Origin of the sequence: Bacteroides sp. HPS0048 (assembly GCF_964240755.1) — a bacterium.
Taxonomy (GTDB): Bacteria; Bacteroidota; Bacteroidia; order Bacteroidales; family Bacteroidaceae; genus Bacteroides; species Bacteroides nordii.
In genome coordinates, this window is the sequence record NZ_CAXSVC010000032.1 from 1 (window position 1) to 57,671 (window position 57,671).

Genomic DNA, 57,671 nt, shown 5'->3' on the forward strand with positions numbered 1-57,671 from the left:
AAAAAGGAGCAACGCCTTGCTCCAACCTTTGTTAACCTTAAATCTAATACTATGAAAAACACATTGCAAATGTACGGCTTTTGGCGGTATCTGCAAATAATCCAAGAAAAATAGTATGTTTTATAACACGTTTTAAGAATACTGTGCGGGTTGTTAATAATTCAGGAGCTTGTTTAAAGACTTTTTTACTATAAGATAACCAAATAAATCTTGGTGTTGACGGGATGGTAGATTAGTGGGAAATCAGTATCTTTGCCCACTGATTACTGAATTAAAAAAGAAGAGGAGACTACCTGTGAGCAACGATATTGAACTAACCCCTATGATGAAACAGTTCCTTGACCTGAAAGCAAAACACCCGGATGCGGTGATGCTGTTTCGATGCGGGGACTTCTACGAAACTTATTCAACAGATGCAATTATTGCAGCTGAGATACTGGGAATTACCCTGACTAAACGCGCCAATGGAAAAGGAAAGACTATTGAGATGGCCGGTTTTCCTCATCATGCGCTGGATACCTATTTACCAAAACTGGTTCGTGCCGGTAAACGTGTAGCTATCTGTGATCAGTTGGAAGATCCGAAGATGACGAAGAAACTGGTGAAACGCGGCATTACAGAACTGGTTACTCCGGGTGTGTCTATCAATGATAATATTCTCAACTATAAAGAAAATAATTTCCTTGCCGCAGTGCATTTTGGCAAATCAGCCTGTGGTATTGCCTTTCTTGATATCTCTACCGGTGAATTCCTGACGGCAGAGGGACCTTTCGATTATGTGGATAAGCTGCTCAATAATTTTGGTCCCAAAGAAGTACTCTTTGAACGCGGTAAACGTGGTATGTTCGAGGGTAACTTCGGAAGTAAATTCTTCACTTTCGAACTGGACGACTGGGTTTTTACCGAAACGACTTCCCGTGAGAAACTGCTGAAACATTTTGAGACGAAAAATCTGAAAGGTTTTGGTGTGGAACATCTGAAGAATGGTACAATTGCTTCGGGTGCTATCCTGCAATATTTAGATATGACACAGCATACACAGATTGGTCATATTACCTCGCTGGCCCGCATTGAAGAAGATAAGTATGTGCGTATGGACAAATTTACCGTACGTAGTCTCGAGCTTATCGGCAGTATGAATGATGGCGGCAGCAGTTTGCTCAATGTCATTGATAAAACGATTAGCCCGATGGGAGCCCGTTTGCTAAAGCGCTGGATGGTATTTCCATTGAAGGATGAAAAGCCGATTAACGATCGCTTGAATGTAGTGGAGTATTTCTTTCGCGAACCGGAATTTAAAGAACTGATTGAGGAACAGCTGCATCTGATAGGAGATTTGGAGCGTATTATTTCGAAAGTGGCGGTAGGACGTGTGTCACCGCGCGAAGTAGTACAGTTAAAAATAGCTTTGCAGGCTATCGAGCCTATAAAAGAAGCTTGCCTGCAGGCAGATAATGCCAGCCTGAACCGGATAGGAGAGCAATTGAATCTCTGTATTTCTATACGTGACCGGATAAGTAAGGAAATCAACAATGATCCTCCTTTATTGATAAACAAAGGAGGCGTGATTCAAAGTGGGGTAAATACCGAGTTGGACGAACTGAGACAAATAGCCTATTCGGGCAAAGATTACCTTTTGAAGATACAGCAACGTGAAAGTGAACAGACAGGGATTCCAAGTCTGAAGATTGCTTATAATAGTGTATTTGGTTACTATATAGAGGTACGCAATGTACACAAAGATAAAGTACCTCAGGAGTGGATTCGCAAACAGACGCTGGTCAATGCGGAGCGTTACATCACTCAGGAGTTAAAAGAGTACGAAGAGAAAATCCTCGGGGCAGAAGATAAGATTCTGGTGCTTGAAACCCGGCTTTATACGGAGCTGGTACAAGCTTTGAGTGAATTTATTCCTGCCATCCAGATTAACGCCAATCAGGTAGCGCGTATCGACTGTTTATTGGCATTTGCCAATGTAGCACGTGAGAATAACTATATTCGCCCGGTAATTGAAGACAATGACGTACTGGATATCCGTCAGGGGCGTCATCCGGTGATTGAGAAGCAGCTTCCGATAGGTGAGAAATACATTGCCAATGATGTGATGCTGGATAGCACAACGCAGCAGATTATTATTATTACGGGTCCCAATATGGCCGGTAAATCTGCTCTTTTGCGTCAGACGGCATTAATAACTTTGCTGGCTCAAATCGGTTCTTTTGTTCCTGCCGAAAGTGCTCACATCGGATTGGTAGATAAGATTTTCACCCGGGTGGGAGCCAGTGATAATATCTCCGTTGGCGAATCTACGTTTATGGTAGAGATGAATGAGGCGGCGGATATTCTGAATAACGTTTCTTCGAGAAGTCTTGTACTGTTTGATGAGTTGGGGCGTGGAACCTCTACCTATGATGGTATTTCGATAGCCTGGGCCATTGTAGAGTATATTCATGAGCATCCTAAAGCAAAAGCACGTACTCTTTTTGCTACGCACTATCATGAACTGAATGAGATGGAGAAATCTTTCAAGCGGATAAAGAATTATAATGTATCGGTGAAAGAGGTTGACAATAGAGTTATTTTTCTTCGTAAACTGGAACGTGGTGGTAGCGAGCATTCTTTCGGTATTCATGTAGCTAAGATGGCAGGTATGCCGAAAAGTATTGTGAAGCGTGCCAATGAAATTCTGAAGCAGCTTGAATCGGACAATCGTCAGCAAGGCATTTCCGGTAAACCATTAGGTGAGGTAAGTGAGAACAGAGGAGGAATGCAGTTGAGTTTCTTCCAGTTGGACGACCCTATATTGTGCCAGATCAGAGATGAGATACTCAATCTGGATGTGAATAACCTTACTCCGATTGAGGCGCTTAACAAGCTGAGTGATATAAAGAAGATAGTGAGAGGGAGATAATCGCTCCAACTAATATGGAAGTAATGGCACTGAACCAGGGTTCCAGAATGGATGGCACTTTATTGAGCCATGGTATGGCGACTGCATTTATTCAACATAAATCATCTTTTTCGTCATTCCCCCGTCGATAGTAATGTTTTCACCATTGATAAAATCATTCTCCTCCTGGCTGAGGAACAGGCACATTCGGGCAATATCCTCCGGTTTCCCTACTCTCCCCGAAGGGTGTTGTGTATGATCTTCCGTCCGGAGTTGTTCATAGTCATGATTCTGTATCCAGCCCGGTGCAATGGAGTTGACAGTAATGTGCCATTCGGAAAGTGAAACTGCCAATGCGTGGGTCAATGAGTAAATACCACCTTTGGAAGCTGCATATCCTTCACTTCCGGGCTCGCTCATCAGGTAGCGGGTTGAACAGATATTGATAATTCTTCCGAACGGGTTGCGGGAAGGTTGCGATTTACGATGGATAGCCAGCAGTCGGGAAGTGATGAATGCCGGACGCAGGTTTACAGAAAGGATATTATCAAAATCGTCTATACTTGTTTCGGTAATGGGAGAGAATTTGCTGATACCTGCATTATTGACAATTATATCGATATCACCCCAAACCAGAAAGATACGTTGCATGCAACGCTCAAGGGATTCCTGATCGCTTACGTCGACTTGGTAAAATACGGTTCCGGTTTCTTTGGCCAGTTGTTGTCCTGCCGTTTCGTTCTTATCGCAAAATGCTACGCGGTAACCTGCATTGCAAAATGCCTGTACGATGGCTTTACCTATTCCTTCAGCTCCTCCGGTTACGAATACTCGTTTTTTCTTTTCCGTGATGGGTGGGACTGATTTATTCTGTTGACTGATTGCTGGTTTACCATATTTCCGGGCTTTCTCCCAGGCAGCTTTTCTTGCTTCGTACTCTTCGCGTTGTTTTTCTATATAATTATCTGCCATAAACAAGCTTGTTTAATATACGGATATAACATTAACCTATAGCTTTTCTTGTGTTCGCAAATGCTTGTTGAGAAGCCAGGCTTCATCTCAAGAAATCTTCCACTTTCTTATAAAACAGTGAAAGATGATGTCCGTCTATAAACCCATGGTGAATAGTCATTGCAATTGGCATTACTAATTTACCCTCTTTTAATATTGCTTTTCCTGCATTCATCAAAGGGTAATTACTACCATGACGATGTTCTTGTGTACAGGTCAGTGAAGTGAAATATAAGTCGGGAGTAGCACTTAACAATATAACATCAAGCAGATCTTTGCCACCCACTTTTTCCATGTCATACGGGTCTCCATCAGGGTTGATGGCATCTATGGCCGATTTGGCTTCCGCATAAAAGGCATTAAAATCTTTGTTCCATGACAGACGGATGGTGAAGAAACGTCCGTTTTCTTTTACCTTTATAGGGGTCAACATATCTACGTTGTCGAAATAGACTACATTGCCTTTTGCATCTATGCGAAAGCGAAACTCCGGTATTTCATTGACGGCACGCAACACGGCGTAGAGATAGTGGAGGAAGAATGATTGTCCTGCGGCTTTGGCACGGGCTTTGGCTCCTCCGCACTCTACCTCTGAGGTAATGGAGATAGTGGGGTTCTGAAAACTTTTGAAGAACTCATAATTACTTTTCCGTTCCCAGGTTTCTATGTCTATAATATGCTTCATTTTTTGATGGATTTCCTGTCATAAAAGAACATGAAATAGAGGCCGATGATCACAAAGGGGACACTCAGCCATTGCCCCATGTTGAGGCTCATATTGTCTTCAAAGCTAACCTGATTTTCCTTTAAGAACTCAACGAAGAAACGGAATACAAAGATGGCCGTCAGACAGAGTCCGAAAAAGAAGCCGCGGTGTAGCTTTTTGTTATAGAACTTATAAAGATAGATCATCACCAGGAAAAGCAGGAAATAAGCGATAGCTTCGTAAAGCTGTGCCGGATGGCGTGGGAGCATATCTGTACGCTCAAAAACGAAAGCCCAGGGTACATCGGTCGGTTTACCAATGATTTCAGAGTTCATCAGGTTGGCCAGGCGGATACAGCAGGCAGTGATGGGAGTGGCTACAGCAATCATATCTACTACATCCATATAATGCATTTTCATTTTACGGCAATAGAGCCAGAGGGCAATCATCAGTCCTAACGTTCCACCGTGGCTGGCAAGCCCTTCATAACCTGTGAATTTCCAACCTCCGTCGGGCAGGAATCTGATAGGAAGTATCATTTCCCAGAATCCCCGGAAACTGGTGAGATAGGTCTGAGGATCATAAAATATACAATGTCCCAGTCGGGCCCCAATCAGAATACCAAAGAAGCAATAGAAAAACAGGGGCTCAAATTTCTTTTCACTTATCTTTTTATCCCGGAACTGATAGTGAACTATCACATAGGCCAGAAAGATACCAACGGCCCACAATAGTCCGTAATAGCGAACGGGAAGTCCGAAGAGGTTGAACAATTCGGGGTTCGGGTTCCAGTTGATCGATAATAAAATGGTATTCATAATGATTGAGTTTAATTTTATATTCTGAATTTCTTGGCTACTTCCTGATAGGTAGGCACTTCTATTCCCTGTTCTTCGGCAGCTGTTATCATGTCAAAAAGCAACCCTTGTATTTCGGATTGATGTCCTTTTTCCATATCTTTCTGCATGGATGCGGTACTTTGTGGGTCGAGTTTATCAATTACTTTGAGATTGTAGGTGACGGGGTCTTCGGAGAATTCGATACCGAGTTTCTTTCCTAACATGGCACTTTCGGTAGACAGGCCTATGAAAGTATCACGTATTTTACCCGGCTTTTGCACTTCGCCCATAGGAACATTGAAATAAGCTCCGGTGACGGCCATGGCCGAGATAAAGGACCACTTGACAAATGTATCCCGTTGGATATCCGGTGACAGATCTACTTTTATTCCGCTTTCTACCAGATCGTCACGTACGGCTTCAAGCAGTCCGGCGGGTACGTTTGTGCCTTTATGCGCTCCATATACCAAACGGAAAATGGTTCCCATCTGAGTGATTTCTCCCGGGGCGGATACGAACCCTACAATGTAAATACAACCATCCAGAACGGTTACGCCCGGAACAAGGCGCTGAATACGTGGACCTGTACCGTAAACATTGAGTATGGGAATTACGATTGTTTTTTCATGAGAAGCCCGTTTTATCAGATCTGTGATAGAGTCGACAGAATAGCCTTTGACACAAACAAATATTATGTCTGCTTTTCCAGTATACTCTTCTGCTGTGCAAGCTTTCACTGGAATGGTATGATTGCCTTTCAGATCTGACTTTAGTGTCAACCCATTGTTCTGTATAGCTTCCAGGTGCGCCCCACGGGCTATACAGGTAACATCCTTTCCGTTCAGTGCAAGGAAGGCAGCAATACTGCCTCCCACACCTCCGGTTCCTGCTATAAGATAATTCATTCTTTATACGTTAAAACGGAAATGCATGATATCTCCGTCCTGTACTACATATTCTTTTCCTTCCACACCCAATTTACCGGCTTCTTTCACGGCAGCTTCTGAGCCATACTGGATAAAATCATCATATTTGATAACCTCTGCACGGATAAATCCTTTTTCAAAGTCGGTGTGGATTACTCCCGCACACTGGGGTGCTTTCCAACCTTTTTCATAAGTCCAGGCACGTACTTCCTGTACACCGGCTGTAAAATAAGTTTCCAGATTCAATAATTTGTAAGCCGATTTGATAAGCCGGGCTACCCCTGATTCTTCCAGTCCTACTTCGGCAAGGAACATCTGGCGGTCTTCGTAAGTTTCCAGTTCGGCAATATCCGATTCTGTTTTGGCAGCAACAATAAGAATTTCTGCATCTTCATCTTTTACTGCTTCGCGAACCATGTCTACATATTTGTTTCCGTTTACGGCACTTGCTTCGTCCACGTTACAAACATACATTACTGGTTTGCTGGTAAGCAGAAAGAGTTCGCGGGCAATTTTCTGTTCGTCTTTGGTTTCAAACTTTACAGTGCGGGCCGATTTTCCCTGCTCCAATGCTTCTTTGTATTTAACGAGAATGTCATAAGTCTGTTTGGCAGTCTTATCACCTCCTGTTTGTGCTTGCTTTTGTACTTTCTGTATACGTGCGTCAATTGTGTCGAGGTCTTTCAACTGTAGTTCATAGTCAATGATCTCTTTGTCACGCACAGGATTTACACTTCCGTCTACATGCGTTACATTATCATCATCAAAGCAACGAAGTACATGCAGGATGGCATCTGTTTCACGAATGTTTGCGAGAAACTTATTACCTAATCCTTCGCCTTTACTGGCACCTTTTACCAGTCCGGCGATGTCTACTATTTCTACGGTAGTGGGTACGATTCGTTGCGGATGTACCAGTTCTGCCAGTTTATTCAAACGTTCGTCCGGAACAGTGATTACACCTACATTCGGTTCAATTGTACAAAAAGGGAAGTTTGCCGCCTGTGCTTTCGCGTTCGACAAACAGTTGAAAAGTGTCGACTTTCCTACGTTGGGAAGTCCGACAATACCACATTGCAATGCCATTTATCTATTTCGTTATTATATTTATTATCAATGCCTGTGAACAGTACGTTCTGTTTAAAATATGTCTGCAAAGATAACTATTCTTTTAAAAATACAGGTGATAACGTCTTAAAAAAGGGTTATATGTGAGTTGTACTGTCCGGTGTGTACTTTGGGAAGAAATAACTGAAGCTTTCTTTTGTTATCGGGATATATTCGTTACCTTTTGTAGGAAGTGCTGTACGACATGCACATCTGGGACATGCTGACATGCACATGTCGTGCTGTACGAGATGTGCATGTCATACTGTACGAGATGCACATGTCGTACATCGTTTTGTTATAACCTTTAATACGTTTGATTACAACGTTTAATACGAAAGACTATGGGATTGATTTATTTGGTAAGAAAGAAAAGATTCAGCACAGTAGAGGGATTTAAGGAACTCTATTACGCTGTACAGAAGAAGCTCCAGAAGCGTGGGGGTAAGAATGAAAATGACCTGGCAGATATGCTTTCTTCGCAAAGTGGCAGGAGTAAAGGTGATGTATTGAGTATACTTACCGATCTTCCTAAGGTGATGGAGGAAATATTGAAAAGCGGAGAGTCGGTCACTATTCGTGGACTCGGTTCGTTTCATGCAGCTGTTACGAGTGACGGTTTTGAGCATCCTGAGGACGTACTTCCTCATGAGGTGCGCTTGTCCAGAGTGTACTTTGTGGCCGACCGCAGATTCACCAACCGTGTTGGCAAGATGAAATTCTTCCGTTATCCCTTGTCGAAGTATTTTCCGAAAAGTGCATTACGGGCAGAAACTTTAGTAAAAGAGGCTGAAGAAGAGTTCGAAGAAGACTTCGGACAAGGGGTGGAATAAGTGAAAGTTAAGTGGCTCTGCTACTTTTAGTGCATACTATTTAATAACGGAGTCTCTTAACAAAAAGAATCTTTAGTTGTTACTTATAAGTGTCATTCTCATGTCACTACAGGTATTTTTTTTCACATTTTGGTTAGTATAAGGTTATTTTCAGATTAAAAAATAAACCATAGATGATTCAGTAAACAGCCAAAAATAAGAAGAAATCCGCTCTGAAACTAACTTCAAGAGATGGTAGTGAATTTGCCTGTCGAGCTAATTTCTTCAATTATATCAATCATACTTTTATCACTTCTATTTAAGAATAATGGCAAAACATCGGAATATTGATACTTTTTCATATATTTGTAACGACTATATTAAAGGGATTTACCTAACTTTGAATCGCAATTAAGAAAACTTATATGTGCTTAAATCTCAATTCATGGGATAAGCAGATTCTAACCCATTGAAAAAATAATGCAGCCAAAAAGGAGTTTATTTGATGATTAATGAAGAAACTATAATTCGTCAAATGAAGGAAGGTAACCAATTAGCCTTCACTTTATTATTTAATGAATACAGTAAACAAGTGTATTCACTGTCTTTCAAATATTTATATAATAGAGAACTTTCTGAGGATGTTGTTCAGAATGTCTTTTTCAAAATATGGGAAAAACGAAAAGACATAGACGAATCCCGTCCTTTTAACCGCTATCTTTTTACTATTCTTAAAAATGACTTACTAAATGTATTGCGTGACAGGGATAAAGAAATATTTCGTATCTCAGATAATCTAAATCTCTTAAATACACTAACCAACGAAACCGAAGAACCCGCACTGGATGAAGATCAGTTACGTTTGGTCCGCAAGGCTATTGAACAATTGTCTCCGCAGAAGCGAAAAATCGTAGAATTAAAAATCTCCGGGAAATATTCAAATCAGGAGATTGCCGACCAACTAAATTTATCTATAAATACCATCAAATTCCAGTACAGCCAGGCTCTAAAAGAGTTACGCATGACGATAAGATTATTCTCTTTTATACTACTCTTTTGCGGTAGTTTATAAAAAGAATTATTTTTTTAGAAAAAAAACGCATTTCATATAATACTTTTCTAACCTACTTGTGTATTACTGATAAAAGACAATCATAAAAATGGCAACTCAAGATAAAAAAACGGCATTGAATGCTATTTCTCAAGCAATTGACGAAGATATTGAAAATATCATTGAAGGAAAAGAGATAGTCATTCCCGAAACAGAAGACACCTGTTTTCGTCAGGAGCAAGTGTATACGAATTTAATGAGTCGTATCAACTCGAAAGGCAGAAAGTTCTCCTGGATGAAAATTGCTGCTGTTTTATTGCCATTCTTAATATTGAATATAGCATTTTGGGTATATTCTGATATTGATGATAATCGGATAGCTGTAAACAAAGAAATTTATGTACCGTGTGGAGAGAAAATGACCGTTCTACTATCAGATGGAACAAAAGTATATTTGAATGCGGACACTAAACTCACCTATCCGGAACAGTTTGTAGGGAAAGAACGAAAAGTATCTATTGAAGGAGAAGCATATTTCGAGGTTAAAAAGAATACTGAAAAACCTTTTATAGTGGATGTTTCCTCCATGCAGATAAAGGTATTAGGAACCTCGTTCAATGTTAATGCATATCCATCGGAGAAAAAAGTTCTAACTACTTTGGACGAAGGTTCTGTAAAAATACGAAATGTACAAAGTAATTCGTTTGACTACATTATGAAACCTGGAGAAACAGCCATCTTTGAAAAAGAAACCGGAACATGTATCGTACAAAAAAATAAGGATTACAAAAACGAATCTATATGGTTGAAAGATGTATTGATATTTAATGATACTCCTTTGGAAGATGTACTCAAAATATTGTCCAGAAAGTACAATGTACAGTTTAGTGTAGAAAACAAAGCGATCTATTCTTATACTTATACATTGAAAAGTGAAAGTGAATCATTACAGGAAATATTGGAAAACATGGGACATATAACGCCTATCAAATATGAGAGAGTAAATCGAAAAGAAATAAAAATAAGTCCGCGATAGATACAAACCTAATCTAATAATTATATACTTATGAATACACCATTACAACCTATATCGGCATTTTCAACATAAGAATTTGTTATAATTCAGTCTGTTCACTGAGATAGCCATAAATATATTAAAATCAAGCAGTTAAGAAACAATGATTTCTTAGCAAGGGATTTTATTGCCTAAAATTTAAAGTAATCATAATTCTAAAGAACACACAATGAAAAATTCTTCGAAAAAAAATCATTATTGTCTTTACTCTCATGTAAAACAGTGGATGTCTGTTTTGTTGGTATTATGTATATTTCCCTTAGCATCGCATGCACAAAATTGGGAAATAACACTAGACCTGAAAGATGTAACACTTGAAAATGCTGTTACTCAAATTGCCTCACAAGCTAAAGTGTCAGTAGCTTATAGTAAAGAATTTGTTGACACGAAACAACTGGTAAGCATTTCTGTTAAAAATGCTTCTTTAAAAGAGGCATTGAACAACTTATTGAAGAAGACGAATATCGGTTATAGCATTTCGGGTGACAAGCTACTTTTATTTGACAGAAAGATCGGGAATACAAAAGACCCGATAAAGAAAGTGAAAGTCCGCGGGCAAGTTACAGATCAGGTCACAGCAGAGCCAATGGTTGGAGTTAGTATCCTCGTAAAAGGAGGAAAGGAGGGAACTATCACTGATATAGATGGTAATTACTCTATAGAAGTAGTTCCCGACCAGACCTTGGTCTTCTCCTTTATCGGATATAAAACAAAGGAAGTTCAAGTGGGTTCCAAAACAGAAATTTCGGTTCATTTGGCAGAAAATACTCAGATGTTGAATGATGTAGTAGTTGTGGGTTATGGTGTACAGAAAAAAGTTAATTTGACAGGAGCTGTATCGGCTGTAAAAGGAGATGAACTGGCCAGCCGTCCTATTACAAATGTAGGCAGTGGACTACAAGGTATGTTACCTGGTGTATCTATCGTACAACCATCCGGACAACCGGGTAATGATAAAATGTCAATTGTAATTCGTGGCATTAGTACACTAAACAGCAAAACTGATCCGCTTATTCTGATCGACGGAATTGCCGGCGGTGATCTGAATATGCTGAATCCTGATGATATAGAGAACGTATCTGTATTGAAAGATGCTGCCTCTTCTGCCATCTATGGTGCTCGGGCTGCCAACGGTGTTATTCTGGTAACAACCAAACAAGGTAGTCAGAAAGAAAAAACTACGGTAAGTTATTCCGGATATATAGGTTTCCAAACTCCTACAGCTTTGCCCGATCTGGTAGATGGACGTGAATATATGGAATTAGCCAATGAAGCTTATGTAGCTGCCGGTTTTGGTAAATTGTACCAACAAGAAGCTTTTGATGCATATGACAGAGGTGACTCTCCCAACGATTACTCAAACACTGATTGGGTAAAGGAAGTTTATAAAAAGTCTGCTATGCAAACAGGACATAATATCAGTGTTCGTGGGGGTACGGAAAAAAGTGGTTATTATATGTCATACGGTTATTTGGATCAGGATGGTCTTATCATTGGTGATCCGTTTTCTTCTAAAAGACATAATGCCCGTCTAAGCATGAATACAGAACTTTATGATCGCCTCAAACTGAATGGGAACATTAGTTTTGTAGACTTTTATCGTCAGGAAAACGGGGTATCCGGAACAACAGGTGTATTCAGAACTGTGCAGCGCGTATCTCCTCTTCTTCCTGTAAAATGGAAAGAACAAAATGAAAACGGAGAGTGGGTGGATACAGATCATTACGCATATACTTCATTGATGAATCCGGTAGATATCGCTTACAATTCCGGTTATAATAAACGCAATTCCCGGACATTCAACGGACAGATAAATGCTTCTCTTAAAGTTATAAACGACCTGTATATTAATGGACAATATGCCGCTAATTACTATACCCGAGATACAAAAAGATTTGTTCCTACCATGAACCGTTGGATGTCTGACGGAACAGAAGATCCGGGAAATAAATTGAGAAAAAATTCTATCAGTGAATCTCATATCAATACATTAACCCAGACACTGAATGTTACTGCTACTTATCAAAAAAATATCAACCGACACGATTTTAAATTACTGGGTGGTTTCTCTCAGGAATGGGCACACACCAATACTTTGAGTGCCGGTAGAAAATTACTTCTTCTGGATGGAATTGAAGCTATAGATGTTGGAACAGACGAAATAACCAATGGAGGTGGTGCCGAAGAATGGGCCTTAAGATCTTTCTTTGGACGTCTGAATTACAATTATGACGAGAAATACTTGCTCGAAGCCAATGTTCGTCGTGACGGTACATCCCGTTTTGCTAAACAAAATAGATGGGGATATTTTCCCTCTTTCTCTGCCGGATGGAATTTTTCTAAAGAGAAATTCATGCATTTTGCTGAGCCTGTTTTACAAATGGCCAAGCTACGTGCTTCGTGGGGAGAATTGGGAAATCAGAATGTAGGAGATAATTATTATCCTTATCTGGTAGCAATTGAATCCGTTGATAAAGCCTACCCTATTGGTAACCAACTAAACACAGGTTTTGCGCAACTCGCTTTAGGAAATGCGAACATCAAATGGGAAACAATCCGTATGCTGAATATAGGTATTGATTTGTCACTTTTCAATAATCGTCTCACCATTAGTGCCGACTGGTTTAAAAAGAACAATATGGATGCTCTGGTACGTCCTTCTTTACCATTGGTTTTAGGAAAATGGCAAAAGGATACAAGCCGTGACTATTTACCATTAGAGAATTTAGGGGAAGTAGAAAGCAAAGGCTGGGAATTGAACATAGCCTGGAGAGACCAGATTGGGCAGGTGAAATACCGTGCATTCTTTAATTTGTCAGATTCAAGAAATAAGATTATAGATTTAGGCTCGAGTGCTCCCGTTTTAGGCGATCAGATTCGTAGAGTAGGCGATCCGATTGATGCTTATTACGGATATAGAACGGATGGATTGGCACAAGTAGAAGATTTTGAAGGAAAAGACAGCTTTGGAAACTATATCAATCCGAAATTTCCGCTCATACAAGACGGAGTTGCCGTACAGCCGGGTGATATCAAATATAAAGATATTAGCGGACCGGACGGGAAACCTGATGGGATCATAGACGACTATGACAAAGAAGTTATCGGTAATAAGGCTCCAAGATATTCCTACTCATTTAAAGGTGAATTAGAATGGAAAGGCCTTGATTTCTCCTTCTATTTCCAGGGAGTTGGTAAAGCCAATGGTTATTTAAGTGAAGAAGCAAGACATTGTTTTATCAATGATTATTCAGTTCCCAAAAAATCTCATTTAGACAGATGGACCCCTGAAAACCCCAATGCTTCATATCCTCGTTTGTATTATGCACAGACTCATAATCGCAGATTTTCCGATTATTGGATAGAAAATGCAGCATACCTCCGTCTAAAAAATATACAATTAGGATATACACTTCCACAACAATGGATGAGGAGTTGGGGAATAAGTAAATTGAGAGTATATGTTTCTGCCGACAATTTATTTACTGTTACTAAATACTTCGATGGTTTCGATCCTGAAGTCCAGCAATCTTCAGGTGATACCTATCCGCAGGTAAAAACATATGTATTCGGATTAAATCTAACTTTTTAACTTAAACAATAGGAAATAGCATTATGAAAAATAAAATAAAATATATCCTGACAGGTTGCTGTCTGATGACTACTTTTAGTTGCAGCGATTTCTTAGAAAGATATCCTTTGGATAAAGCTGTTAATGATACTTACTGGAAAACCGAAGCTCAATTAAGAGCTGCTTTATATCCTTGTTATGAAGGACTTCAATATGACCTGATCATTAATTTAGGTGAGGCATGTGCAGAAACAGTAATATGGGGAGATCCTACTTCAGGGTTAAGCAAAGTGGGAGGAGGAACCAGTAGTGCTCAAGATAACTTTCCGTTCTATAACTATTGGAGAGATATTTACGGACATATCTTTGATTGTAATAACTTTTTGGATAACTATGACCAGGTAAATATGGATCAGGAAGCGAAAGACGTATATGCAGCCGAAGTAAAAGTTATCCGTGCATTGCAATATTTTTGGCTGACTTCAGTATGGGGTGACGTACCATTGATTGATAGGGTTATTGGGTCTGAAGAAGCTTATGGTCCTCGTAATCCGAAAAAGGAAGTTATAGACTGGATGATCGAGGACTTGAAATGGGCAGCAGAAAAGTTAGGACCGGAAATCCAGACAGGTCAGGAAGTCGGTCGTATTGACAGATGGGGAGCTTTGGCACTGATGGCCCGTATTGCTCTGCAAGATGGAAGATACGAATTAGCAGAAAAGGTTTCTAAATATATTTTGGATAATAGTCCTTATGACCTGTATGATTATGAGAAAGTTTACCACTTGGAAGGAAACGCTGAAAATGATCCCAAAAACAATGAATCTATGATTTATAGTTTGTACGTCAAAGACATCCGAATGAATAACATGACCAACTATACATGTACTCCGGTAAACTACATACGTCTGAATGCCTCCAAAACATTGGTTGACGCCTTCCTCTGTACAGATGGAAAACCGGCAACAACAGGTCTTGAATATTATAAAAAAACAGATGTGGCAATTTCTCCTTTATCAAAATATCCGGTGAAACGTTATGCAGACTATTTTAAGGATAGAGATCCTCGTATGAAGATGACACTTTATACACCGGGCGATGCATGGCCAGGTGGCGATGACGGTGACGCAGGTAACAGAGTAAATGCTACTTTCGGATTACCCCGCTTCGCTCCTTTACAAGGAAATAACAATAATGGCGCCAATACCAAAACTGGATTCTATTTCAAAAAATACAATACTCCGGAACTGGCAGGTTTAACAAATCAGGATCATAATAATATCAATGTGATCCGCTATCCGGAAGTTATTCTCATCTATGCAGAAGCTTTGTTTAACCTGCAAGGCGGGACATTGACCCAAGATCAGATTGATGAAACTATTAACCGATTGCGTAACAGGGTTGGTATGCATCCTATGAAACTTTCTGAACTGGAAGCTTGGAATATGGATTTAAAGACTGAGTTAAGACGCGAACGGAGAATTGAAATGTCATTTGACGGAATGCGCTACTTTGACATTTTACGCTGGAAAGAAGGTTTCCGTTTAGGACGTGCTATTACTTGCCCAAGTCTGGAAGTATGTATGGATGAGTTAGGGGGATGTCCGTATGTAGACGATCAAAATAATCCGATTGTAGATGAATTTGGTGATGTGGTTTATGATAAATCGACGGCAGAAGGCGGTGGACGTAATTTTGATGAAAGTAAACATTACCTATGGCCAGTTCCCTATCAGGAAAGATTAAAAAATCCGGCATTAGGACAGAATCCGGGCTGGTAATAGTAAAATTATGACAATGTTAAAGAAAATTTATACCATATTATTTGCTTTGGTAGTTCTCTTCTGTTCCTGTGGAACGGAAGAGAATACTCCCGAACTTCCCGGAACTGATGGAAATGGTTCGGGTGGAGATACTGAAATCACTCTTAAAGTGATGACATACAACGTAAAGCACTGTTCACCTTATGTTCCTGGCGTTGCAGAGCCCGATATCGATATTCAGGCAACAGCGAATGTTATAAAATCCAACGAGCCAGATATTGTTTTCGTCCAAGAGATAGACCGGAATACAAAACGAAGTAACGGTGTAGACCAAGTAACAGAATTAGCTAAACTTTCGGGGTTCGCTCACTTCTATTTCTCAAAAGGGCAGGATTATCAAGGTGGAGAGTATGGTGATGCTATATTTTCCAAATTCCCTTTACGGAATACGGCGACCTATGATTTACCCAGAATAGAGATAGAGGGTACTTATGTGGGATATTGTACATTGGGTAGAGCAACCGTTACTACGGGGGGGCATACCATTACTATTGCAAATACCCATCTGGCTACAACCCAGGAAAACAGGGATATTCAGTTACCTTTTATAAATGAAACTCTTAAAAGTAGCAAATATCCGGTAATATTAGGAGGAGACATGAATGCTACCCCTTATAATTCTACCATAAGTACATTAGATAGTTACGGTTTTGTAAGAAGTGGGAAAGGATTAAATCAGTTCACAATTCCATCTATTGACCCAACAAGAGAACTCGATTATATCTGTTTCCGGCCAGTTGAAAAGTTTGAAGTTGCAGAACATAAAGTTATAACCGGAACAAATGCTTCCGATCATCTTCCTGTTATATCGACTATAAAAATAAAATAAATAGAATGAAGAAGTTTTTATTAATAGCATTGCTTTCAATCTTGTTTGGGAATAGGGCCTCTGCTCAAAAACAAGATACATTACGTATCCGCGTAATGACTTATAATCTCCGCTTTGGAGAGTTGGCATCTTTGGAACAGATTGCCGAACATATCAAAGCCTTCAAACCCGATTTTGTTGCTTTGCAGGAGGTCGACAGTAAAACATTCCGCGAAAGAGCTCCCAAACAGAATGGAAAAGATTTCATTACGGAATTAGGATATCGCACAGAGATGTACCCTTTGTATGGCAAGTCAATCTCTTATAAAGATGGATATTACGGTATTGGAATACTTTCCAGACATCCGTATTTCAAAGTAGAAAAGATGATGTTACCCCGTCCGCAAGAGAAAGAACAAAGAGTTATGCTTCAGGGAACATTTGAGGTAAACGGAACAGACACACTTACTTTTGCTTGTACACATTTGGATTATTTTTCGGAAGATACACGGTTTCTACAGATACAAAAAATTACGGAAACATTGAAGAAATCTCCTTATCCTGTTATTTTAGGAGGAGACTTCAATGCCCGACCTGATTCTAAAACGATACAAAAAGGAATGACCGGTTGGCAATTACTGACAAATGACGACCTGACTTTTCCATCTTACAAACCGTCTATAAAAATTGACTATCTGTTTGGATATCCTAATAGTGGTTGGCAAGTGGTTCGTACGCAATCTGTACAATCATTATTATCGGATCATTTACCCATTATTACGGAATTAGAATTTATCAGAGAAACTAAATAATTTATGTTATGAATAAACTCAATATCACAACTCTACGTCGTATACTGATCATAATCGTAAGTTTTTGTTCAGGATTTATTCAGACATATGCGGGTAGTTCGGAAAAAGAAATTACGATGATGACCTACAACATTCAGGGGCATGCAATTATTAATTCCCGACAAGTAGATAAAATTGCTTCTGTCATCAAAGGTGTAGCTCCCGATGTAGTGGCTATCCAGGAAGTTAACCAAAGATTTGTAAAAGACTGTGCGGTACAATTAGGTACTAAAACAGGAATGAAATCCCATTTCTTAATCACTCACAGTACTTACTTTGGTATTGTTTTGCTGAGTAAAGAAGAACCATTGGGAGTAAAAACTCATCTTATTCCTAAAGGCGCAGGCGGAGGAAGTGCAAAACCCGACCCGGATGACAATCGGGGAATAATAATCGCCGAGTTCTCAGATTATTATTTCTTATCTACCCATTATTCTCTGAATGCCGAAGATCGAGATGTTGCTACTGATTATATCATCAACTTTGCAAAGACTGTCAATAAACCTGTTTTCCTGGGAGGTGATCTTAATGTAAAAGAGACCTATCGGGCTATGGTTACATTTAAAAATAATGGTTTTTCAATTTTGAATGATACGAAAGTTTATACTTATCCATCTACAGCCCCGGCAGATTGTATTGACTTTATATTGGGTTATAACAAATCTTCTATATCCTATCAGGTTACAGAAAGAGGAATTGCAGATCAAAGTGGAGTCGATCTTACAGCTGCTTCCGACCACTTACCGGTATATATAAAAATGCAGATGTCGAATCCTACTGGAAACGAACAAAGCATTACTGACAGAAAAGAGATCAATGTTATAAAATCCGGTAACAACTACATTTTAACGGGCATTGAAGGAACAGCCAATGTCAAGCTTTACTCAGTTACAGGAAGGTTACTTCTCGATGCCTGCATACAAGATGGAGATGAATTACCATTTTATAATTCAAAACCGGGAATAGCATTATTATGGGTAAAAAATAAGGATGAAGTTTATACTCACAAGTTGATATTATAAATTTAGAACTTTGATACTTTTATCTAATATATTATTTATTAATCAATTAAAATTGTATTGTTATGAAAAAACAAATTTTACTTTCGGCAATATTTAGTTTTGCAACATTTAGTATGTTTGCAGCGGACCTTACGGTGACGAATGCCAGTGGAGATCCTACAATAGAGGGGTCTTTCCCTAATATTATGGCAAGTGCACAAACTGATGATGTAATCAAATTTAATCTTGCGACAGATGAGATTGAAGAATTTAATGCGATTACTATAGACACTAAATCATTGACAATTGACGGTAGGAATCAAACTACCGGAAATAAAATCAAATTTACCGGTACCAAGCAGGCTTTGTCCATGAAAGGAGCTTGTACAATTGTTATCAAAGACTGTATTTTTACAGGAAAAAATAAAGCTCAGGCTTTATTTGTACAAACGGGTGCCAATCTAAATATCCTGAATTGCGAATTTATCAAAAATGCACATAGTAGTTCGGGCGGTGTGATTGGAATCAGTCAGGATGTAAACTGTTCTATAAAAAATTGCCTCTTCGACGGAAATTCTGCAACTGGTGACGGAGGATGTATTCGTATTTATAACAATGCCAGAGTGACCATTGAGAATTCTACATTCAAAAACAATAACAGTTCAGCTTCCGGTGGTGTTATTTATATGTACAGTACAAATGGAAAGAATGAAACTGCATTTGCTTTAACTGTTACAAATTGTACCTTTGTAAATAACTATGCAGGAAATCGTGCAGGTGCTATTTATATCTACTCCCGTGATACTTCAAAACCGCTTGATGGTGTAAAAATCATCAATAGTACAATCACGGCAAATTACTCAACAAAAAATTTGGGGGGTGGTATTTTTGTATGCTCTAATACAGATTGTTCTTCCAAATTAGTCATAGTTAATACTATTATTGCCGGAAATACCGGTGGATTGGTTGATGGTGCATATTTTGTTCCTACCGATTTAGGTTATTGGAAAGGAGATAAAAAAGATGGAGTAGAGATTGTAAGAAACTATGATTGGGAATTAAAAAATTGTATTTTCGGAGCTACTTACTCAACAAGTGATGATACCCAGCTCAATAATGTAGATCAATCGGCACTGTTTGATAATTCTAATATAAAAGTTGCTGATTTTGCAAACAGCAAGATATTTACTTCATTGTATAAGTTGGATAATACAGTATTCCCGGATATTGAAGGGGATGAGGTTTGGAGTCCTACTCTAACCAATGATGCCATGCCTGTCGCTTCTCTTTGCGAAAACAGTATTGCAATAGGCAAGGGTACAGCGACCTATGCAGGTATAACTATTCCTACAGCAGATCAATTAGGTAATGTTCGTCCTTCCACTCCTTCTGTGGGTGCTGTAGAGTATGGAAGTATAACCGGTATATTCAATACTACAGCCGTAAAATCCGATATTAAAATTTGGAACGAAGGTAATCTGCTGTTTGCAGAAGGAGTAGAGGGTACGAATCCAGTATCAGTTTACGACTTGACAGGTAAACAAGTATATGAAGGAACTATCCAAAACGGGAATTCCATAATGATCAATGTTGAGAAGGGTATTTATATTGCTAAAGTAAGCGGCACTACTGCTAAATTGGTTATCAGATAATGCTATCTTAACACAATCTAACATAATCTTTCGGCCGGCAACCGGGGAGGTACCCCAAATGTCTCTGGTTGCCGGTCTTTTCTTTTATTAATTTTGAAAATCTAACTATATGAGAAGCTTCTTTCTTACATGTTTTTTTATCGTCTGGGTCTTTTTTATAAGCGCTTGTACCGGCACTTCCGGTCCAGCCGACATAATAACTCCTGCCAAAAAAGTAATCGAACGGCAAATAGGAGATCGAGTAAATGGTATTAGTTTTCAACAGATAGATCCCGTTAATGGAAAAGAAACTTTTGAAATAGAAGCCAAAGAGGGGGAATTAACTCTCAGAGGAAGCAGTGTAGTAGCACTCTGTTATGCTTTTCACATTTATCAGAGAGAGGCGTGTCACGCTATGACAACTTGGGGAGGAAAATATTCGGAATCAATCACTTCATGGCCGGATTATTCATTGAAAAAACAAACAACCCCTTACGAATACAGATATTTCCTGAATGTTTGTACATATGGCTACACCACACCTTATTGGGACTGGGCACGTTGGGAAAAAGAGATCGATTGGATGGCACTCCGTGGAGTGAATATGCCATTGGCTACTGTTGCCAGTGAAGCTATAGCCGAACGAGTGTGGTTACAGATGGGATTAACCAAAGAAGAGATCCGGGAGTTCTTCACTGCTCCTGCACACCTACCCTGGCATCGTATGGGTAATCTCAATACTTGGGATGGTCCGTTGTCCGATGAATGGCAAGAGGGCCAGATTCAACTACAACATCAAATTATAAACCGTATGCGTGAACTCGGAATGAGTCCTATAGCTCCGGCTTTTGCCGGATTTGTTCCGATGGCTTTTGCCGAAAAGCATCCTGATATAAAATTCAAGCATTTGAAATGGGGAGGTTTCGATGACAAGTTTAATGCCTATGTGCTTCCGCCCGATTCTCCTTTCTTCGAAGAAATCGGTAAGCGGTTTGTCAAAGAATGGGAAAAAGAATTCGGTAAAAATACATATTATCTATCGGACAGTTTTAATGAAATGGAATTGCCTGTTGCAAAAGATGATGTAGAAGGTAAACATAAATTGCTTGCTCAATATGGAGAATCAATTTACCGCTCTATCACAGCAGGTAATCCTGATGCAATCTGGGTTACACAAGGTTGGACATTTGGTTATCAACATAGCTTTTGGGATAAAGCGAGTCTACAAGCATTGTTGAGTCATGTTCCGGATGATAAAATGATTATTATTGATCTGGGTAATGACTATCCGAAATGGGTTTGGGGTACAGAACAAACTTGGAAGGTACACGATGGTTTTTATGGTAAAAAATGGATTTTCAGTTATGTTCCTAACTTTGGTGGTAAAACTCCGATGACCGGTGATCTACAGATGTATGCTTCCTCTTCAGCAGAAGCTCTCCAATCCGAATCTCATGGAAATCTGATCGGATTCGGATCGGCACCCGAAGGACTTGAAAACAACGAAGTTGTATATGAGTTATTGGCGGATATGGGATGGACAGACCAAGCTATCGATTTGGACAAATGGATGCCCTCCTACTGTATGGCACGTTATGGAGCCTATCCTGAAACAATGAAGGATGCTTGGGATCTATTCAGAAAAACGGCATATAGTTCGCTATATTCTTATCCACGATTTACCTGGCAGACAGTGATTCCTGACAAACGGCGTATCAGTAAGATAGATGTCAGCGATGATTTCTTACATGGTGTAGAGCTTTTTCTAAATAGTGCAGACAGTCTGAAAAATTCTAAACTTTATGTTAACGACGCCATAGAATTTGCTTCGTATTACATCGCTGCCAAAGCTGATAAACTTTATGGCAAGGCCCTGGCAGAAGATACCGTGGGAAGATCTGCCGTTGCACAACAATATCTGAATCAAACGATTGATATGTTGTTAAATGTAGATAAGCTGTTGGCCTCCCATCCACTTTATCGTCTTGAAGAATGGGTGAATTTTGCCAGAAATAGTGGAACTACACCAGCCGAAAAAGATGCTTATGAAATAAATGCCAAACGCCTGATTACTACCTGGGGAGGATTTCAGGAAGATTATGCAGCACGTTTTTGGAGTGGATTAATTAAGGATTATTACATTCCACGTTTGAAGATTTATTTCTCTAAACAACGCGGTAGTCTGGATAACTGGGAAGAAGAATGGATAAATACTCCATGGATTAATACTACTGTCCCGTTTGATAATCCATTAGATATGGCTGTTGAATTAGTACAGGAAGTAAAAGAGATTGGAACCGAATAAAAATCGAAACAAATTCTTACTTTTGAGGGATCAAAAAGATTCTAATTAACGCACCGCCATGAAAAAGATTATTCTTGCATTCGATTCATTCAAAGGGTCGGCTAACTCTCTTGACATTGCTCGGGCTGCAAAAGAAGCCATTCTAAAAGAATGCCCGCTTTGCAATGTGGTAACCTTTCCGATAGCAGACGGGGGTGAAGGTACAACAGAAGCCATCTGTACAGGACTAAATGTAGACAAAGTATCCTGCTCTGCTCATGATCCTTTAATGACCCCTATTGATGTTACATACGGGATAACTAAGGACGGGACGACGGCAGTGTTTGAAATGGCTGCTGCAAGCGGTCTTCCGTTGGTACCTGATAGATTGCGAAACCCAATGAATACTTCTACTTACGGTACGGGAGAAGTTATCCTTGATGCATTAAGCAAAGGTTGCCGCCATTTTATCATGGGACTTGGAGGTAGTGCTACAAATGATGCTGCCATAGGCATGTTATCTGCTTTAGGTGTTCGTTTTCTGGATAATTCAGGAAACGTCTTGGAGCCCAAAGGCAGCAATCTTATACATGTTACATCTATTGATGATTCATTCCTTCATCCGGCAATAAAAGTATCTTCCTTTACCATTGCTTGCGATGTAAACAATCCACTTTATGGTCCACATGGCGCAGCATTCGTATATGCTCCGCAAAAAGGAGCTTCACCGGAAGAAGTAGCGGCTTTGGACAAAGGATTGCAGCACTATGCTGCTATTATCAAAAAACAGAAAGGAATAGATATCTCTTCTATTCCCGGGGCTGGAGCTGCCGGTGGTATGGGAGGAGGGTTGTTGCCTTTCCTCCAAGCCACTTTAAAGCCTGGAATTGATACGATACTTGACATTCTTCATTTTCGGGAATCACTTCAGGATGCCGATTTAGTATTTACAGGAGAAGGAAAGCTTGATGCCCAAACTGCCATGGGAAAAGCCCTCGGGGGAATTTTGAAAACAGCTCACGAACGGCATGTTCCTGTGATAGCTTTGGGAGGTGGAGTTGAAGCTTCCGAACAACTGAATAAAATGGGATTTACGGCCGTACTATCGATTCAGCCATCCCCTGTTTCTCTTGATAAAGCAATGCAAAAAGAATTCACCCTGAATAATATTGAACGGACTGTTACCCAGATCATTCGTATTATCCAGCATTTTAACCCTGAATCCAATTATTAATAATAAATAGTTTTTATGACAGCAATTGGCGCTTTAATCGGACTGTTAGTATCCGTTCTTTTAATCATAAAAAAAATATCTCCGGCTTATAGTTTAATAGCCGGAGCGATTGTTGGCGGGTTGTTAGGCGGATTACCATTGACAGAGACAGTAAAGGTGATGACAGATGGCGTCAAAGACGTTACACCAGCCATCATCCGTATTCTTACAGCAGGGGTATTGTCCGGTGTGCTTATTAAAACAGGAGCAGCGACTACCATCTCTAATGCTATTATAAATACATTAGGAGAGAAACGGGTATTTGCAGCATTAGCTTTGGCAACTATGTTGCTATGTGCTGTTGGGGTTTTTATTGATGTGGCTGTTATTACAGTAGCCCCTATTGCACTGTCTATCGGAAAACGTTTGGGCTTGTCACCATCCGTACTATTGATAGCCATGATTGGTGGAGGAAAATGCGGTAATATAGTTTCCCCGAATCCGAATACAATTATTGCAGCTGAAAACTTTAAAGCAGATTTATCATCGGTCATGTTTTACAATATTCTTCCGGCAATTATCGGGTTGGTGTTTACGGTTTTTGTTATTATCCGCCTTATCCCCCGAAAACTTACTATTGTCGCTCCAGGACAGGAAGAAATCACAGATGATAAACAATTGCCTTCTCTTACCAGCAGCCTGATAGCACCTTTCGTCACTATCATCTTACTTGCCCTGCGGCCTTTGGCTGGTATTACCATTGATCCTCTAATAGCTCTGCCCATCGGCGGAATTTGTGGTATCCTTTGCATGAAACAATGGAAAAATATTCTGCCTAGTATGGAATACGGTCTCCAAAAAATGTCTACTGTAGCTGTACTTTTAATCGGTACAGGAACAATTGCAGGCGTTATCAAAAACTCTACTCTAAAAGACTGGATTCTGCAACTACTGGAACAAGCCCACTTCAATGAAATAATGATAGCTCCCGTATCTGGCGCATTAATGTCAGCCGCCACGGCCTCTACTACTGCCGGAGCTACTCTCGCTTCCGCCTCTTTTGCAGAAGCAATTCTTGCTGTCGGTATTTCCGCTGCATGGGGAGCTGCCATGATCAACTCCAGTGCCACAGTACTGGATCATTTACCTCATGGCTCTTTTTTTCATGCTACCGGTGGAGTCTGTGAATTGACTTTTAAGCAACGTCTGAAACTCATTCCTTATGAAACCCTTATAGGAGCAGTATTGGCAGCCTCTACTACCCTCTTATGTCTCGTTTGGTGATCATCTAATACATTATAACTCATAAATTATAAACTCATGCCTGCCAATAATCGTCTTCTCTCTCTCGATGTCCTGCGAGGATTCACAGTTGCCGGAATGATACTTGTCAATAATGCAGGTGCATGCGGATACGGTTATGCCCCTCTGCGTCATGCCAAATGGGATGGCTTCACTCCTGCCGACCTTGTGTTTCCTATGTTTATGTTCCTGATGGGAATATCCACCTACATATCTTTGCGCAAATATGATTTCCAATGGCGACTTGCTATCGGAAAGATAATAAAACGTGCTCTTCTCCTGATCCTGATAGGTATTGCCATGAAATGGATTATAAATTCAAGTGAAACCGGTATTTGGACTGATTGGGAGCATATGCGACTTTTAGGAGTGATGCAACGACTGGGTATCTGCTACGGAGCAACAGCTATCATGGCGTTGTTTATCCCTCATAAACGTTTTTTTCCGGTAGCTCTTCTTCTTTTAGCAGGATATTTTATTCTTCAGTTGATAGGAAACGGATTCGAAAAAAGTCCCGATAATATTATAGCCATAGTCGATTCTACCGTTTTGGGAACAAATCACATGTATCTGCAAGGGCGCCAGTTTGTAGAACCGGAAGGAATTTTAAGTACTATTCCTGCCATTGCCCAGGTAATGATTGGTTTCGTATGTGGACGAATGATTATCAATCAGAAGGATAACAAAGAACGAATGCAAAAACTCTTTTTTCTCGGTACCTTAATGCTATTTGCCGGATTCTTATTTAGTTATGCCTGTCCGCTCAACAAGCGTCTATGGTCTCCGAGTTTTGTATTGCTTACTTGCGGAATAGCAGCTTTAGCATTAGCTGTATTGATCGAAATAATCGATGTTCGACAAAAGAAAAGCTGGTGCACTTTCTTCAATGTTTTCGGAGTAAATCCACTGGTTCTTTATGTATTTGCCGAAATTTTCGGTGATCTGTTGCGAATATGGAAAGTTAACACATCCCTGTTCGATACCTGTCTGCAACCCCTATTCGGCAACTATTTCGGTTCATTCATGTATGCGGTCTTTTTCCTATTATTTAACTGGCTTATCGGATACATTCTATTTAAAAAACAAATTTACATAAAACTATAATTGAAATGATGAAAAGAAACATTTATTTGGTTATCGTAACATTGTTCCTCTCACTATCAGCGGGGGCAAAGGAGAAAGACGTAGCCATTATGCAGTCAATGGTGAAACGTCTCATCCCGGCATATGCCGAGAACTTTCAGTTTAAGAAAATAAAACCCGTTGACGGAAAAGACTGTTTCCAGTTGGATACTTCCGACTCTGGGAAAATAGTGATTGGCGGTAATAACGCTAACTCAATGGCAATGGGGCTGAATTATTATTTAAAGTATTATTGTCTTACCACAATCTCATGGTATGCCGATATTCCTGTTGAAATGCCTGAAACTCTTCCGGTGCCGGAAAAAACTTTTAGTGCGGAAGCAAAAGTAGACAGACGCTTTTTTTTGAACTACTGTACTTATGGTTACACTATGCCTTATTGGCAATGGAAAGATTGGGAGCGTTTTATTGACTGGATGGCTCTGAACGGGGTCAATATGCCTCTGGCCATTACAGGTCAGGAAGCCGTATGGTATAAAGTATGGAAGAAATTAGGTTTGACGGATCAGGAAATCCGTTCCTATTTTACGGGACCTACGTATCTACCCTGGCATCGTATGGCAAATATTGATGGATGGAACGGTCCGTTACCTATGGAGTGGTTGGATAATCAGGTGGAACTACAGAAAAAGATACTTGCGCGGGAACGCGAATTGAATATGAAACCGGTATTGCCTGCTTTTGCCGGTCATGTACCTGCAGCTTTGAAACGAATTTATCCGGAGGCTAATATTCAGCATCTTGGTAAGTGGGCAGGTTTTGCTGATACGTATCGTTGTTATTTTCTGAATCCCGAAGAACCGCTGTTTTCTACCATTCAAAAACATTTTCTTCAGGAGCAGACTCGTTTGTTCGGAACTGATCATATTTATGGCGTAGATCCTTTTAACGAGGTAGACCCACCAAGTTGGGAACCCGAATATCTCAGTCAGGTATCTTCGGATATGTATCGGACATTGACAGCAGCAGATCCGAAAGCGGAATGGATGCAGATGACCTGGATGTTTTATCATGACCGCAAGGATTGGACGGCTCCGCGTATCAAGGCTTTACTAACCGGAGTGCCGCAGGATAAGATGTTTTTACTGGATTATCATTGTGAGAATGTAGAACTTTGGAAAAACACTGAACACTTTCATGGACAACCTTATATTTGGTGCTATTTAGGTAATTTTGGGGGAAATACGACTCTTACCGGTAATGTAAAGGAGAGTGGTGACCGTCTTGACAATGCGTTGATAAATGGTGGAAGTAACCTTCGGGGTATCGGTTCTACGCTCGAAGGCTTGGATGTTATGCAGTTTCCCTATGAGTATATCTTTGAGAAGGCGTGGGATTTGAATCTCGACAACGAGGCGTGGTTACAAAATCTTGCCGACCGTCATGCCGGGACTGTTTCCCAGCCTGTTCGTGAAGCGTGGGATATTCTGTTCAACCAGATATACGTACAGGTTCCCAAAACATTAGGCGTATTACCTAACTATCGTCCGGTGATGAACAAACCTAATAGACGTACGGTTATTGATTATTCCAATGCTACTTTATTACAAGCCTGGGAAAAACTGTTACAAGCTACAGATTGTAACAGAGACGCTCTGCGGCTGGATATCATTACTGTAGGTCGTCAATTACTGGGTAATTATTTTCTTATAGTGAAAGATGATTTTGACCGTATGTATACAGTTAAAGATCTTCCGGGGTTGAAAGCCAGAGCTGCGGAAATGAAAGAGATCCTTAATGATTTGGATCGTTTGAATGCTTTTCATAGCCGTTGTGCCTTGGATAAATGGTTGGCTGATGCCCGTGCATTGGGTACGACTCCCGAAGTGAAAGATTATTATGAGAAGAATGCCCGTAATCTGATTACGACTTGGGGAGGTAGTCTGAATGATTATGCCAGTCGTACATGGGCGGGGCTCATTAAAGATTACTATTCGAAACGCTGGGATATGTATATGGATGCGGTAATCTCTGCAGTAGAAGGTAACCGGGAGTTTGATCAGAAAAAATTGGATGAATCAATAAAGAGTTTCGAAGATGCCTGGGTAGATTCTACAGACCCTATTCTGGTAGCACCTCAGGGTGAGTTGATGCAATACGCTCGTTTCTTATTACAGAAATACGGACGGCGGATCCCGGAGAATTTGTAATATACAATAGATTAAACGTATGAAAAATGCTTTTTATACGTTTAATTAAGAAAATGTGTATCAGATAATACTATAAATCAACTTTCATAAAAATGAAAATAATTCCGATATTAAATGGTATGTTGGTTTTGACTTCCGGAATCGGTTTTTCGATTCAGCAGGTTAGAGCACAACAAAAACCTCATATTATCTTGATTATGGCCGATCAGCATCGTGGCGATGCTTTGGGATGTATGGGGAATCCGGCAGTTATTTCACCTAATATTGATAAACTGTCTGAAGAGGGGACATTATTCTGTAATGGCTATTCGTCTACTCCAAGTAGCACACCGGCCCGTGCAGGATTACTGACCGGTATGTCTCCTTGGCGGCATGGCATGTTGGGGTATGGCCGGGTAGCCATGCAATACAGATACGAGATGCCTGCTATGCTAAGAGAGCAGAATTATTATACATTTGGTATTGGAAAGATGCATTGGTCTCCACAAAAATCTTTGCATGGTTTTCATGGAACTTTGTTAGATGAAAGCGGGCGTGCTGAGACGAAATATTTTATCAGCGATTATCGACTATGGTTACAGATACAAATGCCGGGAGTAAATCCTGATTTGACAGGTATTGGTTGGAATGAACACAGGGCAGGTACTTATAAACTGCCTGAGGAGTTACATCCTACCACCTGGACAGGAAAGATGGCTTGCGAATTGATACAGAATTATAATAATGAAAGCCCGTTGTTTCTGAAAGTTTCCTTTGCACGTCCTCATAGTCCGTATGACCCTCCCCAACGTCTTTTGGATGAGTATGAAGAGAAAGAAATTCCGGCTCCTTATATTGGTGACTGGTGTAGTAAATACGCTACTCAGCTTGATCCGGTAAAAGCTGATAAGGATGCTCCGTTTGCCAATTTTGGAGCTGAATATGCTAAAAATTCCCGAAAATACTATTATGCCAATGTTACATTTATTGATGAGGAAATAGGAAAAATAATACAAGCACTGAAAGATAAAGGAATGTATGATAATGCTTTGATTTGCTATGTTTCCGACCATGGGGATATGTTGGGCGATCATTATCATTGGCGGAAGACTTATCCTTATGAGGGCTCCACACATGTTCCATATATTGTAAAATGGCCTGAATCGTTTGGTATTAAAGAGGGAATAAAAGTAGATGAACCGGTGGAATTACGAGATCTTTTGCCTACCTTCTTAGATGCTTCCGGAGCACAAATTCCTGAGGAGATGGATGGACTCTCACTGTTAGCTTTAGTAGACGAAAGCAGAAAGCATACATGGAGACAATATATTGATCTGGAGCATGCAACTTGTTATGCGAAGGAAAATTACTGGTGTGCTTTGACCGATGGCAAAATTAAATATGTGTGGAATTTCTATACAGGAGAAGAAGAACTTTTTGATTTATCAAAGGATCCGGGAGAATTGCGAAATCTTGTGTCGGAGAAACATTATCGGAAAAGGCTGGCTGATTTACGTGAGGCAATGGTGAAGCATTTGAGTGAACGGGGAGAAGGATTTGTGAAAGAAGGGAAGTTGGTTGTTCGTAAAGAAAGATTGCTCTACAGCCCGAACTATCCAAAGTCAGAGGAAGTTGAAACCAATTAGAAACTGGTGGGAGTAGATCGATTCTCTTTCTTTTATCTGGTTTTATAAATATAGTATAATAAGATACTCTTTTGCTGGATAAAGTATATACATACTTATGATGTTGTATACTATATCTTTGTATTCATAACTCTTGTTTCATGAATATAAAACATCCGGATGTTGTATGTAAAAATACCCGGATGTTTTGATTTATAACATGGGGATGTTTTTGATAAGAATACCTGGATGTTTTGCATACTCAATCCACTTGGTAACTCTTCTTTGAAAGCTATAGTCTGTCTGCTTCAAAGGCTATTATTAACTAACCCGAATACCTTAATCTTGCGGTGGGACATTCTATCCTTATTTTTTGTTTATCTTTGCATGTCTATTTAGATTGAAGTTATGCAAAAGCAAAGATATGCATTGGTAAAGAGGGAATATCGTGTTCCCTTCATTCTGGTTACCTCTTTATTCTTCTTATGGGGATTTGCCCATGCCATTCTTGATGTGCTGAACAAACATTTTCAGGATGTACTGGTCATCAGCCGTGCCCATTCTGCATGGGTGCAGGTTATGTTCTATCTGGGATATTTTGTTATGGCTATTCCTGCCGGATTATTTATCAATAAGTACGGTTATCGTCGTGGAGTAGTGTTAGGGTTACTACTTTATGGATTGGGATCTTTGCTTTTTATTCCCGGAGAGTACTGGATGTCGTTCAATTTCTTCCTGTTCTCATTGTTTGTCATAGCCTGTGGACTGGTATTTTTGGAAACTGCTGCCAATCCTTATATGACGGAGTTGGGGGATAAAGAGACTGCTGCCAGCCGCTTGAATTTAGCTCAGTCATTCAATGGATTGGGATGTATTTGCGGACCATTGATAGGTGGATTATTACTTTTCTCTGAAGAAGGGGAGGCTGCAATATCTTTGCCTTATACGTTAATGGGGATTGTAGTGTTGGCAGTTGCTATGGTTTTCTCTAAGATCAGACTGCCGGCGATTGTTCATGAAGAAGAGGCTGATAGAGAAGGTAAAGCAAAAGGCCTGTGGTCACACAAACTTTTTATTTTTGGTATTGCTGCCCTGTTCTGTTATGAGATAGCGGAGATTTCTATTAATAGCTTCTTTATAAACTACGTGGTTGACGATGGCTGGATGAGTGCCCGTGATGCTTCTATAGTACTTTCTTTTGGAGGTTTAGGATTATTCATGTGCGGACGTTTTGCCGGTAGCTGGATTATGCAACGTATCTGTGCAGAGAAAGTGCTGTTATTTTGTGCGGTGTGTACGGTGATTACCTCTTTACTGATTGTACTGAATGTGGGGATTGTATCTCTCGTAGCACTTTTCTTGGGATATGCATTTGAAGCTATCATGTTCCCCACTATTTTTGCTCTTTCTTTGCGGGGACTGGGTAAGCACACCAAACGTGCTTCTTCTTATCTGATGATGTCACCTGTTGGCGGAGCGGTAGGGCCATTGATGATGGGGTATGTGGCAGATCAGACTACCATGTCTCTTTCCTTTATCGTACCTTTACTTTCCTTTATAGTGGTGATGCTGTATGCCTGGAAGGTGAGTGTGGTAAAGTTGTAACGGTCATTTATGACATTTATCCCTCATTCATAGTACGAATTTACCACAAGTGTGGTATTTCCGGCGAACCAAAACTCCTCTATCTTTGTCGTATAATAAAAAACAGATAATTAATACATTAAAAGATATGGGAAAGATAGCAAAAAGACTGACAGACCTCGTAGGCAACACTCCGTTGCTGGAACTGAGTAACTACAATGCAAGTAAAGGACTAAAAGCCCGTGTGGTGGTAAAATTGGAGTATTTTAATCCGGCAGGCAGTGTGAAAGACCGTATCGCTTTGGCTATGATTGAAGATGCTGAATCAAAAGGAATCTTGAAACCGGGTGCTACGATTATTGAACCGACCAGTGGTAATACAGGTGTGGGACTGGCCTTTGTTTCCGCCTCAAAAGGATATAAACTGATTCTGACAATGCCCGATACAATGAGTGTAGAGCGGAGGAACTTACTGAAGGCTTTGGGAGCCGAACTGGTACTGACTCCCGGCGCTGACGGAATGAAAGGTGCCATAGCGAAGGCAGAAGAGTTGAAAGCGAACACTCCCGGTGCAGTGATCCTGCAGCAATTTGAGAATCCTGCTAATCCTGCTGTCCATGTGCGGACTACCGGACAGGAGATATGGCATGATACAGACGGACGTGTAGAGATATTTGTGGCAGGTGTTGGTACAGGTGGTACAATAAGCGGTGTGGGGAGAGCATTAAAGGATTACAATCCTCAAATAAAGGTAGTGGCTGTAGAGCCTGCTGATTCTCCGGTTCTGTCCGGTGGTAAGCCCGGACCTCATAAGATACAGGGCATCGGGGCCGGATTTATTCCTAAGATCTATGATGCTTCGGTAGTGGATGAGATTGTACAGGTGCAGAATGATGATGCCATCCGTACCAGCCGTGAGTTGGCGGCAAAAGAGGGGCTATTGGTCGGTATCTCTTCGGGTGCTGCCGTATATGCGGCTACTAAACTGGCCGAACTTCCGGAAAATAAAGGTAAAACAATAGTAGCGCTGCTGCCCGATACGGGAGAGCGCTACCTGTCCACTATCTTGTATGCTTTTGAGGAATACCCTTTATAGAGTTGAAAATTGAAAATTGAAAGTTGAAAATTACTATGCAGAATGACAGCGCAGCTAATTTTCAACTTTCAATTTTCAATTTTCAACTCTTATGCGGTGCCGCATATTCTTTTGCCGTTACACTACTAATAGGAATCTCCCAGATTTTTACATTTCTTACAGCCGGGTCTGAATAAACAAATTCCCGGCTGCTATAATGTTTCATGATGATATTCAGTGCTTCGCGTTTGCTGTCCATATCTTCAATGAAGCCAACTTTTCCACGGCAGATCACACTTTTAGCTTTCATTCGGTAACTACAGGCTACTTTGGGATGCTGAAATACCAGTTCATGGTCTGTGCTGAAAGTGATACATACGTTATTGTTACGTTCCAGCATATCAATGCTGCTTCCTGTTGGTCCGGAATGCAGATAAATCACCCCTTCCTGATAACCAAAGTTCATGGGTATTACATACGGATTTCCTTCCTGATCGGTAATACCGACAAAGCAGATATCGCAACGGGAGATGATTTCTTCTACCCGTTGTTTGTCTTCTATGATGACTGTTTTCATACGTATAAAGTTATAATGTGATAGGGTTATAAGGTGGTAAAGTTATAACCTTATCACTTTACCACCTCTTTTATTACATTAATGCAAAGTCAAGTTGTTTTTTCTCCAGATTGGCACGGGCTACTTTAATGGTGATTGCATCGCCCAAGCTGAATGTCTTATTTTTACGGCGTCCGCGCAGACAATAGTTCTTTTCGTCGAACTCGTAGTAGTCATCGTCCAAATCACGCATAGGTATCATACCTTCACACTTATTTTCGTTAAGCTCCACATAGAGTCCCCATTCTGTAACACCGGAAATAACTCCATCATATGTTTGGCCCAACCGTTCGCTCATGAATTCTACTTGTTTGTACTTGATAGAAGCACGTTCGGCATTTGCCGCAATCTGCTCCATGTTAGAACTATGATCGCAGAGATCTTCGTATTTACTTTCTGAAACACTTCTTCCTCCGTCCAGATATTTGGTGACCAGACGATGTACCATCATATCCGGGAAACGACGAATGGGGGATGTGAAGTGTGTATAGTAATCGAATGCCAATCCATAATGTCCGATGTTGTGTGTTGAATAACGCGCTTTTTGCATGGCGCGGATAGAAACTGTTTCAATCAGATTTTCTTCTTTCTTTCCCTGAATGTCGTCCAGCAGGTGGTTGATAGACTTTGATATGTCTGTCTTTGTGCCACTGGTACGTAACTTATATCCGAAGCGGGCGATGAATTGCGAAAGATTATCCAGTTTCTCCGGATCGGGCAGATCATGGATACGATAAGGCAATACTTTAGCTTTCTTACCTTTGGGTACGCGTCCTATCTTCTCAGCTACGGTTCTGTTGGCAAGTAGCATAAACTCTTCTACGAGTTTGTTGGCATCTTTGGATTCTTTGAAATAAACACTGACCGGTTTGCCTTTCTCGTCTATCTCGAATTTCACTTCGTAACGGTCAAAGTTAATAGCTCCGGCAGCAAAGCGTCTTTCGCGTAACGCTTTGGCAATTGTATCCATCATCAAAACCTCCTCTTTAAAATCTCCCTCCTGGGTTTCGATAATTTGCTGTGCTTCTTCGTAAGTGAAGCGGCGATCGGAGTAAATGATTGTATGTACGATACGTGAGTTCTTTACCTCTCCTTTCTCGGTGATATCAAAAATAACGGAGAAAGCGAGCTTTTCTTCATGAGGGCGTAGTGAACAAAGGAAATTACACAGACGTTCGGGCAGCATCGGGATAGTACGGTCTACCAGATAGACAGAGGTAGCACGTTTCTCGGCTTCTTTGTCAATGATACCTCCTTCTTTTACGTAGTGTGTTACGTCTGCTATATGTACTCCTACTTCCCATAAGTTGTCTTTTAGTTTACGGATAGAGAGTGCGTCGTCAAAGTCTTTGGCATCCTTTGGGTCGATGGTGAAAGTAGTGACCTTACGGAAATCTTCCCGTTTGGCTATCTCTTCTTCAGAGATTTCAGCCGGAATCTTATCAGCAGCCTTTTCTACTGCCTGAGGATAGACATAGGGTAAACCAAATTCTGCCAGAATAGCGTGCATCTCAGTGGTATTGTCTCCGGCTTTACCCAGGATATCAAGTACCTGTCCGATTGGATTTTTAGCTTTGTCCGGCCATTCGATTACTTTCACAACAGCCTTGTCTCCGGTTTTTCCACCTTTCAGTTTATCTCTTGGGATGAAGATATCATTTGCCAGCGTCCGGTTTTCTGTTACCAGGAAAGCATAAGACTTTTCCACCTGTAGCGTACCCACAAATGTGTCGTTGGCACGTTCCAGTATTTCAATAACCTCCCCTTCGGCGTCATGGTTCTTGCGTTTGGCAAAGAATGCTATTTTTACTTTGTCATTGTTCATTGCATGGGCAGAGTTACGTTCGGCCACGAATATCGGGTCGCCTCCGCCTTCGGGGATGAATGAGTTCTTTCCGTTGCTTTTACGCTGGAAAGTTCCTGTCATCTCGATACCGTGGTTGTTGAGCTTGTATTTATTTTTATCAACTTCCGTTATATAGTCGTCAGTCAGCATATCCGCGAGAATATCCATGCACAGCATTTTCAGGGGATGTGTGGTGAGGTGTAGTTCCGCGAAAAGATATTTAAGGCTGATGATTTCTTCCTGTCTGGTGTGGAAGAAATCCATTAATACGGTTGCCAGTTCTTTTTTCTTCATTCGTTTACCGGCTTTTTTTTCTTTCTTTTTCGCCATGATGTTTTTATTATTATAAGTTACGAGCTAATAAGTTACGGATTTTGAAGCGAATGCAGGTGAGGCCTGTTACTCATGAGACGTAACTTATTTCTATTGTTATTAACTACAAAGTAAATGATTAAATATCAATAATTCAAGAATTTCATGTACATTTGCCCAATAGTTGATTTATATTATAACAAAATGGAATCTAAAACTCCTTCCCGGGAAAAAGAAATTTATAAAGTGACTGTTGTGGGAAGTGTGGTAAACTTCTTACTCCTTGTTTTTAAGTTCGTTGCCGGAATAGCAGGACATAGTGCTGCTATGCTGGCTGATGCGGTCCATTCTTTATCCGATTTTGTTACTGATATTATTGTGATTATCTTTGTGCGTATTTCTAACAAGCCGGAAGATAAGGATCATGACTACGGACATGGAAAATATGAAACGCTGGCTACTACTATTATCGGGATATTACTTTTGTGTGTCGGCTTTGGTATCCTTTGGAACGGTGCTTCCTCTATCTATGATTTTTTTCATGGAGAACAGCTTGGAGAGCCGGGAATGCTGGCATTGATAGCAGCGTTGGTTTCGATTGTACTGAAAGAAATATTGTATCAATATACCGTCATAAAAGGACGAAAACTGAATTCGCAGGCGGTGATAGCTAATGCATGGCATCATCGGAGTGATGCTTTTTCTTCTATCGGAACGGCTGTTGGTATTGGCGGGGCTATCTTACTTGGCGACAAATGGAGAGTGCTTGACCCGATAGCTGCTGTAGTGGTCAGTATTTTTATAATGAAAGTAGCGATTCAGTTGCTGATACCTTGTGTAGATGAACTTTTAGAAAAGTCATTGCCTGATGAGGTAGAGCATGAAATAGAGCAGGCTGCACTTTCATTTCCCGGAGTGAGTCAGCCACATCATTTAAGAACCCGTAGAATAGGAAATCAGTACGCCATTGAGTTACATGTACGTATGGATGGAAAAATCTCATTGGAAGAAGCTCATCGTACTGCTACGGGAATTGAGCGAAAATTGAAGGAAATGTTTGGAGAAGGAACGCATGTGGGTATACATGTAGAACCGATTAAATAATTTGCCAATATGCCAATTGACTGTGCTAAAAAAACATGCTGAAGTACATTGGCGTATGGGTACATTCATTAATTGGCACATTGGTACATTGAATAATTATTGATTATGGCAAGTATTTTAGTTACAGGAGCGAGTGGATTTATTGGTAGTTTCATAGTCGAGGAGGCTTTGAAACGTAAATTTGCTGTGTGGGCAGGAATTCGTTCGACCAGTAGCAGGAAGTACCTGTCTAACCGGAAGATTCATTTTCTGGAACTTGATTTTGCTCATCCCAATGAGTTAAAAGCGCAGTTATCCGGTCATAAAGGTACGTATAATAAGTTTGACTATATTATACATTGTGCCGGATTGACTAAATGTGTAGATAAGAAGGAGTTTGATCGCGTCAATTATTTGCAAACCAAATATTTTGTTGATACATTGATACAACTTAATATGGTTCCCAAACAGTTTATTTATATCAGTACGCTGAGTGTTTTCGGACCAATACACGAGAAGGATTACAATCCGATAAAAGACAGTGATTTGCCGGCTCCAAATACAGCTTATGGGTTGAGTAAACTTAAAGCAGAGTTGTATATACAAAGTATCCCCGGATTTCCTTATGTATTCTATCGTCCTACAGGGGTATACGGTCCTCGTGAGATGGACTATTTTCTTATGGCTAAGTCGATACTCAACCATATGGATTTTTCTGTTGGTTTCAAGCGTCAGGATCTTACATTTGTATATGTAAAAGATATTGTTCAGGCTGTTTTTCTCGGAATTGAGAAGCAGGTATCCCGGAGAGCCTATTTTCTGGCCGACGGAAAGGTCTATAAAAGTCGTACTTTTTCAGATCTGATACAAAAAGAATTGGGAAATCCATTCGTTATTCGATTGAAATGCCCGTTAATTCTCCTTAAAGTCGTATCTTTGCTCGCCGAATTCATTGCTACCCGCTCAGGAAAGAGTAGTACGCTGAATTCGGATAAATATAAGATAATGAAACAAAGAAACTGGCAATGTGATATTACTCCGTCCATGGAAGAACTGGGATATGTTCCTGAATATGACTTGGAAAAAGGAGTGAAAGAGGCCATTGCCTGGTATAAGAATGAAGGATGGCTCTAGATTTATTTAAACGTGTGGAGACCCGCAAGGGACTGTTCGCTGTTGAGAAGGTAACACTGATATACAACTTGTTGACTTCTATATTGATTCTGTTCCTTTTTCAGCGAATGGATCATCCCTGGCACATGTTGCTGGACAGGGCTATGATTGCCGGAATGACATTCTTACTGATGTATCTTTATAGATTGGCACCTTGTAAGTTTTCTGCTTTTGTGCGGATTGCCATTCAAATGAGTCTGCTTTCTTATTGGTATCCGGATACGTATGAGTTCAACCGCTTTTTCCCAAACCTGGATCATATCTTTGCTTCTGCCGAACAGTGGATGTTTGGTTGCCAGCCTGCATTGCACTTTTGCTATTTGTTGCCGCATCAATGGATAAGTGAGGCTTTTAATATGGGTTATTTTGCCTATTATCCGATGATTCTGGTGGTGACTTTGTACTATTTCATCTATAGGTTTGAGTTGTTTGAGAAACTCTCCTTTGTACTGGTTACTTCATTTTTTATTTATTATCTGATCTATATATTTATCCCGGTTGCCGGCCCGCAATATTATTTCCCGGCCATCGGGTTAGAGAATGCAGAGCATGGTACATTCTATGCTGTCGGTGATTATTTCAATCATCATCAGGAATTGCTGCCCGGTCCGGGATATGAACATGGCTTTTTTTATAATCTTGTGGAGGGTTCACAGCAAGTTGGAGAACGTCCTACGGCAGCCTTTCCCAGTTCGCATGTAGGTATTTCTACGATTCTTATGATTATGGCAGCACGTGGGAGCAAATGGCTGTTTGCTATTTTGATGCCGTTCTATATCTTACTCTGTTGTGCCACTGTTTACATTCAAGCTCATTATCTGATTGATGCCATTGTGGGATTTTTCTCTGCATTTGTGATGTATGTGCTTGTAACGAAGATGTTTAAGAAGTGGTTTGCCGTACCGATGTTTAAGTGAATAAAGAAGAAAAATACATAATTCATCCGTAATAGTGTATATTTTATACACTAATTCGTCCGAAAAAGTGTAGATTTACACACTAATTCGTCCGAAAAAGTGTAATCATGAGAAGAGAAGCCCTTAAATTATTAGAGAATTGGAAGCGTCGTGAGGATCGAAAACCTTTGATTATTACGGGAGCAAGGCAAGTGGGTAAAACCTGGTTGATGAAAGAATTTGGTGCAGCGAACTATAAACAAGTTGCATATGTGAATTTTGAGAGTAATCGGCAGATGCGTTCGTTGTTTGAAGCTGACTTCTCTACTGACCGTATCTTGCTTGCCGTAGAGGCGGTAACAGGTGTAAAACCTCAGGCCGAAGATACACTGATTATCTTTGATGAGATACAAGAGGCCCCTAAGGGACTCACCGTATTAAAATACTTCTGTGAAAATGCTCCTCAATATCATTTAATGGCCGCCGGTTCATTGCTGGGTATCGCTTTGCATCAAGGAACTTCTTTCCCTGTGGGCAAAGTCGATTTTATTGATATGTATCCGATGACTTTCCGGGAATTTCTGCAAGCATTGGGAGAAGACAAACTGCTGAAACTGTTAGATAACAGAGACTGGCAGTTAATCAGTATGTTTAAGGAGCAATTTATCAATCTGCTTCGTCAATACTATTATGTGGGTGGAATGCCGGAGGTAGTACTTTCGTATGTAAACGAACGGGATCTGAGTCGGGTGCGTGAGCTGCAAAAAGCGATTCTGAATGCTTATGAACAAGATTTCTCGAAACATGCCCCTGCATCTGAAGTACCACGTATCCGCATGGTGTGGAATTCTATCCCGTCACAACTGGCCAAAGAGAATAAGAAGTTTATATATGGGTTGATAAGAGAGGGTGCCCGTGCCCGTGAGTTTGAACAGGCTATTAGTTGGTTGGTAGATTGTGGACTCATCTATAAAATACATCGGATCAGGAAGGCCGTTCTGCCTTTAAAGATATACGAAGATCTGTCGGTATTTAAGCTTTATATGGTAGATTGTGGCTTATTGGGTGCGTTGGTGGAGGCTCCTGCTGCTGTCATGCTTATAGAGAATAAAGTTTTTTCCGAGTTCAAGGGGATGTTTACAGAGCAATATGTATTGCAACAACTTATTGTTAACCCGGAATCTTCTGTTTATTACTGGAGTAGTGAACGTTCGGACGGAGAGTTGGATTTTGTATTTCAGTTGAATGATAAGATTTGGCCTATAGAAGTGAAAGCAGAGGAGAATTTGCATGCAAAAAGCTTGCGATCCTTTGTTTCCCGGCATCCGGAGCTCAGAGGAGTAAGGTTTTCCATGTCCGACTATCGGGAGGAAACCTGGATGATAAATATTCCACTCTATGCTTTACCCTTTACTTCGAAATAGATAGAATTTGTTTTGTTTGATAATAATGAAGTAGAGGGAGCGATAAACAAACTCCCCCGGCATTTATAAAGAAATACCGGAGGAGCCTCACCTTATGTTTGAGAGAATATAAAAAGGAGTTTTACTTTCTTACCGTTCGTGCTTTTGGGGCAGATTGGGGTTCGGGCAATGGGTTATCATCCGGACCGGGAGTAGTAGTCAGCGTTGTAAAGCTACTGTAACCACTACTGTATGAGATACCATTCTTGTTTTTTGCATAAGCTCTTACATAATAATAGGTTGCTGCTTTTAATCCGGAAATCTTAGTAGAGAAGTTAGTAGCTACCTGTGCTTTTGTATAGTTCTTTTTCGCTTCATCTATTACCGGTTCCGAATTGTTTTCACTCCAGCAGAAACCTACTTCAGTGACACTGGCTCCTCCGTCATTTGAAATACTGGCTGACATATCAGCTGTATTTGCAGTGACATTCTCTGCCGAAGGATATCCTACAGCAGGGGCGTAGGTAGCAATTGTAACGAAACGGACCGGAATACTGTAAGTGATCCCTTTTTCATTCTCTGCGTATGCACAGATGTAATAAGGTGTAGCCATAGTTAGGCCTGTTATTTGGGTTTCAAAGCGTCCGCTAGCATCAGAACCGGTATCTAACTCTTTTTTATTGAGACAGTTTTCCAGAGTTGGAGTAGCATTACTGGAGTCCGACCATACAAAACCTTTTCTGAGGATACTCAATCCTCCGGTATTGGTGATGGTAGCCTGCACAGTAACATTATCATCATTAATAATACTCATTGTCAGATCTTCCACTTCCGGTGCACTATTTAGTTGAGTGGTAAACTCGGTAACAGGACTGTATGCCGTACCATTCACATTTTTGGCATATGCCCGTACGTAGTACTTTACACCCTTTTTCAGATTAGAGATTTGTCCGGTATATGTTTCTAATTTACCGGTTTCAGTGATATGATCGTTATCGTTTATGTTAGGTGCGGCCACTTCACTACTCCAACAGAAACCGATTTCCTCTATATCTCTGCCTCCGTCGGTAGTGATTTCAACTTTTACGGTAGCTACTGTTTCACCAATGTTATTTATAACCGGTACAGCAAGTGTGGGAACGTGTGTTTGTACGGTATGGAATGAGGTTGGATTACTGTAGAAATAGCCGTCGACTGTTCGGGCATAGGCTGTTACATAGTAGTTGGTACCTTCCTGTAGTCCGTTGATAGCTATGTGGATGTTGTTTCCGCTACTCGTATCCTTTTTGGGGCCGCCTTCCATATCTACTCCCGGCTTGGTGGAGAAGATGTCATAACAAATCCCTTTTTCCAAAATCTCCGTACCTTCGGGTACGGTAATAACGGCGGTTACTTCAGCTGATGATACAGTGATATTACTGATCTGTGGTACTGTTTCAAAACCTACTACCTGTAGCTTTTGTGTAGTAAATTCCACTACCGGACTGTATCCTATGCCTTTGTCATTTTCGGCGTAAGCCCGGAGATAATATTTTGTATCGGTATTCAAGCCTTCCAGTAGTTTTGAGAAGTCGGCCGCTCCCAAAGCAACTTCCTCGTTCAGGTTGTCTATGGTAGGAACCTGATTCTCGGCACTCCAGCAGAAACCACGTTTCAGTATCGGATAGGCTGCATCCGGTGTCACTGCACGGGCAGTAACCAATGCTGTATAGGCTGAAATATCACCAACCGGATTGCAGGTAACTGTTGGTACCTTTAATGCATCTGTAGTAATTTCGATACTTTCGGCACTGTATCCGGTTTTACCCGTTTTGTTTTTAGCATAAGACCGTATCAGATAAGTGGTATTTGCCTTTAGATTGGTTAGTTCTACTGTGAAGGCTTCGGATGTAAATCCTGATGACGCGTTCTTTACGATATCATATTCAGTGGGATCCGCATTGTCCTCTTCTGTTTTTACCTTGTAAACTACTCCAAAGTCTGTCAGGTCGCTACCACCATCATCGGTTACACCACTGGTCAGGATAGCTCCCGTTTCACTTTTGCTTTCGGCTACAGGTGCATTGAGAGTAGGCGCTTCACTGGCAAGTGTACTAAAGCTTATCACATTTCCTTTTATTCTGCTGTATCCGGTACTGGCATAAATGCAATAGTAATACGTTTTTCCGATAGACAGGCCTTCCAGTGCTACAGTGTACTGGTTTTTCTCTCCGGCTTGGGCTTCTACTTCCTTTGCATTGTTCATCGAACTCGATTCGGCATAGAGAAATCCTATCTTGCATTTTCCCACACTCTTCGGGTTCTCAATGGCCGAACCTGTCAGTACCGCATCATATCGCGTCAGTCCGGTAGCATTGTTTGTCACCAGTGTAGGCGCATATATCATCGGTTCCTCGTCCTTATCACATCCTGCCGGTAAAAGTAGGATGAGGGTAAGGAGCAGGTACCTGATTATTTGTATCTGATGTTTCTGAATCATGTTGATACTTCGTTATTTTTTTACCATTACTTTTTGTCCTTCAAGGAAGTAGATGCCCTCTGCCAGTCCGTTCACTTCGTTGCGGCCTTCCTGAGCTTCGATCACTCGTATGGTACGTCCGCTGGCATCATAAATAGGAATGGTGCGGACAGCATTACTTTCGATATAGAGAATACCGTTCTCACTGTATGCTCTGGTGGCTTGGTCCGGGGTCAGGAGCATGCTTCCGATACCGGTGATGCTGCCTCCATCGCCACCAATGCTGTATAGCCGTGGAGCGGATGCAGGAGCGGCTTTGGTTTGTACATAGGCCTGGAAGGGGGCTACGTCGGCATAATTGCGGATAAATACACTGCCGGCGGGATAGTCTTTGTTACCATCAAAGTATGAACTTGATTCATTTAAAGAATATACCTGTTCGCTTTTTTCAACTGTAGCATAAGTTGGTACAAGACTGTAGTTGGCACCTTCTGACGATTGCAGGACACCTTCGGTAGGAACAAGTAGGACACCGGCACTATTTTCTGCGGAGAAACGAACATTACCGGTAATATTATTGGCTTCCGGATAGGCCCGGTTGTTAGGCATACAAATGAGGTAAGGTTTATTGGCCTGTATTGAAGTGGCTGAGACATATCCGGTTGGAGTAAGTTCGTATAGCCAGAATGGTAAGGCCATGTTGTCCGTTTCTAAAAGGGGGTTACCGAAAGGTGCCAGTGGGGTTCCGGTAGCGTCGGGTTCGGTAGAGTACCGCGTATACGTAAATTGATCAACATCAAACGGTAATACAATAGTTTTCCAGCCAGCTGGTGAATTGTACCCACTCTCTGTATTGAAGTTTTTGTAGTAATACACTTTCTTTGCTTTTAACTCTTTGGCAATGCTGAACTGGTTTCCATCTGTTTTAATCTCCATTTGGTCGGTAACACCTCCCCGGAAGATGTAGGTGAAATTGTATTCTGCATTGGATGCTACGCTTCCATTTTCCGGAATGTAGAGATAGGTTGCTGCAGAGAATACATTATAAGGAACTTCCCAACTGGGGTTCCATACTACGGTATTTAAGTAGGATTTGTAGGATCCACCACCGGAGTTGTTATAGCATCGGAAAGCTCTTTCTCCAATCTCTGTTACGGTAGCCGGTATTTCAATATTACTAATGGAGGTACCTTCAAAAGCTTGTTCTCCTATCTTCTCCAGATGAGGGGGAAGAGTAATACTTTTCAGTTGAGTAGATCCGTTAAAGGCCCAGAGTTCTATTACTTTTAAGTTTTGCGGGAGTTGTATTTCATTGATTCCACTTTCACGAAATGCATGGCTCCCTATTTTTTCCAATTTAGATGGTAATTGAATTGTTTTTAGTTTGGAACAGCTCCAAAACATGCTATTCGGTAATTCGGTCATATTGTCGGGGAGAGTAACTTTGGTAAGTTCGTTACAGCTACTAAAACACCTCCCCCCTATAGTAGTAACTGTTTCGGGAATTACGATTTCCTGGATGTTGCTACCCGCGAATGCTCCCTCTTTTATGGTTGTTACACTTGCAGGGATATTAAAAGTGGCAATTTTACATCCATAAAATGCATTTTCCGCAATTTCTGTAGGTTCTGCACCTTCTGTAAAATGAATGTTAGTGATATTACTGTTTCCAAGTCCACTGATGCGTGTAATGGTTTTAGGAAATGTAATACTGGTAAGGGGAGTGTTTGCAAAAGCGTATTCTCCAATTTCACGTATACCGTTGTTAATTGTTATCTCTGTCAGGCCGGATTCAGCAAATGCTGAACTTCCAAAATAGGTAATGGTTCCGGGAATAGTTATTTTGGATAATTGTGTACATCCTTTAAAAGCTTGATGCCCAAGTTCTGTAAGCGCTCCCGGAAGAGTGACTTCTTTTAATGATGTACAACCGCTGAATGCGTCTTGCGGAATGGATGTCAGAGAGGTAGGTAGATTGATACTTTCCAAAGCAGGGCAATTCATAAATGCAAAAAGATCTATTTGAAAGGCTGTATTGTTTTTAGGGAGAGTTACATGTGTCAATTGTGTGCAGTATGCGAAAGCATAACGTCCTAACTTTTTGACTGATTCCGGTAGGTGAATTTCTGTAACGGGAGTCCTTTGAAAAGCTTCCTCTTTAATTTCTTCAAGTTTTGATGAGGCGGAGATATTGACTGTTTTTAACGAGTTACATCCGCTGAAATTTTGTCTATTAATTCCAGTTATATTATCTGGTATAGTAATACTTTTCAAATTACTGCATCCTTTGAAGTTAGGTAACCATCCTGCTAATTCAGAGGGGAGTGTAACTGATTCCAATTGTGTACAGTCATAGAAAGAACCAACTTCAGTTACGCCTTCGGGGATGACCAGTGATTTCAATGAACTACAGTTATCCATATTGCCTAATTGGATTAATCCATCGGGGAGTTCCAATTCTAAAAGACCACTGCATCCATTGAAAGCGCTGTTTATTGATTTTAGCGTGGAGGGCAATGTAATATGTTTAATAGAAGTTGCACCGTAAAACATATATGAATACAATAAGGTAAGACCTTCCTGCAAGATGACTTCCTCCAGATTAGTACAGCCAGCAAAGTTGTTACCATTATAATAACTACTGGGGAAAGTGCATCCATCATAGGTGAAACTATCTGTTAGTGTACTTGGTAAGGAGGCTTTTTTCAACGATTGACAACCTTGAAAAGTATATTGCCCCATTATTTTGACCCCTTCCGGAATAATGATTTCTTTCAAACGACTGCATGCATCGAATGAGTATTCTCCGATCCATAGCAATGTACTTGGAAGTGTAACGGTTTCCAATGACGGGCAGTTGGATACACTATATCCGCTCCATGTAGAATAAGATCCTTCCTTAGTATAACTTCCCAATCCTACAGCGTTCTTAGGTAGCTTTAAATCTATCAGATTGACCATTCCCCGAAACATATAGCTGCCAACTATATTATTCTGAGTCATATAATCCTGTCCTTTATAGGAGGTATATGGAGTACCTCCTTCTACAATAGTTGCATTGGTCAGATCGAGTCTTTCCAGATTTCCTGCGGTAGTACGGATTAATGCAATGTCCGTTCCGTTGAGTGATCCGCTGATGATGAGTTCAGTAATGGTCTGAGTCTCTTCGGAAGATAAGTGTTGAGAAAGTGTTCCTGCCGGATTCACTTCTATTGTTTTGGCTTGTGCGCCTGTGCTGAGGCTGAATACAGCCACGAACATGATAAAATAGATACTTATTCGTTTCATATCTGAGTTTTTTTTATTTGTTATCAATTGGTTCCGGGGTAGGGTTGTCACCTTCTCCGGGTTCTACTTTGTCTCCTGGTTCGGTAGTCATCCAGACTGTATTACTATAACCTGTACCTACATCGTTGGTAGCATAGGAACGTACGTAGTAAGTAGTTCCCGGTGCCAGTCCGGTGAGGACTGTTTTAAGTTCTTCTCCCAGAGTGACGGAAATAACAGTACATCCTGTTTTTCCTATTTCAGGATTTTGCTCTGTAGCACTCCAGACAAAGCCCTGGGCGGTAATATTCGAATTGCCTTTGTCACTGATACCGGAAGTAATAACTAATTTAGTGGGGAATGTTCCCGAATTATACACACTGTTCATGGATGGTTTTTTACCAAGAATCGGGTCATCCGGTGTAGGGTTATCGTCCGGTTGGGGAGGTAATGCAGCAGTCGTTATATCACCAAAATAAATATAACTGACTCCGTTCCGGTCTTTATTCTTGGCATACGCGGCTACGCTGTATGAGGTACTGTGTGTAAGTCCTGTGGCTGTCGCCGTGAAGGTGTTTCCGGCCATTACTCCTTTAACATGATTTCCTTCAATATCCGGAGTTTCACCGGCAGGTGCCCAGCAGATGCCATAATCGGTTACAGCAGCTCCTCCGTCATTGGCAATGACTGCACTGATGGTGATCCGGTCAAATTTAACCAATTCATGTCTCCCTTCTGTCAGAGTAGGTGCATACGTCTGTCCTGTCATAAAGCTGATAGGTTGGCTATATCCGGCTTCCTGCACTTTATTGTTTTTGGCATATGCACGTACCATATATGAGGTGCTGGGATCCAGGTTATTTAGCAATGCTTCAAAGTTATCGGTGGTTGCTTCTGCGATCGCTTTACCCGTATTGTTTTCCAAGGTAGGTGTTATTCCATTATTACTCCATACAAATCCTCGTTCAATAATCGTTAAACCATTTCCTCCCGCATCGGAAACGAATGCTTTGGCTTTGGCATTGTCGTCCTGGATGTTCATCACTGTCAGACTACTCACTTTGGGTGCAGTATTTGCTGCAGTCAGTAGAGTGGCAGGTGCGCTGCAATATCCGGTTCCTTTGCTGTTACGCGCAAATGCTTTCACATAATATCTCTGCCCGCCGGTCAGGCCGGTAAGATTAACCGTTATTTTACCAGGATCTGTACTCTCGGATAAGGCCGTTTGTACATTTGCCCCTCCTTGTTCCGGGTTTTGATTGGTCAGACTATAGTAGATTCCCCGTTCCTGCACTTCACTTCCCCCATTAGAAATGATAACGGCAGTGATGGTTGCTGAAGTTTCCGTGACATTCTTGAAGATAGGATTACCAATCTCGGGCACCAGTAATGCACTGGTAGTGAATTCTACTTCATTACTGTAGAATGTGTCATCGCGTGTAGTGGCATAAGCACGGGCATAGTAAGTGACGCCTTCTTCCAATGCGGTAAGTTTGGTTTGCATTTGGTCGCTTTCTCCGTTGAAAGGCTGCGGATTATCTGCCTTGGTGGGGTTATGTTCTCTACCATAGCAGAATCCTTTTTCTCTTATTTCTGCACCTATACCCGTTGCTACCAGAGCCGAGAGTACTGCCGATTCGGAAGTAATATCCGATACAATCATTTTCGTCAATGATGCAGTCTGCTCTTCGACAGTGGTAAACTCTATCGGAGAACTGTAACCGGTTCCTTTTTCATTGGTCGCATAGGCGCGGAGGTAGTATTTCGTTTTAGAGTTCAATCCGGTCACTACCTTGGTGAAAGTACTTGTTTCGTCGGCCGTTACCTGATTTTGCCCGTTTTCAATCACTACAGGCAGGCGATTCTCCGCACTCCAGCAAAAGCCGCGTTCTTGAACCGGGTACCCCCGTTCGTCAGTGACGGTTCCTGTTACCTCCAGTGTATAGGAAGTCAGTTTATCCGGATTGGGCGGAGCGATTGTTACAATAGGGGTCATTAATTCATCCGTTCTTAATGTAATGACCTGGCTGTATCCGGTTCCGGTTTTATTGGTGGCATATGCCCGTATGGCATAGGTTGTATTGGATTGCAAATTGATAGCAGTACCAGTGAAAGGATCCTCTTTTCCAGGTGTTGCCGTGAGGGAACCCAATACTACGTTATCGCTCTTGGTCGGGTCGGGGTCGCCTTCAATATATATTTTATAAGCAAACCCACGAATGGTCGGAGTATCGTCACCGTCATCGGTCACCTGGCTACTAAGTGTCAGGGTAGTCTCATCTTTACTGATAACGGTTGGTACGCTTACAATAGGAGCAATGCTTTCTTCTGTAGTGAATGACTGTACCGGGCCTTTTACCAGTGTATTGCTGCTTTTAGCATAAATACAAAAGTAATACTGGGTACCCGGTTTTAATCCTGTAGCTGTTGCCCGGTATTGATTACTGCCGTCAGATTCTTCTGTGCCAACAAAGGATTCTGCATCGGCCATGTTGTCTGAGGTGGCAACCATAAAGCCGATATCGCATTTCACGATGCTGGACGGATGGGGGATGGCTGCTCCTGAAAGAACGGCTTGCACCCTTGTCATTTCCGTCACGCTACCACTGGCAAGCGTAGGCGGATAGGCTAACGGCTCGTTGTCTTCTTCACAACCCGACAAGAGTAGCACCCCACACATTATTATATATAGGAATTTCTTCATCTCATTTTACGTTTTGGGGTTAGAATATCATACCGATACCGGCACTTACTTCGTGGTATTTGGCATTTACTGTGTGATACCCCGCAGAGATCAGGAACTTGTTGAAACGCAGAATACCACCCAGTTCGAAGGCTACTCCGGTAGGAGATTTGCTTGTGTCCTTTACCTGTACTCCTTCAAGGCTTTTTCCACTTTCATCCTCAGCCCGCTCATCCAGTTCATAAGATAGAGTACGGCTGCCGTATCCGGTTCCTGCATAAAGGTAGATCGTCTTGTTGAGGCGACGGAAATATCCGGCGGTAACTGACATACGCGATTGGTGGGTGACTCCTTCTTTATAGAATGGAGGTATGCTTCCGTCACCTATTGTGCCATTTTCGTTGCATTCCAAGTCGCTCCCTGCCGAGCCAAAATCACTACGGAAACCAACGTAGAATCCGTTCTTGTTTTTACCAAATCCTAACATAGCGCCAAAGGTGGTAGAGTTCGGGTTGTATCCGGCCTGCAGCAAGACAAGCGTATTCATTGGGATTTTAGGCTTGATAGTAGATATCATTCGGAAAGTGGGACGTACCGTTTCGCCCGCCGCTACAGTCAGTATGGTGTCTATGGGGAAATAAGTTTCCTTTTCGATGCGTACTTTATACTCTTTGATAGCCATGCGGTCACTGCGATAAGGGGTGGTACCTACGAGAACTGTGTCAATGTAAACTTTGGCATCCTGTTCGGGCAGGGAGAATATCTCCATATAGCCGAACTTGGGTTTCAGCACTACACTTTTGGTCACCGGACTGCTCCCTAAGGAAATAACACCTGCTTCGGGTTGGTACATCGGAGCTTCTACACGATACGTATGATCTCCTTTGGGCATGGTAGCGTTGAACAGACCATTCTCAACCGGCACCTGTTCATCGTCAATATAAATATTGGCGGTAGCAGGTTCGGGGCGTACTACGATGAGCTGCATGTTGTTTTCAACTACAGGCTTATCTTCCTGATCACCGGTGTTGAGTACCATTTCGTATACGGTGGCTTTTTCGATGATGTCCGGATAGAAGTAGTTTCGCATAATACCGAGTTCGTCATGTAAAATGGAGATACGGCGGGCGCCTCGTGGGACGTACAGCCAGATTTCTCCTGTTTTGTTTTCACGTGCCGTGATTCCCAGGGCGTCCGGTTCAAACATAAGGTCTTTTACATTGGTCACGATACGGATAAGTGCACAGACTTCACCGTTTTGGTCCCGTTTGGGAGCTGTGACGCGGGCAGTGATGTCGCTTTCCATACGTTGGAAAGATGCTACGTTGATTTTTCCTTGTTGCGCAAGCACAGAGATGGCCGGGCAAATAAATAGAAGAACGATAAATAGTAGCAACAGACGTTTAGTAGTGCTATTTGACATGTTTGTTTCTGTAATTTAGGATTAATGTATTTTTCGAACAAATATAATTAATGTTTATAAAACAGTCTTCTTTTTATAAAAAAATGATCGGGTATATTGGGATTTTTATTAATAGGAAGATGCCTTGTCACGGTTTTCCGTGACAAGGATGTCTGTTTTTATTATCTGATTATAACTTTATTCTCTTCCAGTATGTAGATACCTGCAGGCAGATCATTGATTGTGATCGTTTCTCCTTTTTTGATTTCAGAGATACGCACAATCTGTCCGGCGGTGTCATAGAGGAATATGTTTCGGTCGCTGTTGCCGGTGATGTAGAGTATACCGTTCAGGCTATATGCTTGCAACGGCTTTTCTTTTTCTTTTAATAAGAGATTTTCCCAACCGGTTATTTCACCGTCTCCTCCGGTGATACTGTAGAACAGGGGCGCATGTGCAGCTACTTCTTTACTGACAGCATAAGCTTCAAAGGGGCGTACGGTACGGCTGTTGCGAACAAAGAGAGTACCCGGTTTGTACTCTTTCCCGTTTTGCCAGGTAACGTTTGAATTGATGGCATATACAGTGTCGGCTTGCTGTATGGTTTGGTAAGTAGATACCAAATCATATCTTTGAGCTTGTCCGCGGTTCATGGTGGCAGGTGTGGCGGCTATATCAATACCGTCTTCGCTTGTGGCACTGAAGGTAACTACCCCGGTGATGTTGTATTTATCTTCATAAGACTCATGATTGGGCATAGCAATGATATACGGGCAGTTGGCCTCCAATACGGTTTCATTCGTATATTTGGTTTCGCCTGTTTCAGCTCCGTTCAGTTTGCGTAACCAGAAAGGGAGTGCCTCGTTTTGAGCTGCATTGCTACGGAAGGGTGCCAGTTCTCCTTTCTCTTCATGCTCGAACTTCTGTACACCGAAAGGTAGGGCAATTGTCTGCCATCCTCCGGCTTCTCCCCGTCCCGATTGTATTTCGTTACCGTATTCATCTATATTGAATGAGCGGAGGTAACTGATATGTTTGGCTTTGAAAGGTCGGGCTGCGTAGAACGAGTGGTGATAGTTCATCCATACATTGTTGACGTAGATGCGGTTGATGAGGCTGTCGCTCAGTATCACCTGTTCGGCAATGTTGTTACACACTAGATTGGGGAACCACCCTTTTTCTGTTACCGTTTCGTTGTCTACATAGAGCAATGTATTGCGATTGGTAATGTTGATTCGCGGGAGATTTTGTTGAGCTTCCGGATCCCAAGTATAAGCGGTGAAGGCGGCTTTCGGATCGATAGGGCTGTCCCATAGCACGGAACCGAGCGAATAGCAGTTATCAAACAGATTGTTGCCTATCGAATTGACTCCGGTGGGAATCCGGATCTCCCGGAGGCTGAAGCAGGATGCAAATGCACTTTCGGCAAGGGAAGTGACCGTGGAAGGGATTGTGAGCCCGGTAAGCGAGTAGCAACTGCTGAATGCATGTGCTTCAATGGCAGCAAGTCCTTCGGAAAGCGAAACAAAAGCCAGCTTATGACTGCTATTGAATAAGTTGTGTGAAAGGGAACTGACCGTAGAGGGGATGGTAACACTCTCCAGATTAGAACCCTGAAAAGCACCGGGGCACAATACACTGACTGTGGATGGAACGGTATAATGCGTTCCCTCTTTTGCGGAAGGATAGGCGTATAGTTCCGTGCGGTTTTTGGAGAACAGTATTCCTTCATCCGATAGAAAAAATTCGTTATTGGGGTCTACAGTGATACTTTCTAGTGCCGGCGTGTTTTGGAAAGGACGGTCGCCCATGCTGTTCACTTTTGCCGGGATGTGGATTGCAGTTAGTTTGTTACATCCGCTGAATACGTATCCACCGATTGTTTGCAGTGATGTCGGGAGTTGAATACTTGTTAAGGATTGGCATTGATCGAATGCCCAGTTTTTAATATCGGTTACGTCTGCCGGGATAGAAATGCTGGTTAACTGAAGACAGTTCCAGAAACACTCCTCTCCGATGGAGATGGTATTTTCCGGTAAGATGATGGAGGTCAGCTTCCTTGCTGCAGCGATGTCGTGAAACATGTGTGGCCCCAGCTTATAAGCTTCGGTACCGTAGTCCTGATAATACTTTTCTCCTCCCGGAACGATCGTGGCGCGGCTCATGTCGAGACTGGTTAGTTCCGGCATTCCACGTAAGACTTTGATGTCCGTACCGTTCAGGTTGCCTGCCAGTATAAGTTCTGTTTCTGTTTCTTGCCCATTGCCCAGTATTTCGTTCAATGTACCCGAAACAGCTACATATACCAGCTCTTTGATCGTGCCAAACTCTTTCCAGCCTTCTGTGACAGAATAAGTGTTTTTACCACCGTGAGGAACATAGAGTGTGGCGGTGGCGGCAGGTACCTGAGACAATGCATCTGCTACAAGAGCAGGCGGAACGGTTGCATATGTGTACACGACTTTTAGGTTGCTGCATCTGCTGAGTGCTTCCTGTCCCAGGGAGGATACTCCATCGGGGATGGTCAGGGTTTCTAAAGCCGTGCAATCCTGCATGGCTCTCTGCTCTATCGCTGTTGTGGTTTCGGGTAAGTCGATTCGGGTGAGGTGAGCTAATTTGCTGAACATGTAGGGGGTAATAATGTGGTCGGCGGTATAGATATTTTCCTTTGTGTCGGCATCGTACATATACCAGTCGCCACCTGCCCGGATGTCGGCCTTCGACAGGTCGATCTGTGTTAGCCCGGCTCTGTCGATACAATAATGGCGGATGTTATTGATGTCCGTGCCGTTCACTTCTCCTCTGACAATCAGCTTGTGGGTGTGATCCAGAGTAACTTCCAGACCGGCTGTTCCTCCCATTTGTTCCAGAAGTAGCTCATTGAGTGTGCCGGCCTCTGTCAGCGCAACGGTTAGCGTACCGGTAGTGGTATTGAGGGTGGATACTGCCTTTTCGATCATTCGGGCGAAGGTATTCCATTCTGTTGTACTTGTATAGGTAGCTTTGCTGCCTACGGGGATATAGAGTGTGCAGGCTCCTGTATTCAGACCGTGGAATGCACTGTTGAGGGCAGGAGGTGTGGTGGCATTACAATGAAGTTCCGTCAATGAGGGGCAGTCATAGAATGCGTTGTAGTTGATAAAGGTCAGTGTGCCGGGTAATACAACTTTGGTTAGTGCGTTGCATGACTGAAATGTTTCTCCTTCCAGTCGGTTGAGCCCTTCCGGAAGCACCATAGAGGTAATCTTTGTTCCTAAGAAAGCGCCTGTCCCGATACTTATCGGACTATTGGCGGATACAAAAGTAATTTCGGTTAACTTTGCGTATTGAAAAGCGCGGGCTTCAATGCTCCTGACTTCGGCCGGAATGGAATAGCTTGTTCCGGTTTTACCCGCCGGATAGGTAATCAGACGGGTCATATCCATGGAGAACAACACTCCGTCACTGGTCTTAAACGCACTGTTGCCAATGGCTACAGTGATGTTTGTAAGATTGGGATTGTCTCCGATGAACGGATTTCCGTTAATGGTTGTCAGACTGGCGGGTAAGGTGATATCACTGATGACAAAGCTTTGGATAGCAGATTGGTTAATGATTTTCAGACCTTCGTTGAGGATGATTGCAGAAAGTTGATTGCAATTTATGAAGGCATATTCTTTAATTTCTGTTACTTGGCTGCCTAACTCTACAGAGGTGAGGCGGCATCCGTTGAAAGCGTTATTACCAATGGTCTTCACCTCATTGGGGATAAGATAGGAAGTGCCTGCTTTGCCCTTTGGATAGCTGTAGATTAAACTACCGTCGGCTGAAAACAGGACTCCGTCCACTGCTTTCAGATAAGGGCTGTTATCGTCTACAGTGTAAGCAATCAGCCCATTGCATTGGGGAAAGAGACTGCCTTCTATCACTTGTAGCGTAGCGGGTAAACTTACCCGGGTCAGTTTATGGCAATAACCGAAGGAGGACTCCAGTTTGACGAGCTGTTCCGGTAAAATAAGTGTAGTCAACATGGGGCAACTCCAGCAGACGTTGCCGCCAATTTCGGTAGCTGAAGCGGGAAAGGCGATGGTTTGCAGAGTATTACAATTCATGAAAGCATCGTTGGGTACACGGTTGGCAATCTGTTGCCCGTAAGCTGCGATATTTGTCCGGCTCAGGTCAATGGCCGTCAGATTGTATTCCTGGCAGAGCTGTTGCAGAAAGTCGAAATCCGGCTTGTTGATAGTACCGGTCAGTATCAATGTCTTGACGGTGGGGCGGGCATCTTCGTTTATCAGGGAAGAGAGCGTTCCGGGGGTTGTCAGGTTTAAGGTGACAGCACCCTGAATGTCAGTGTCTGTATTCTCACTGAATACGTTCCAACCGGTAGCTGTGGCGTATGTAGCTTGTGTCCCGAAGGGTACAACGAGGGTGCAGTTATTCCGCTTGAATGCGTCTGCGGCAGCCGGTGTCGGAACAGTGGAAGGGCTGACGAGGTGTTGCAGGTTATGGATGTCTACTCCGTTGGATTCGATGTATTTTAACTTCTCGGGAAGGACCAGTTCTTGCAAATTCGTTCCAAGACTTTCGCCATACGCAAACATGCCTGTAGGGAGGTAGTGTTCTCTGACACCGTCGTTGGTTTTCCATAAAGTGGCTTTACGGAGGTTCAGCCGGGAGAGCTTGCTTATATTGCCGATAAATACAGCATCATTGCTATTGATATTTCCGACGAGTGTCAGTGTTTCGATAAGGTAGACTCCATTTTCATGATAGGGTTCGAGCAGCCTTTCGAGTGCTTCGGGATTTGACGGGCAGACGGTTGCATTTTGGCTATCGTATATCACGATCTCTTCTTCGGAGATCGTACTGAACTGATTCCAGTCGCTGTTTGACTGATAAGCCGTACGGCGGCCTGTGGGCACGTACAACTCGCAGGTGGGAGGAATATTATAAAATGTATTTTGGTAACTGGCGGCGGGTTCGGATAGCGGGCAGTAGATGGTGGCCAGCTGATTGTTGCTGGAAAGAAATTCATAGCCGATTGTTTGCAGGCAAGCAGGCAGTGCGATGCTACTCATCTCGTAGCACCAAGCAAAAGCATAGTTCCCGATACTTTCTACCGTTGCCGGGAGGATGAGTGTCTGTAAACGACAAGAGGAAAAGGCCCGTTCTTCTATCGTTTTTAATCCATAAGGTAGGTGGATGCTTTGCAGGTTACTGTTGCTGAAAGCATAAGCGGCAATGGTGGTGACTCCCGAAGGTACGGTGAACGATGGATTGTCGTTCAGGATACCCGTAGGGCAGACGATCAATCGCGTACCGTCGTAACTGTAAAGCGCATTATTGATGGCTTTGAAATAGCGATTACCCGGAGCTACAGTGAGTGAAGTCAGTTTTCCACACTGCATAAAGGCATTTGCACCGATCCGTTGCACGGTAGCCGGAAGGGTGATGGAGGTAATGTTGGTATGTGAGAAAGCTTCTGTACCGATCTCCCGGAGCATGGAAGGGAGTTGAACCGCAGAGAGGAAGATGGCGCTTGAGAAAGCTTCGTCCTTGATTGTCTTTACGGTTTCCGGAAGGGTATAGCTGGTATCTGTCTTCTTTGCCGGATATTTAATCAGCTGCTCTTTTCCTTTGGTGAAGAGTATGTCATTCATGCTCTCATAATAGTTATTGGCTGCATCTACCGTGATGGATTTAAGGGAGGTACAGTCGTTGAAGGGAATGTCTCCTATGTTTTCTACACTGGTGGGGATGTGTATGCTTGTTAATTTACGGCAATACGCAAACACGCTGTTTCCCATTACTTTTAAAGTAGAAGGCAGTGTGATGTTTTCCAGAGCACTACAATTCCAAAAAGCGCCATACCCTATATCGGTGATTCCTTCAAAAAGGGTGATGGTGTTCAATACATCTCTTCCTTCAAAGGCGGTGTCTCCTATGCGGGTAATGTTGCGCGGTAATATAATACTGGTGACAGGAGCGGTCCAGCCATAATCGTATCCCCGGAACATCTGGTCACCAATCTGGTTGTCGGCAGTATGATAATTCTCGTAATAAGCTTCGCCACCCGATACGATGCTTGCGTTTTCCATATCAAGGGTTACCAGCTTGTTCATCTCCCGGATGTACTTGATATCGCTACCGTTGAGCGGTCCGCTGATAACAAGCCCGGTAATACTACTCACTGTGACCCCACTGAGTTGTTGGCGTAATGTGCCGGCGGCGGTAAGTTGTACCTCATGTGTTTCGGCCTGTAGGGAGACCATGCTGAGCAGTGTCATAAACACTGCCATACATACCTTATTATATATATCGTTTCGTTTCATACTTTTTGACTTGTTCTTTAGAGTTCTGGTGATTCGTTATCATCTTCTCCCGGGGTAGGATCAATTGCAGTAGTGATATCGATAGCATCGCTATAATTGATGCCTGCCTCATTGACGGCAAAGGCACGGATATGATAAGTTGTATTATGCATCAGTCCGGTGAAAGTACCGGTTATAAGACTTATGTCATTATCGACAACGATTTCTTTATCATGGTTGGCTTCATCGGGGGTCGCATTGTCCCGGCTCAGGTAGAAACCTTGCTTGGTTATGATTCCATTCCCATTGCCGACGGTAGCTTCGACGTTAACGTTTCGTGCCGTGAGATTAGAGTAAGTCAACTGGGTAATTGCCGGTAAGGTGATTGGAAGTGTTGTAAACTCAATGATTTTACTGTGGCCTGTTTCGCCGCTTTCATTCGTAGCCCATGCTCGGATATAATACTTCGTGCTTCCTTCCAGATCGGTGATCTTCTCTTTGTATGTAGCAGTTATACTGTCGGAGTATAATATGCCGTCGTTTTGGTCTTTGGTAGGAGTATTATTGGTTTTGCTCCAGCAGAAACCGCGTTGGGTTATCTTTATAGAACTATTGATACCGGTACTGATGATGGTGCCTTGTGCTATGATCCAGCTACCTCTGATGGTTGTCGGTGGGTTGAGTATGCTTAATGTAGGCGCATATGAATTGACAGTGGTGAAGCTTTGGCTTTCACCATAGCCGATACCGGCGCTGTTGAACCCGAAAGAACGTACGGTGTAGGTAGTTCCCGATTCAAGTCCTTCAATGGTAATGGAGAAGTTTTCGTTTTCCAGTTCCTCATTATCCAGTAATACGAGATTGTCTTTGCTACTACCGGCTTTATGATAGGCAAATCCCATCATCAGAATGGCAGATCCTCCTTCGTCAATACGATTGGAACGTACGGTGACGCTCTGTTCAGTGATATCGGCTACCTCGGTGGTTCCGAAAGTGGGGGCACTGCTTTCGCTCGTCTGAAATTGACGGATCTCGCTCTTTGCCAATCCGTATTTGCCGGTTTCGGCTTCCTGATAACTCTCACTACTGCCTGCCCAAAGGCAGAAATAGTATCTTTCTCCCGGTGTGAGTGGAGGAAGTTCATCATTGCCGAAAGTGGCACTGAAAGTTCCGGCCGGCTCTCCCTTAAATTCTATAACTTTTCCGTCGGCCAAGCTTTCCAGTTTTCCATAGATAAATCCGTAAGAGGTTATGATGCCTCCCTGCTTTTGTATACTACCGGAAAGGGTGGCACTCAGACGAGTGATTTCTGTTGCATCGTTTATGCTGAATGTCGGTTCAAAAGCGGTGGGCTCTGTGAACTTCTCGCAGCCCGTCATCAAGGGAAGCAGGCTGTATACTATAAATATGGATACTTTCTTTTTCATGTTGTGTATCTTTTTAGAATATGAGGCCAATGCCGGCGCTTGCTTCGTGATGTTTGAAGTTGACTGTGTGAAAACCTACGGAAAGCGCAAATTTACCTAAACGGAGAATACCGCCCAATTCGGCTGCTGCTCCATTGGCTGAGTGATCTATATTTTTGGCCCAGGTATCGTCTTTTAATTCCCAAGCGGATACAGCATTTCCATATCCGGCCCCTACGTACAGATATAGAGGCTTCCATATCCGGCGCAGGTATCCGGCCGTAACAGACATGCGTGATTGAGTTGTATTGCCTGTATAATAAGGATTGCCCGCTACATCAGTCAACATACCGCTATCGTCGCACTCATGATCGGT

General features: G+C 41.9%; 36 protein-coding genes (1 of these 36 running past the window's edge). 22 read left to right on the forward strand and 14 right to left on the reverse strand.

Translation table 11 applies throughout. The features are described from left to right. Positions 1-295: 295 nt before the first annotated feature. Positions 296-2,911 carry a DNA mismatch repair protein MutS gene (gene mutS, locus ACESQI_RS19325; protein WP_232301991.1) on the forward strand — a complete coding sequence of 872 codons (2,616 nt, stop codon included), beginning with the start codon at positions 296-298 and terminating at the stop codon, positions 2,909-2,911. Positions 2,912-2,998: 87 nt separating this feature from the next. Here the strand turns inward: mutS and ACESQI_RS19330 are convergent, their stop codons facing one another. From ACESQI_RS19330 to ychF, 5 genes are all read right to left on the reverse strand, one after another. Next, positions 2,999-3,862: an SDR family NAD(P)-dependent oxidoreductase gene (locus ACESQI_RS19330; protein ID WP_122201487.1), complete on the reverse strand. Its 864-nt coding sequence runs from the start codon at positions 3,860-3,862 to the stop codon at positions 2,999-3,001. 82 nt (positions 3,863-3,944) lie between these two features. Next, a complete protein-coding gene (locus ACESQI_RS19335) occupies positions 3,945-4,586 on the reverse strand; it encodes a chloramphenicol acetyltransferase (protein ID WP_373126822.1) in 642 nt (213 codons plus the stop codon). Beyond that, positions 4,583-5,425, reverse strand: a complete 843-nt coding sequence (lgt, locus tag ACESQI_RS19340) for a prolipoprotein diacylglyceryl transferase (protein WP_002558432.1) — start codon at positions 5,423-5,425, stop codon at positions 4,583-4,585. The genes ACESQI_RS19335 and lgt overlap by 4 nt, the downstream gene beginning before the upstream one ends. Before the next feature lie 17 nt (positions 5,426-5,442). Beyond that, the gene (locus ACESQI_RS19345; RefSeq protein WP_373126824.1) at positions 5,443-6,351 is read right to left on the reverse strand and encodes a ketopantoate reductase family protein; all 909 of its coding nucleotides are present in this window, start codon (positions 6,349-6,351) and stop codon (positions 5,443-5,445) included. Positions 6,352-6,354: 3 nt separating this feature from the next. Then, entirely contained in the window at positions 6,355-7,458 is a 1,104-nt protein-coding gene (ychF, locus tag ACESQI_RS19350; RefSeq protein WP_196039873.1) for a redox-regulated ATPase YchF, read from the reverse strand. 365 nt (positions 7,459-7,823) lie between these two features. Between ychF and ACESQI_RS19355 the strand changes: the two genes are divergently transcribed. The 17 genes from ACESQI_RS19355 (at position 7,824) to cysK (ending at position 32,478) form a co-directional block, all read left to right on the forward strand. Further along, entirely contained in the window at positions 7,824-8,312 is a 489-nt protein-coding gene (locus ACESQI_RS19355) for an HU family DNA-binding protein (protein ID WP_002558429.1), read from the forward strand. Positions 8,313-8,796: 484 nt separating this feature from the next. Next, positions 8,797-9,363 (forward strand): RNA polymerase sigma factor, encoded by a 567-nt coding sequence (locus ACESQI_RS19360; RefSeq protein ID WP_122201477.1) that lies wholly within the window; start codon positions 8,797-8,799, stop codon positions 9,361-9,363. A gap of 88 nt (positions 9,364-9,451) precedes the next feature. Then, positions 9,452-10,378 (forward strand): FecR family protein, encoded by a 927-nt coding sequence (locus ACESQI_RS19365; protein ID WP_002558427.1) that lies wholly within the window; start codon positions 9,452-9,454, stop codon positions 10,376-10,378. Between the two features lie 208 nt (positions 10,379-10,586). Then, positions 10,587-14,009 carry a TonB-dependent receptor gene (locus tag ACESQI_RS19370; protein WP_122201476.1) on the forward strand — a complete coding sequence of 1,141 codons (3,423 nt, stop codon included), beginning with the start codon at positions 10,587-10,589 and terminating at the stop codon, positions 14,007-14,009. A gap of 23 nt (positions 14,010-14,032) precedes the next feature. Next, positions 14,033-15,769, forward strand: a complete 1,737-nt coding sequence (locus ACESQI_RS19375) for a RagB/SusD family nutrient uptake outer membrane protein (RefSeq protein WP_007483015.1) — start codon at positions 14,033-14,035, stop codon at positions 15,767-15,769. Between the two features lie 16 nt (positions 15,770-15,785). Next, positions 15,786-16,640 (forward strand): endonuclease/exonuclease/phosphatase family protein, encoded by an 855-nt coding sequence (locus ACESQI_RS19380; protein WP_122201475.1) that lies wholly within the window; start codon positions 15,786-15,788, stop codon positions 16,638-16,640. Between the two features lie 5 nt (positions 16,641-16,645). After that, a complete protein-coding gene (locus tag ACESQI_RS19385) occupies positions 16,646-17,431 on the forward strand; it encodes an endonuclease/exonuclease/phosphatase family protein (RefSeq protein WP_373126827.1) in 786 nt (261 codons plus the stop codon). 8 nt (positions 17,432-17,439) lie between these two features. Next, a complete protein-coding gene (locus ACESQI_RS19390; protein ID WP_373126829.1) occupies positions 17,440-18,492 on the forward strand; it encodes an endonuclease/exonuclease/phosphatase family protein in 1,053 nt (350 codons plus the stop codon). A gap of 62 nt (positions 18,493-18,554) precedes the next feature. Continuing rightward, complete coding sequence (locus ACESQI_RS19395) at positions 18,555-20,123, forward strand: right-handed parallel beta-helix repeat-containing protein (RefSeq protein WP_002558421.1); 1,569 nt, start codon at positions 18,555-18,557, stop codon at positions 20,121-20,123. Between the two features lie 109 nt (positions 20,124-20,232). Further along, on the forward strand, positions 20,233-22,407 hold the full coding sequence (locus ACESQI_RS19400; RefSeq protein ID WP_007483011.1) for an alpha-N-acetylglucosaminidase: 2,175 nt from the start codon (positions 20,233-20,235) through the stop codon (positions 22,405-22,407). A gap of 58 nt (positions 22,408-22,465) precedes the next feature. Further along, positions 22,466-23,620: a glycerate kinase gene (locus ACESQI_RS19405; RefSeq protein WP_007483009.1), complete on the forward strand. Its 1,155-nt coding sequence runs from the start codon at positions 22,466-22,468 to the stop codon at positions 23,618-23,620. Between the two features lie 15 nt (positions 23,621-23,635). Beyond that, entirely contained in the window at positions 23,636-24,883 is a 1,248-nt protein-coding gene (locus ACESQI_RS19410; protein WP_002558418.1) for a GntP family permease, read from the forward strand. Between the two features lie 36 nt (positions 24,884-24,919). After that, positions 24,920-26,005: an acyltransferase family protein gene (locus ACESQI_RS19415; protein ID WP_278511720.1), complete on the forward strand. Its 1,086-nt coding sequence runs from the start codon at positions 24,920-24,922 to the stop codon at positions 26,003-26,005. A gap of 5 nt (positions 26,006-26,010) precedes the next feature. Next, positions 26,011-28,194 carry an alpha-N-acetylglucosaminidase gene (locus ACESQI_RS19420; protein ID WP_278511717.1) on the forward strand — a complete coding sequence of 728 codons (2,184 nt, stop codon included), beginning with the start codon at positions 26,011-26,013 and terminating at the stop codon, positions 28,192-28,194. A 92-nt stretch (positions 28,195-28,286) separates the two neighbouring features. Further along, entirely contained in the window at positions 28,287-29,819 is a 1,533-nt protein-coding gene (locus ACESQI_RS19425; protein WP_373126832.1) for an arylsulfatase, read from the forward strand. Between the two features lie 387 nt (positions 29,820-30,206). After that, positions 30,207-31,403 (forward strand): sugar MFS transporter, encoded by a 1,197-nt coding sequence (locus ACESQI_RS19430; protein ID WP_007483003.1) that lies wholly within the window; start codon positions 30,207-30,209, stop codon positions 31,401-31,403. A gap of 127 nt (positions 31,404-31,530) precedes the next feature. Continuing rightward, the gene (cysK, locus tag ACESQI_RS19435) at positions 31,531-32,478 is read left to right on the forward strand and encodes a cysteine synthase A (RefSeq protein ID WP_007483001.1); all 948 of its coding nucleotides are present in this window, start codon (positions 31,531-31,533) and stop codon (positions 32,476-32,478) included. An 82-nt stretch (positions 32,479-32,560) separates the two neighbouring features. On the opposite strand, the gene ACESQI_RS19440 is transcribed toward cysK, so the two are convergent. After that, positions 32,561-33,034, reverse strand: a complete 474-nt coding sequence (locus ACESQI_RS19440; protein ID WP_002558413.1) for a pyridoxamine 5'-phosphate oxidase family protein — start codon at positions 33,032-33,034, stop codon at positions 32,561-32,563. Between the two features lie 73 nt (positions 33,035-33,107). Beyond that, the gene (gene rnr, locus ACESQI_RS19445; protein ID WP_007482999.1) at positions 33,108-35,249 is read right to left on the reverse strand and encodes a ribonuclease R; all 2,142 of its coding nucleotides are present in this window, start codon (positions 35,247-35,249) and stop codon (positions 33,108-33,110) included. 186 nt (positions 35,250-35,435) lie between these two features. On the opposite strand from rnr, the gene ACESQI_RS19450 reads away from it, so the two are divergent. From ACESQI_RS19450 to ACESQI_RS19465, 4 genes are all read left to right on the forward strand, one after another. After that, entirely contained in the window at positions 35,436-36,335 is a 900-nt protein-coding gene (locus tag ACESQI_RS19450) for a cation diffusion facilitator family transporter (protein ID WP_373126834.1), read from the forward strand. A gap of 105 nt (positions 36,336-36,440) precedes the next feature. Continuing rightward, entirely contained in the window at positions 36,441-37,448 is a 1,008-nt protein-coding gene (locus ACESQI_RS19455; protein WP_373126836.1) for an NAD-dependent epimerase/dehydratase family protein, read from the forward strand. Beyond that, positions 37,439-38,404 (forward strand): phosphatase PAP2 family protein, encoded by a 966-nt coding sequence (locus ACESQI_RS19460; RefSeq protein ID WP_373126838.1) that lies wholly within the window; start codon positions 37,439-37,441, stop codon positions 38,402-38,404. Before ACESQI_RS19455 ends, ACESQI_RS19460 begins: the two co-directional genes overlap by 10 nt. A gap of 107 nt (positions 38,405-38,511) precedes the next feature. Further along, positions 38,512-39,807 carry an ATP-binding protein gene (locus tag ACESQI_RS19465; RefSeq protein ID WP_373126840.1) on the forward strand — a complete coding sequence of 432 codons (1,296 nt, stop codon included), beginning with the start codon at positions 38,512-38,514 and terminating at the stop codon, positions 39,805-39,807. Positions 39,808-39,928: 121 nt separating this feature from the next. Here the strand turns inward: ACESQI_RS19465 and ACESQI_RS19470 are convergent, their stop codons facing one another. The 7 genes from ACESQI_RS19470 to ACESQI_RS19500 form a co-directional block, all read right to left on the reverse strand. Next, complete coding sequence (locus ACESQI_RS19470; protein ID WP_373126842.1) at positions 39,929-42,265, reverse strand: hypothetical protein; 2,337 nt, start codon at positions 42,263-42,265, stop codon at positions 39,929-39,931. Between the two features lie 12 nt (positions 42,266-42,277). Further along, positions 42,278-45,532 carry a leucine-rich repeat domain-containing protein gene (locus ACESQI_RS19475; RefSeq protein WP_373126844.1) on the reverse strand — a complete coding sequence of 1,085 codons (3,255 nt, stop codon included), beginning with the start codon at positions 45,530-45,532 and terminating at the stop codon, positions 42,278-42,280. 13 nt (positions 45,533-45,545) lie between these two features. Next, positions 45,546-48,215: a hypothetical protein gene (locus tag ACESQI_RS19480; protein ID WP_373126846.1), complete on the reverse strand. Its 2,670-nt coding sequence runs from the start codon at positions 48,213-48,215 to the stop codon at positions 45,546-45,548. A 19-nt stretch (positions 48,216-48,234) separates the two neighbouring features. After that, on the reverse strand, positions 48,235-49,617 hold the full coding sequence (locus ACESQI_RS19485; RefSeq protein ID WP_195660128.1) for a PEGA domain-containing protein: 1,383 nt from the start codon (positions 49,615-49,617) through the stop codon (positions 48,235-48,237). A 161-nt stretch (positions 49,618-49,778) separates the two neighbouring features. Beyond that, positions 49,779-55,910: a leucine-rich repeat protein gene (locus ACESQI_RS19490; protein ID WP_373126847.1), complete on the reverse strand. Its 6,132-nt coding sequence runs from the start codon at positions 55,908-55,910 to the stop codon at positions 49,779-49,781. 17 nt (positions 55,911-55,927) lie between these two features. After that, positions 55,928-57,316 (reverse strand): hypothetical protein, encoded by a 1,389-nt coding sequence (locus tag ACESQI_RS19495; RefSeq protein ID WP_373126849.1) that lies wholly within the window; start codon positions 57,314-57,316, stop codon positions 55,928-55,930. 13 nt (positions 57,317-57,329) lie between these two features. Then, positions 57,330-57,671: the 3' portion of a PEGA domain-containing protein gene (locus ACESQI_RS19500; protein WP_234130636.1), read on the reverse strand. The gene runs 1,002 nt beyond the window's last position; only the last 342 of its 1,344 coding nucleotides appear in the window; its start codon lies beyond the right edge, outside the window — the gene reads right to left on this strand; its stop codon occupies positions 57,330-57,332.

Excerpts from the sequence above, each read along its gene's own strand:
- ACESQI_RS19455 (WP_373126836.1), top strand. The coding sequence starts at position 36,441 with ATGGCAAGTATTTTAGTTACAGGAGCGAGTGGATTTATTGGTAGTTTC.
- ACESQI_RS19410 (WP_002558418.1), top strand. The coding sequence starts at position 23,636 with ATGACAGCAATTGGCGCTTTAATCGGACTGTTAGTATCCGTTCTTTTA.
- ACESQI_RS19345 (WP_373126824.1), bottom strand. The coding sequence starts at position 6,351 with ATGAATTATCTTATAGCAGGAACCGGAGGTGTGGGAGGCAGTATTGCT.
- ACESQI_RS19335 (WP_373126822.1), bottom strand. The coding sequence starts at position 4,586 with ATGAAGCATATTATAGACATAGAAACCTGGGAACGGAAAAGTAATTAT.
- ACESQI_RS19375 (WP_007483015.1), top strand. The coding sequence starts at position 14,033 with ATGAAAAATAAAATAAAATATATCCTGACAGGTTGCTGTCTGATGACT.
- ACESQI_RS19475 (WP_373126844.1), bottom strand. The coding sequence starts at position 45,532 with ATGAAACGAATAAGTATCTATTTTATCATGTTCGTGGCTGTATTCAGC.
- ACESQI_RS19365 (WP_002558427.1), top strand. The coding sequence starts at position 9,452 with ATGGCAACTCAAGATAAAAAAACGGCATTGAATGCTATTTCTCAAGCA.
- ACESQI_RS19430 (WP_007483003.1), top strand. The coding sequence starts at position 30,207 with ATGCAAAAGCAAAGATATGCATTGGTAAAGAGGGAATATCGTGTTCCC.
- rnr (WP_007482999.1), bottom strand. The coding sequence starts at position 35,249 with ATGGCGAAAAAGAAAGAAAAAAAAGCCGGTAAACGAATGAAGAAAAAA.
- ACESQI_RS19330 (WP_122201487.1), bottom strand. The coding sequence starts at position 3,862 with ATGGCAGATAATTATATAGAAAAACAACGCGAAGAGTACGAAGCAAGA.
- cysK (WP_007483001.1), top strand. The coding sequence starts at position 31,531 with ATGGGAAAGATAGCAAAAAGACTGACAGACCTCGTAGGCAACACTCCG.
- ACESQI_RS19360 (WP_122201477.1), top strand. The coding sequence starts at position 8,797 with ATGATTAATGAAGAAACTATAATTCGTCAAATGAAGGAAGGTAACCAA.
- ACESQI_RS19385 (WP_373126827.1), top strand. The coding sequence starts at position 16,646 with ATGAAGAAGTTTTTATTAATAGCATTGCTTTCAATCTTGTTTGGGAAT.
- ACESQI_RS19440 (WP_002558413.1), bottom strand. The coding sequence starts at position 33,034 with ATGAAAACAGTCATCATAGAAGACAAACAACGGGTAGAAGAAATCATC.
- lgt (WP_002558432.1), bottom strand. The coding sequence starts at position 5,425 with ATGAATACCATTTTATTATCGATCAACTGGAACCCGAACCCCGAATTG.
- ACESQI_RS19370 (WP_122201476.1), top strand. The coding sequence starts at position 10,587 with ATGAAAAATTCTTCGAAAAAAAATCATTATTGTCTTTACTCTCATGTA.
- ychF (WP_196039873.1), bottom strand. The coding sequence starts at position 7,458 with ATGGCATTGCAATGTGGTATTGTCGGACTTCCCAACGTAGGAAAGTCG.
- ACESQI_RS19405 (WP_007483009.1), top strand. The coding sequence starts at position 22,466 with ATGAAAAAGATTATTCTTGCATTCGATTCATTCAAAGGGTCGGCTAAC.
- ACESQI_RS19450 (WP_373126834.1), top strand. The coding sequence starts at position 35,436 with ATGGAATCTAAAACTCCTTCCCGGGAAAAAGAAATTTATAAAGTGACT.
- ACESQI_RS19470 (WP_373126842.1), bottom strand. The coding sequence starts at position 42,265 with ATGATTCAGAAACATCAGATACAAATAATCAGGTACCTGCTCCTTACC.
- ACESQI_RS19495 (WP_373126849.1), bottom strand. The coding sequence starts at position 57,316 with ATGAAAAAGAAAGTATCCATATTTATAGTATACAGCCTGCTTCCCTTG.
- ACESQI_RS19415 (WP_278511720.1), top strand. The coding sequence starts at position 24,920 with ATGCCTGCCAATAATCGTCTTCTCTCTCTCGATGTCCTGCGAGGATTC.
- ACESQI_RS19395 (WP_002558421.1), top strand. The coding sequence starts at position 18,555 with ATGAAAAAACAAATTTTACTTTCGGCAATATTTAGTTTTGCAACATTT.
- ACESQI_RS19390 (WP_373126829.1), top strand. The coding sequence starts at position 17,440 with ATGAATAAACTCAATATCACAACTCTACGTCGTATACTGATCATAATC.
- ACESQI_RS19460 (WP_373126838.1), top strand. The coding sequence starts at position 37,439 with ATGGCTCTAGATTTATTTAAACGTGTGGAGACCCGCAAGGGACTGTTC.
- ACESQI_RS19425 (WP_373126832.1), top strand. The coding sequence starts at position 28,287 with ATGAAAATAATTCCGATATTAAATGGTATGTTGGTTTTGACTTCCGGA.
- ACESQI_RS19490 (WP_373126847.1), bottom strand. The coding sequence starts at position 55,910 with ATGAAACGAAACGATATATATAATAAGGTATGTATGGCAGTGTTTATG.
- ACESQI_RS19400 (WP_007483011.1), top strand. The coding sequence starts at position 20,233 with ATGAGAAGCTTCTTTCTTACATGTTTTTTTATCGTCTGGGTCTTTTTT.
- ACESQI_RS19485 (WP_195660128.1), bottom strand. The coding sequence starts at position 49,617 with ATGTCAAATAGCACTACTAAACGTCTGTTGCTACTATTTATCGTTCTT.
- ACESQI_RS19420 (WP_278511717.1), top strand. The coding sequence starts at position 26,011 with ATGATGAAAAGAAACATTTATTTGGTTATCGTAACATTGTTCCTCTCA.
- ACESQI_RS19380 (WP_122201475.1), top strand. The coding sequence starts at position 15,786 with ATGTTAAAGAAAATTTATACCATATTATTTGCTTTGGTAGTTCTCTTC.
- ACESQI_RS19355 (WP_002558429.1), top strand. The coding sequence starts at position 7,824 with ATGGGATTGATTTATTTGGTAAGAAAGAAAAGATTCAGCACAGTAGAG.
- ACESQI_RS19480 (WP_373126846.1), bottom strand. The coding sequence starts at position 48,215 with ATGAAGAAATTCCTATATATAATAATGTGTGGGGTGCTACTCTTGTCG.
- ACESQI_RS19465 (WP_373126840.1), top strand. The coding sequence starts at position 38,512 with ATGAGAAGAGAAGCCCTTAAATTATTAGAGAATTGGAAGCGTCGTGAG.